At 61.8% G+C, this 57012-nt stretch carries 53 protein-coding genes (2 of these 53 running past the window's edge); 28 read left to right on the top strand and 25 right to left on the bottom strand.

The window, feature by feature from the left end; translation table 11 throughout:
* From J2W94_RS06680 to J2W94_RS06655, 6 genes are all read right to left on the bottom strand, one after another.
* Nucleotides 1-692 carry the 5' end (the start) of a sensor domain-containing protein gene (locus J2W94_RS06680; RefSeq protein WP_310091332.1) on the bottom strand. It extends 1918 nt beyond the left edge of the window, so only the first 692 of its 2610 coding nucleotides appear in the window; it begins with the start codon at nt 690-692; its stop codon lies off the left edge, out of view.
* Nucleotides 689-1582 carry a hydroxymethylglutaryl-CoA lyase gene (locus J2W94_RS06675; RefSeq protein ID WP_310091330.1) on the bottom strand — a complete coding sequence of 298 codons (894 nt, stop codon included), beginning with the start codon at nt 1580-1582 and terminating at the stop codon, nt 689-691. Before J2W94_RS06675 ends, J2W94_RS06680 begins: the two co-directional genes overlap by 4 nt.
* Complete coding sequence (locus J2W94_RS06670; protein ID WP_310091328.1) at nt 1579-2199, bottom strand: hypothetical protein; 621 nt, start codon at nt 2197-2199, stop codon at nt 1579-1581. The genes J2W94_RS06675 and J2W94_RS06670 overlap by 4 nt, the downstream gene beginning before the upstream one ends.
* 98 nt (nt 2200-2297) lie before the next feature.
* On the bottom strand, nt 2298-4295 hold the full coding sequence (locus tag J2W94_RS06665) for an acetyl/propionyl/methylcrotonyl-CoA carboxylase subunit alpha (RefSeq protein WP_310091326.1): 1998 nt from the start codon (nt 4293-4295) through the stop codon (nt 2298-2300).
* A gap of 4 nt (nt 4296-4299) precedes the next feature.
* Nucleotides 4300-4692 (bottom strand): VOC family protein, encoded by a 393-nt coding sequence (locus tag J2W94_RS06660; RefSeq protein WP_310091324.1) that lies wholly within the window; start codon nt 4690-4692, stop codon nt 4300-4302.
* The gene (locus tag J2W94_RS06655) at nt 4689-5486 is read right to left on the bottom strand and encodes an enoyl-CoA hydratase-related protein (protein WP_310091322.1); all 798 of its coding nucleotides are present in this window, start codon (nt 5484-5486) and stop codon (nt 4689-4691) included. The genes J2W94_RS06660 and J2W94_RS06655 overlap by 4 nt, the downstream gene beginning before the upstream one ends.
* Before the next feature lie 108 nt (nt 5487-5594).
* Between J2W94_RS06655 and J2W94_RS06650 the strand changes: the two genes are divergently transcribed.
* Genes J2W94_RS06650 through J2W94_RS06640 form a run of 3 tightly spaced genes read left to right on the top strand, consistent with a single transcriptional unit; the run spans nt 5595 to nt 7950 of the window.
* Nucleotides 5595-5843 carry a FeoA family protein gene (locus J2W94_RS06650; protein ID WP_310091320.1) on the top strand — a complete coding sequence of 83 codons (249 nt, stop codon included), beginning with the start codon at nt 5595-5597 and terminating at the stop codon, nt 5841-5843.
* Nucleotides 5840-7702 (top strand): ferrous iron transport protein B, encoded by a 1863-nt coding sequence (feoB, locus tag J2W94_RS06645; protein WP_310091318.1) that lies wholly within the window; start codon nt 5840-5842, stop codon nt 7700-7702. The genes J2W94_RS06650 and feoB overlap by 4 nt, the downstream gene beginning before the upstream one ends.
* Nucleotides 7699-7950, top strand: coding sequence for a DUF6587 family protein (locus tag J2W94_RS06640; RefSeq protein WP_310091316.1), 252 nt, complete (start codon nt 7699-7701; stop codon nt 7948-7950). The genes feoB and J2W94_RS06640 overlap by 4 nt, the downstream gene beginning before the upstream one ends.
* Nucleotides 7951-8110: 160 nt before the next feature.
* On the opposite strand, the gene J2W94_RS06635 is transcribed toward J2W94_RS06640, so the two are convergent.
* The 10 genes from J2W94_RS06635 to J2W94_RS06590 all read right to left on the bottom strand — a co-directional run bounded on the left by J2W94_RS06635 (nt 8111) and on the right by J2W94_RS06590 (nt 19684).
* Nucleotides 8111-8485 (bottom strand): hypothetical protein, encoded by a 375-nt coding sequence (locus J2W94_RS06635; RefSeq protein WP_310091314.1) that lies wholly within the window; start codon nt 8483-8485, stop codon nt 8111-8113.
* Nucleotides 8482-9018 carry a bactofilin family protein gene (locus tag J2W94_RS06630; RefSeq protein WP_310091312.1) on the bottom strand — a complete coding sequence of 179 codons (537 nt, stop codon included), beginning with the start codon at nt 9016-9018 and terminating at the stop codon, nt 8482-8484. Before J2W94_RS06630 ends, J2W94_RS06635 begins: the two co-directional genes overlap by 4 nt.
* Nucleotides 9019-9160: 142 nt before the next feature.
* On the bottom strand, nt 9161-9907 hold the full coding sequence (locus J2W94_RS06625) for an SDR family oxidoreductase (RefSeq protein ID WP_310091311.1): 747 nt from the start codon (nt 9905-9907) through the stop codon (nt 9161-9163).
* 4 nt (nt 9908-9911) lie between these two features.
* Nucleotides 9912-11519 (bottom strand): carboxyl transferase domain-containing protein, encoded by a 1608-nt coding sequence (locus tag J2W94_RS06620; protein WP_310091613.1) that lies wholly within the window; start codon nt 11517-11519, stop codon nt 9912-9914.
* Between the two features lie 122 nt (nt 11520-11641).
* Nucleotides 11642-11998 carry a hypothetical protein gene (locus tag J2W94_RS06615; protein WP_310091309.1) on the bottom strand — a complete coding sequence of 119 codons (357 nt, stop codon included), beginning with the start codon at nt 11996-11998 and terminating at the stop codon, nt 11642-11644.
* Between the two features lie 164 nt (nt 11999-12162).
* Complete coding sequence (locus tag J2W94_RS06610) at nt 12163-12504, bottom strand: hypothetical protein (protein WP_093279880.1); 342 nt, start codon at nt 12502-12504, stop codon at nt 12163-12165.
* A gap of 139 nt (nt 12505-12643) precedes the next feature.
* The gene (locus J2W94_RS06605; protein ID WP_310091306.1) at nt 12644-13819 is read right to left on the bottom strand and encodes a thiolase family protein; all 1176 of its coding nucleotides are present in this window, start codon (nt 13817-13819) and stop codon (nt 12644-12646) included.
* A gap of 164 nt (nt 13820-13983) precedes the next feature.
* Entirely contained in the window at nt 13984-16773 is a 2790-nt protein-coding gene (locus J2W94_RS06600) for a S8 family serine peptidase (protein WP_310091304.1), read from the bottom strand.
* Nucleotides 16774-17346: 573 nt separating this feature from the next.
* The gene (locus tag J2W94_RS06595; protein ID WP_310091302.1) at nt 17347-18546 is read right to left on the bottom strand and encodes an acyl-CoA dehydrogenase family protein; all 1200 of its coding nucleotides are present in this window, start codon (nt 18544-18546) and stop codon (nt 17347-17349) included.
* A 37-nt stretch (nt 18547-18583) separates the two neighbouring features.
* The gene (locus J2W94_RS06590) at nt 18584-19684 is read right to left on the bottom strand and encodes a Glu/Leu/Phe/Val family dehydrogenase (RefSeq protein WP_310091300.1); all 1101 of its coding nucleotides are present in this window, start codon (nt 19682-19684) and stop codon (nt 18584-18586) included.
* 337 nt (nt 19685-20021) lie between these two features.
* On the opposite strand from J2W94_RS06590, the gene J2W94_RS06585 reads away from it, so the two are divergent.
* The 5 genes from J2W94_RS06585 (at nt 20022) to J2W94_RS06565 (ending at nt 27289) form a co-directional block, all read left to right on the top strand.
* A complete protein-coding gene (locus J2W94_RS06585; protein WP_310091298.1) occupies nt 20022-20621 on the top strand; it encodes a TetR/AcrR family transcriptional regulator in 600 nt (199 codons plus the stop codon).
* A 34-nt stretch (nt 20622-20655) separates the two neighbouring features.
* The gene (locus J2W94_RS06580) at nt 20656-21597 is read left to right on the top strand and encodes an alpha/beta hydrolase (RefSeq protein WP_310091296.1); all 942 of its coding nucleotides are present in this window, start codon (nt 20656-20658) and stop codon (nt 21595-21597) included.
* A gap of 107 nt (nt 21598-21704) precedes the next feature.
* Complete coding sequence (locus J2W94_RS06575) at nt 21705-25361, top strand: methylmalonyl-CoA mutase family protein (protein WP_310091294.1); 3657 nt, start codon at nt 21705-21707, stop codon at nt 25359-25361.
* A gap of 91 nt (nt 25362-25452) precedes the next feature.
* The gene (locus J2W94_RS06570; RefSeq protein ID WP_310091292.1) at nt 25453-26685 is read left to right on the top strand and encodes a vanadium-dependent haloperoxidase; all 1233 of its coding nucleotides are present in this window, start codon (nt 25453-25455) and stop codon (nt 26683-26685) included.
* A gap of 64 nt (nt 26686-26749) precedes the next feature.
* Nucleotides 26750-27289 carry a DUF2058 domain-containing protein gene (locus J2W94_RS06565; protein WP_310091611.1) on the top strand — a complete coding sequence of 180 codons (540 nt, stop codon included), beginning with the start codon at nt 26750-26752 and terminating at the stop codon, nt 27287-27289.
* Between the two features lie 182 nt (nt 27290-27471).
* Here J2W94_RS06565 and J2W94_RS06560 read toward each other — a convergent pair whose 3' ends face one another.
* The gene (locus J2W94_RS06560) at nt 27472-28839 is read right to left on the bottom strand and encodes a PA2928 family protein (protein WP_310091290.1); all 1368 of its coding nucleotides are present in this window, start codon (nt 28837-28839) and stop codon (nt 27472-27474) included.
* 143 nt (nt 28840-28982) lie between these two features.
* On the opposite strand from J2W94_RS06560, the gene J2W94_RS06555 reads away from it, so the two are divergent.
* The 8 genes from J2W94_RS06555 to J2W94_RS06520 all read left to right on the top strand — a co-directional run bounded on the left by J2W94_RS06555 (nt 28983) and on the right by J2W94_RS06520 (nt 36779).
* Nucleotides 28983-29504 carry a Pvc16 family protein gene (locus J2W94_RS06555; RefSeq protein ID WP_310091288.1) on the top strand — a complete coding sequence of 174 codons (522 nt, stop codon included), beginning with the start codon at nt 28983-28985 and terminating at the stop codon, nt 29502-29504.
* 89 nt (nt 29505-29593) lie between these two features.
* Nucleotides 29594-30184 carry a DUF6151 family protein gene (locus J2W94_RS06550; RefSeq protein WP_310091287.1) on the top strand — a complete coding sequence of 197 codons (591 nt, stop codon included), beginning with the start codon at nt 29594-29596 and terminating at the stop codon, nt 30182-30184.
* Nucleotides 30185-30786: 602 nt separating this feature from the next.
* Entirely contained in the window at nt 30787-32406 is a 1620-nt protein-coding gene (locus tag J2W94_RS06545) for a DUF262 domain-containing protein (RefSeq protein ID WP_310091285.1), read from the top strand.
* Nucleotides 32393-33253: a PIN-like domain-containing protein gene (locus J2W94_RS06540; protein ID WP_310091282.1), complete on the top strand. Its 861-nt coding sequence runs from the start codon at nt 32393-32395 to the stop codon at nt 33251-33253. The genes J2W94_RS06545 and J2W94_RS06540 overlap by 14 nt, the downstream gene beginning before the upstream one ends.
* Nucleotides 33250-34044 (top strand): DNA adenine methylase, encoded by a 795-nt coding sequence (locus tag J2W94_RS06535; protein WP_310091279.1) that lies wholly within the window; start codon nt 33250-33252, stop codon nt 34042-34044. The genes J2W94_RS06540 and J2W94_RS06535 overlap by 4 nt, the downstream gene beginning before the upstream one ends.
* Before the next feature lie 6 nt (nt 34045-34050).
* The gene (locus tag J2W94_RS06530; RefSeq protein ID WP_310091278.1) at nt 34051-34998 is read left to right on the top strand and encodes a ParB/RepB/Spo0J family partition protein; all 948 of its coding nucleotides are present in this window, start codon (nt 34051-34053) and stop codon (nt 34996-34998) included.
* An 83-nt stretch (nt 34999-35081) separates the two neighbouring features.
* Complete coding sequence (locus J2W94_RS06525; protein ID WP_310091277.1) at nt 35082-35846, top strand: hypothetical protein; 765 nt, start codon at nt 35082-35084, stop codon at nt 35844-35846.
* An 81-nt stretch (nt 35847-35927) separates the two neighbouring features.
* Nucleotides 35928-36779, top strand: coding sequence for a TIGR02391 family protein (locus J2W94_RS06520; protein WP_310091276.1), 852 nt, complete (start codon nt 35928-35930; stop codon nt 36777-36779).
* An 8-nt stretch (nt 36780-36787) separates the two neighbouring features.
* On the opposite strand, the gene J2W94_RS06515 is transcribed toward J2W94_RS06520, so the two are convergent.
* Nucleotides 36788-37033 (bottom strand): helix-turn-helix domain-containing protein, encoded by a 246-nt coding sequence (locus tag J2W94_RS06515; RefSeq protein ID WP_310091274.1) that lies wholly within the window; start codon nt 37031-37033, stop codon nt 36788-36790.
* Between the two features lie 204 nt (nt 37034-37237).
* Between J2W94_RS06515 and J2W94_RS06510 the strand changes: the two genes are divergently transcribed.
* Together J2W94_RS06510 and J2W94_RS06505 are read left to right on the top strand one after the other, a co-directional pair.
* The gene (locus J2W94_RS06510; protein ID WP_310091272.1) at nt 37238-37675 is read left to right on the top strand and encodes a hypothetical protein; all 438 of its coding nucleotides are present in this window, start codon (nt 37238-37240) and stop codon (nt 37673-37675) included.
* 1343 nt (nt 37676-39018) lie between these two features.
* Nucleotides 39019-40467: a DUF1593 domain-containing protein gene (locus J2W94_RS06505; protein ID WP_310091270.1), complete on the top strand. Its 1449-nt coding sequence runs from the start codon at nt 39019-39021 to the stop codon at nt 40465-40467.
* Nucleotides 40468-40510: 43 nt separating this feature from the next.
* Here the strand turns inward: J2W94_RS06505 and J2W94_RS06500 are convergent, their stop codons facing one another.
* Nucleotides 40511-41041: an REP-associated tyrosine transposase gene (locus tag J2W94_RS06500; protein ID WP_310091269.1), complete on the bottom strand. Its 531-nt coding sequence runs from the start codon at nt 41039-41041 to the stop codon at nt 40511-40513.
* Between the two features lie 272 nt (nt 41042-41313).
* Between J2W94_RS06500 and J2W94_RS06495 the strand changes: the two genes are divergently transcribed.
* The 3 genes from J2W94_RS06495 (at nt 41314) to J2W94_RS06485 (ending at nt 47014) form a co-directional block, all read left to right on the top strand.
* The gene (locus J2W94_RS06495) at nt 41314-42399 is read left to right on the top strand and encodes a non-reducing end alpha-L-arabinofuranosidase family hydrolase (RefSeq protein ID WP_310091267.1); all 1086 of its coding nucleotides are present in this window, start codon (nt 41314-41316) and stop codon (nt 42397-42399) included.
* Nucleotides 42396-45377, top strand: a complete 2982-nt coding sequence (locus J2W94_RS06490; RefSeq protein ID WP_310091265.1) for a family 43 glycosylhydrolase — start codon at nt 42396-42398, stop codon at nt 45375-45377. Before J2W94_RS06495 ends, J2W94_RS06490 begins: the two co-directional genes overlap by 4 nt.
* Nucleotides 45378-45472: 95 nt before the next feature.
* Entirely contained in the window at nt 45473-47014 is a 1542-nt protein-coding gene (locus J2W94_RS06485) for an alpha-N-arabinofuranosidase (protein WP_310091263.1), read from the top strand.
* A gap of 388 nt (nt 47015-47402) precedes the next feature.
* Here the strand turns inward: J2W94_RS06485 and J2W94_RS06480 are convergent, their stop codons facing one another.
* The 5 genes from J2W94_RS06480 to J2W94_RS06460 form a co-directional block, all read right to left on the bottom strand.
* A complete protein-coding gene (locus J2W94_RS06480; protein WP_310091261.1) occupies nt 47403-47723 on the bottom strand; it encodes a hypothetical protein in 321 nt (106 codons plus the stop codon).
* A gap of 82 nt (nt 47724-47805) precedes the next feature.
* Nucleotides 47806-48126: a hypothetical protein gene (locus tag J2W94_RS06475; RefSeq protein ID WP_310091259.1), complete on the bottom strand. Its 321-nt coding sequence runs from the start codon at nt 48124-48126 to the stop codon at nt 47806-47808.
* A 56-nt stretch (nt 48127-48182) separates the two neighbouring features.
* Entirely contained in the window at nt 48183-48704 is a 522-nt protein-coding gene (locus J2W94_RS06470; protein ID WP_310091256.1) for a DUF2199 domain-containing protein, read from the bottom strand.
* Between the two features lie 257 nt (nt 48705-48961).
* A complete protein-coding gene (locus J2W94_RS06465) occupies nt 48962-49330 on the bottom strand; it encodes an SPW repeat protein (protein ID WP_310091254.1) in 369 nt (122 codons plus the stop codon).
* Nucleotides 49331-49585: 255 nt separating this feature from the next.
* Nucleotides 49586-50818 (bottom strand): S1 family peptidase, encoded by a 1233-nt coding sequence (locus J2W94_RS06460; protein ID WP_310091252.1) that lies wholly within the window; start codon nt 50816-50818, stop codon nt 49586-49588.
* Nucleotides 50819-51374: 556 nt separating this feature from the next.
* On the opposite strand from J2W94_RS06460, the gene J2W94_RS06455 reads away from it, so the two are divergent.
* The 6 genes from J2W94_RS06455 (at nt 51375) to J2W94_RS06430 (ending at nt 56123) form a co-directional block, all read left to right on the top strand.
* Nucleotides 51375-52178, top strand: a complete 804-nt coding sequence (locus J2W94_RS06455) for a restriction endonuclease (RefSeq protein ID WP_310091251.1) — start codon at nt 51375-51377, stop codon at nt 52176-52178.
* Between the two features lie 2 nt (nt 52179-52180).
* The gene (locus J2W94_RS06450; RefSeq protein ID WP_310091249.1) at nt 52181-52651 is read left to right on the top strand and encodes a hypothetical protein; all 471 of its coding nucleotides are present in this window, start codon (nt 52181-52183) and stop codon (nt 52649-52651) included.
* 27 nt (nt 52652-52678) lie between these two features.
* On the top strand, nt 52679-53134 hold the full coding sequence (locus J2W94_RS06445) for a hypothetical protein (RefSeq protein WP_310091247.1): 456 nt from the start codon (nt 52679-52681) through the stop codon (nt 53132-53134).
* The gene (locus J2W94_RS06440; RefSeq protein ID WP_310091245.1) at nt 53131-53442 is read left to right on the top strand and encodes a hypothetical protein; all 312 of its coding nucleotides are present in this window, start codon (nt 53131-53133) and stop codon (nt 53440-53442) included. The genes J2W94_RS06445 and J2W94_RS06440 overlap by 4 nt, the downstream gene beginning before the upstream one ends.
* 270 nt (nt 53443-53712) lie before the next feature.
* Nucleotides 53713-54075, top strand: coding sequence for a YciI family protein (locus J2W94_RS06435; protein ID WP_310091243.1), 363 nt, complete (start codon nt 53713-53715; stop codon nt 54073-54075).
* 557 nt (nt 54076-54632) lie between these two features.
* Nucleotides 54633-56123, top strand: coding sequence for a cellulase family glycosylhydrolase (locus J2W94_RS06430; RefSeq protein ID WP_310091241.1), 1491 nt, complete (start codon nt 54633-54635; stop codon nt 56121-56123).
* A gap of 127 nt (nt 56124-56250) precedes the next feature.
* Here the strand turns inward: J2W94_RS06430 and J2W94_RS06425 are convergent, their stop codons facing one another.
* Entirely contained in the window at nt 56251-56487 is a 237-nt protein-coding gene (locus J2W94_RS06425) for a hypothetical protein (protein ID WP_310091239.1), read from the bottom strand.
* A 279-nt stretch (nt 56488-56766) separates the two neighbouring features.
* Between J2W94_RS06425 and J2W94_RS06420 the strand changes: the two genes are divergently transcribed.
* Nucleotides 56767-57012 carry the 5' portion of a hypothetical protein gene (locus tag J2W94_RS06420; RefSeq protein WP_310091237.1) on the top strand. 195 nt of this gene lie beyond the right edge of the window, so 246 of the gene's 441 nt are visible here — the first part of the coding sequence; the start codon lies at nt 56767-56769; its stop codon lies off the right edge, out of view.

Below are 57012 nucleotides of genomic sequence, written 5' to 3'. Positions count from 1 at the left end.
TCGTTGGTCCGCCTGCCTTCGCCGACCCCGAAAATACGCATTGCCGCGCGATTGGCGTAGACGATCTCGCGCGCCTGGTTCTGCACCACGATGCCTTTGTCGATGACTTCCATCAGTTCGCGGTAGCGCAGTTCCGCTTCGTGCCGTTTGCTCAGGTCGCGGGCCACCGCCACCAGGCTCTTGCGCCCATCGAAAACGAAGTTGGCCGAATGCACTTCCACCGGAAAACGGGTGCCGTCGCCGCGCATGTTGGTGACTTCGATCACGTAGCTATCGCCGCGGTTGAGGCTTTCCCAGACCGGATCCATGTGGTCGTGCGGCAATTCCGGATTGAGGACGTTGATGTTCTGGCCGATGATCTCCTCGCGTTGCCGCTTGTAGGCGGCCATGCCGGCCTTGTTGAGATCCAATACGGTACCGTCCTCGGCCAGGATGCTGACCGGGTCGGGAACCGCGTCGAACAAGGCCCGGTAACGCAGCAACGCCCAGTCCTTTTGCGTGGTGGTTACGCGCAGCAGTTCCAGCGCCTGTTTCATTAGCTGGCGGGTTTCGTCGTCCAGCGAGGCGTCGGTGCTCGCCTGGCGCAGAGAATCCAGCAGCCTGGCCGCATCCTCATGCAAGGCCTCGCTGGAAAGGAAGCCCGCTGCGCCAGCGTCAGGCGAATACAGATCCGCTGGCGGCGTCCCGTTCATTCGGCGGACAAGGCTCTCGCCACCTTGCTGCCGGTGTCTCGGCCCAGTAGCGCGGATAGCCACAAGCCGGTTTCGCTCAACCGATCCAGGTCTATCCCGGTTTCGACGCCCAGGCCGTGCAGCAGATAGACCACATCCTCGCTGGCGACATTGCCGCTGGCGCCTTTGGCGTAAGGACAGCCGCCAGTGCCCGACACCGCCGCATCCACCACGGCCACCCCTTCTTCCAGGCAGGCCAGGATATTGGCCAGCGCCTGTCCGTAGGTGTCGTGGAAATGCACCGCCAGCGCGGGCATCGGGACTTCGTTGGCGACGGCCTTGAGCATTGCGCGGGCCTGATGGGGAGTACCTACCCCGATGGTATCGCCCAGCGAGATTTCGTAACAGCCCAGCGCATGCAGGCGCGCCGCGACCCGGACCACGTCGGCCACCGGCACATTGCCCTGGTAGGGACAGCCCAGCACGGTGGAGACATAGCCGCGCACCTTCACTCCATCGGTGCGGGCGCGCTCCAGTACCGGGCGGAAGCGTTCGATGGATTCGTCGATGCTGGCGTTGATGTTCTTCTGGTTGAAGGCTTCCGAAGCGGCGGTGAACACGGCCACTTCCTGCGCCCCGACTTCGCGCGCGCGTTCGTAGCCTTTTTCGTTGGGTACCAGCACCGGATAGGAAATGCCCGGCTTGCGATCGATGGCGCCGAAGACTTCGGCCGCATCGGCCAGCTGCGGAATCCACTTGGGGCTGACGAAGCTGGTGGCTTCGATGCTGCGCAACCCGGTCCGCGACAGGCGATCGATCAGTTCGATCTTGTCGGCGGTAGCGATAATGGTCTTTTCGTTCTGCAGGCCGTCGCGCGGGCCGACTTCGACGATGCGTACGAAATCGCTCATGGAGCGGGTGTCCCGCTGTCGCGTCGCATCTTCATGGGCGGCGAACCGCTTTTCCCGAAAAGTTCGGGGTGGGCCAGCAGTACCTTGCGCAAGGTCGCTTCGTCGCCGGGGATCAGATAATTGAACTGATCCAGCGCGGTTGCGCGGAGCCGCTTCTGTTCGCTGAGTTTTCCGACCGTGTCGCCATCGATGGTGGTTAAGGTCAGTATGTCGCCCTCGATCCGATACCTGACCAAGGTGACCGCACTAGTCGGCAGTTTCTTCTCCTGCGGCACCTCCGCCGACAAACCGCGCGCGAAAAGCCGGGCCACGCTTTCTTCGTTGAGGGCGAAGTAGTGCTGGTCGCCGAGGGCGAAGCCGGGCACGTCTATCTCGACCTTGCTGCTTGGGTCGCCGCCTACTTGGCTCATGGAGACCGTGGCATGGCAGCTGGAATCGACCACAGCGTAATCGTCCTGAGTCAGCTTGGCCGCCTCGTCGGCGCTGTTGGCGATGGGCAGCCAGCGGCCTTGCAAGCGCGCGTCACACGTCAGCGGCACGGGAGGCCGTTCGAATACCACGCAGCCGCCCAGCCAGAGTGGCAGCAGCATCAACAGAGGTCGGAGGCGTAGGCTCATGGGGGTTGGCGTGGTTCCTGATTGAGGCGAACGCAAAAAGCCGGTGGCGCAGGACTGCCGGCGAACGGCTGCGGGCGGCGCCGCGCGGGGATATTGCGTCATTGTGGTTCCAGGGTCGCCAACACCGCATCGGCTTCCACAAAATCGCCTGCTGCTGCGCGCAGCTCGGCCACCACGCCGTCGCGCGGCGACTTGATCGCCAGTTCCATCTTCATCGCTTCGATCACCAGCAGCTCCTGGCCGGCCGCGACAGCCTGTCCGGGTTTGGCCTTGATCATGACCACGCGGCCCGGCATCGGCGCGACGATGCGGCCGTCGTTGCCGGAAACGGAGGCGTTTTTCGGCCGATAGGCCGATACCAGCACCAGATCCAGGCGTTTGTCGCCGTCATGCACGCTGACCCTGTGCGAATCGATACGAACCAGGAACCGCCGTGCCTGCGATTCCAGGCGCAGGCTCAGCTCGCCCGCGCGCAGGCGTGCGCCCGTGACCGCATGGATGCCGTCGGCGGATTCGATGCTGTATTCGCCATCGGCGCCGTGGGCCACCAGGCCTAGCTCCTCGCCCCGATGCAGGAAGGCCAGGGGACGACGGCCGGCATGCCCCAGGCGCCATCCGTCCGCGATCGCCCAGGGAGAACTGTGATCGCTGGAAAGCGCAGCGGCTTCGCGGGCGACGGCTTCCTGCATCAGCAAGGTCGCTGTCGCCGCGGCCAACAAGAGGGAAGGGTCGACGGCGTGCGCCGGCATGAACTCATCGAGATGCCGGTCCAGATAGCCTGTATCGATGCTGCCTTCCACGACGGAAGGGTGGCGCACCAGTCGTTCGAGGAATTCGATATTGGATTTGGGTCCCACGATCTCGCATTGGGACAGCGCATCGCGCAAGCGGGCGAGGGCGGTGGGCCGATCCTGGTCCCAGACGATCAGCTTGGCGATCATCGGGTCGTAGAAGATGCTGACGATATCGCCTTGCACTACGCCCGAGTCGATGCGTACTTGCGGCGAAGGCGTGGGCAAGACCAGTTTTTCCAGCCTGCCGGAACCGGGCAGGAAACCCGCTTCCGGATCTTCCGCATACAACCGCACTTCGATGGCGTGGCCATGTTGCGGTACCTGCTGCTGGACGATCGGCAACGCATCGCCTGCGGCGACGCGCAGTTGCCATTCCACCAGATCCAGGCCGGTGGTCAGCTCGGTGACCGGGTGCTCCACCTGCAGGCGGGTGTTGATCTCCATGAAATAGAACGCGCCGCCCGGGTCGACGATGAATTCCACCGTTCCCGCATTCACGTAATCGATGGCGTGCGCCGCCTTGACCGCCGCCTCGCCCATCGCAGCGCGCAGTTCCGGCGTCAGGAAAACGGAGGGCGATTCTTCCAGCACCTTCTGGTAGCGGCGCTGCGCGGAACATTCGCGCTCGTTGAGATGGAGGGCGTTGCCGTGCGCGTCGCCGAAGACCTGGATCTCGATATGCCGCGGCGCTTGCACGTAACGTTCCAGCAGCACGCGGTCGCGGCCGAAGGCGTTGCTGGCTTCGCGCTGGCAGCTTTCCAACTGGGCGATGAACTCGTCCAGCCGATGCACGATGCGCATGCCCTTGCCGCCGCCGCCGTGGGCGGCCTTGATCATCAGCGGAAAACCGATCCGCGCCGCCTCACGCGAGAGTACGTTGGGCGACTGGTCTTCGCCGGTATAGCCCGGCACGACCGGCACGCCGGCCGCCATCATCAGATCCTTGGCGCCGGCCTTGCTGCCCATCTTGCGCATGGAGGCGGCTTTGGGCCCGATGAAGGCGATGCCCGCATTCTCCACGGCTTCGGCGAAGTCGGCGTTCTCGGACAGGAAACCGTAGCCGGGATGGATCGCCTGCGCGCCGCTGCGCTTGGCGACTTCGAGGATCGCATCGCCGCGCAGGTAGCTCTCGGCAGGGCGCGGTCCGCCGATCGGATACGCCTCGTCGGCCTGGCGCACATGCTGTGCATCGGCGTCGGCTTCGGAGTAGACCGCGACCGTGCGGATGCCCAACCTGCGGCAGGTGCGGATCACGCGACAGGCGATTTCGCCGCGGTTGGCGATGAGGATCTTGGAGAACATCAATTCATTCCGGCAAATGGCACACCGCCTCGACATTGTGGCCATCGCGGTCGGTGATGAATGCGCCGTAGTAGTTGGGGTGGTAATGGGGGCGCAGGCCCGGCGCGCCGTTGTCGCGGCCTCCCGCGGCAAGACCGGCGGCGTGGAAGGCATCCACCTTGGCGCGGCTGTCGGTAACGAAAGCGATATGGGTATGCGCCGCAACGCCGCGAGCGTCGCTGCCGATCCAGAAGCTGGGCTTGCCGTCGCGTCCGAAGCCGGCCGCCCAAGTGCCGTCTCCGGTCTGTTCTGGCGTGACTTCCATCAGCAGCGTTGCGCCGATGGTGGCGAACAGTTGTTCGTAGAACGTTTTGCTGCGCGCGTAGTCCGAGACGGGGATGCCGGTATGGTCGATCATCGTTTTTCTTCCTTGTTTGCCCATGAAGGAGGTCGCTTGTCGAGGAAGGCGGAAAGGCCTTCCTGTCCTTCCGCTGAAACGCGCAGGCCCGCGATCAATGCGGCATTGGCTTGGTCCTGCGCCTCGCCATCGGGCGTCGCTATGACGCGGGCGATCAGCGATTTCGCGCCAGCGGCAGCCAACGGACCGGCCTTCAGCAGCAAATCGATCTGGCGCTGCACGGCCGAATCCAGCTGTTCCGGCGGCACCACCTGATGCAGCAGTCCCATCTGCAACCCGGTCTGCGCGTCGAATATTTCCGCGGTGGCGAACCAGCGCCGCGCCTGGCGTGCGCCGATCGCGGCGATGACGTAAGGCGAGATCACCGCCGGCAGCAGGCCGAGTTTGCTTTCGGTCAGGCCGAACTTGGCCTCGGGTACGCCGAGGGCGATGTCGCAGCACGCCACCAGGCCGACGCCGCCGCCGAAGGCAGCGCCATGTACGCGGGCGAGGGTGGGTTTGGGCAGCTCGTCCAGCGTCCGCATCAGTCGGGCGAGGGCCAGTGAATCCTTGCGGTTCTCCGCCTCGCTGGCGGCGGCCATGCCGCGCATCCAGTTGAGGTCGGCGCCGGCGGAGAACGAGGCGCCGGCGCCTTCCAGCACCACCACCCGGACGCTCCCATCGGTTCCGGCCGTCGCCAGGGCAACGGTCAGTTCGGCGATCAATTCGGCGTCGAAGGCGTTGTGCAGGTCCGGCCTGTTCAATCGCAGGCGCAGGACGCCGCCTTCCTGTTGCTGTTCCAGCATTCCCGACATCACAACCCTTCCCAGCGGCGAGGCTGAATGATAGCCGTTCGGTCGGGCCAGGCGTTCGTGCGCTGTAGCGGTGATAGAATGAGAATAATTCGTATTTGAGAGCGTTTCGTGACGCTGAACGACCTGCCCCGGCGCACCCCTGCCATTGTCGAATCCGTGAACGACCAGAGCCCAAATGACAACATCGCCCGCCGCTTGCGCGAGCTGGGTTTTGTCGCCGGTGAGCAGGTGGAAATCGTGGCCGAGGGGCCGATGGGCGGCGAGCCGCTGCTGGTGCAGGTGGGTTTCACCCGTTTCGCGTTGCGCCGCACCGAAGCCTTGCGTGTGCAACTGCGCAGCGCGGAGACGCCGGCATGAACGCTGCCGCTTTGTCTCCGCGCCTGGCCCTGGTCGGCAGTCCCAACTGCGGCAAAACCGCCTTGTTCAACCAGCTCACCGGTAGCCGCCAGAAGGTCGCCAATTACGCCGGCGTCACCGTCGAACGCAAGGAAGGCCGCTTGCACAGCGTCGCCAGCGGACGCAGCTACGCCGTGCTGGATCTGCCCGGCGCCTACAGCTTGCACGCGGCCAGCCTGGATGAGGCCATCACCCGCGATCTGTGCCGCGGCTTCCTGCCCGGCGAGCCGGCGCCTGACGTGCTGGTTTGCGTGGTCGACGCGACCAACCTGCGCCTGCATCTGCGCTTCGCGCTGGAAGTGCGCGAACTGGGCAAGCCGATGATCCTGGCGGTGAACATGGCCGACGTCGCGCGCCGTCGCGGCGTCACCGTCGACCTGGAGGTGCTGGAACGCGAATTGGGCGTGCCGGTGGTGGAAACGGTGGCGGTCAAACGCAATGGCGCCAAGGCCCTGATCGAACAGATCGACCGCCTGGCCGCCGAACCGCACGCGCCTCACCAACAGCTGGCCGAGGGCGCCGATCTGCACCAGGAAACCCGCCGCCTGCTTTCCATCGCGGTGAGCATGCCCACGCGCACCGCCAGAGTGGACGATGCGCTGGATCGCTGGCTGCTGCATCCGGTATTCGGTCTGCTGGCGCTGGCGGTGGTGATGTTCCTGATCTTCCAGGCGGTCTACGCCTGGGCTACGCCGATGATGGACGCCATCGACGCGGCCACCGGCTGGCTGGGCGCGACCGTGGGCGCCGCGCTTCCGCAAGGGCCGCTCAACAGCTTGCTGGTCGACGGCATCATCGCCGGGCTGGGCGGGGTGATCGTGTTCCTGCCGCAGATCCTGATCCTGTTCGCCTTCATCCTGGCGTTGGAGGAGTCCGGCTATTTGCCGCGCGCGGCCTTCCTGCTCGACCGGATGATGGCTTCGGCCGGCTTGTCGGGACGTTCCTTCATTCCGCTGTTGTCGAGCTTCGCTTGCGCCATTCCGGGGATCATGGCCACGCGCTCCATCCAGGACCCGCGCGACCGCCTGGCCACGATCCTGGTGGCGCCGTTGATGACCTGTTCGGCGCGACTGCCGGTCTATGCGCTGCTGATCGGTGCCTTCATTCCGCAGAAGCAGGTCTGGGGCGTGTTCAACCAGCAGGGGCTGGTGCTGTTCGGCCTGTACTTCGCCGGCGTGGTCAGCGCGCTGATCGTGTCGTGGGTGATGAAGAAATGGCGTCGCGACAAGAGCGAACATCCGCTGCTGCTGGAACTGCCTTCCTACCGTATTCCGCATCCACGCGATCTGCTGATCGGCCTGTGGGAGCGCGCCTGGATCTTCCTGCGCCGGGTCGGCGGTATCATCCTGGCGCTGACCATTTTGCTGTGGTTCCTGCTGTCGTTCCCCGGAGCGCCCGCCGATGCGACGATGCCGGCGATCGATTACAGCTTCGCCGGACGCATCGGCCATGCGATGACCGCGATCTTCGCGCCGATCGGCTTCAACTGGCAGATCTGCATCGCGCTGATTCCGGGCATGGCCGCGCGCGAAGTAGCGGTATCTTCGCTGGCCACCGTATACGCGCTGTCGGCGGCAAACGACGAAGCGGCCGCGCAGGCGCTGACCCCGCTGATCTCCGATGGCTGGTCGCTGGCCACCGCGCTATCGCTGCTGGTCTGGTTCATCTATGCGCCGATGTGCATCTCGACCTTGGCCACGATCAAGCGCGAGACCAATTCGTGGAAGAAAATGTCCTTCGCCACGATCTATCTGTTCGCGCTGGCCTATGGCGCATCGTTCGTGACCTATCAGGTCGCGGTATTGCTGGGGGCAGGGTGAGCGCGTCGTTGCTGCTGCAATACCTGGTCATCGCGCTGGCGGTGCTGCTCAGTGCGTGGGTGGTGGCGAAGAAGCAGTTCCCCGGCAGCGTACGCAGGCTGCGCGTCTCTCTGGCGTTGCCGTTGCTGCGCGAAGGCAGGCCGTCGTGGATGCGTGCGATCGGCCTGCGTGTCTCGCCGGTCTCGCAAGCCGGCGATGCGGCTTGCGGCGGTTGCGACAATTGCGGACCGACCACGCCCAAGCGTTGATCAGGCACGGCGTCGGAACGACGTGGGATCGGCGTAGGAGCGACGTGAGTCGCGAAACGAATGTCGACGTAGCGCTTCTTGATCTACGATTTTCAGTCGCGACTTACGTCGCTCCTACGTAGCACCCACGTAGCACCCACGTAGCTACGCACTCGCGGGGCTAGTGGCTGCGCCCGCGCGGTCCCTTCAAGTCGTTGCGCGGCACCGCTTCCACCGCCAGGGTGAAGCTGCGCTCCTCGTTGACCTGCATCGCGCCCACGCCGACCACGTGGCGTGCGATCTCGTCGCCTCGGTCGTTCTTGATGGTCAGCACCACGGTGTATTCCCACGCGGCGCCTTCGGCTGGATGCCGCACCGTCCCCTGCACGCGCAGGGGAACGATGGTTTCGGCCGCGCGCTTGGCGGTGACCGCCGCTTCATCGAAGCGCAGATGGTGCTTGCACGCAGGGCAGACGCTCGCGCTTTCCAGGATGGTGGTCTTGCAGTGCGGGCAACTGCGCGTCGCGCCGGCAGTGCCCGGGCGCGGGGTGCTCATGAAGCGGCGTCTTTCTCCGCGTCCTTGGAACCGCCGGACTTGGATGCGGTCGCCGCCTTGCTATCGTCCCAACCGAAGTCCGCCTGGCCGCGCATGCGCGATCCTGCCGCCACGGTCAGCGATCCGGCCTTGAGATCGCCGATGATCACGCCCGAGCTCAACAGCTCCACGCGCGAGGCGGCTTCTATGTTGCCTTCCAGTTCGCCGGCGATGGTGACCTTCTTGGCGCGCACGCCGCCATTCAACTTGGCGCCGGTTTCTATGGTCAAGTCGCCCTGCACATTGACGTCGCCCTTGAACTTGCCAGCGATGCGCACATGGCCGGTGCCTTCGATCTTGCCCTCGATGGTCAGGTCGGCGGCGATCAGCGATTCCTTCGGCTCGCGCTCATTGCTGGGGGCGGGAACCGCACGCGGCGGGGCGGTAGTCGTCGGCGAGAAATCGGCGGCAGCGGCGGGAACGTCGCGCACCGGTTCGGGCGGCAGCGGGATCGAATCCTTTCGAGCGGGGTTCTGATCCTTCCAAATAGACATCGGCATAGTCTCCAGCGAGGGACGGGGGATTTGAGACTATCGCTGTCAAATGACGGTTTTGCTGTGATCGGGCTCACCAAAATGCCCGGCGATGTCCGCAGTTGGCTCCGACACCTCAGGTAAAGCCTGATATCTGAACGGCTTATCTTCCGCCGGCCACGTCGATGAACGCGCCCGTGGTGTAGGAGGCTTCGTCGGACAACAGCCAAAGGACCGCCTGAGCGACTTCCTCGGCCCGACCGCCACGCTTGAGCGGAACGAAGGCCTTCACCCGTTCGACCCGATCCGGCTCGCCGCCGCTGGCATGCATTTCCGTGTGGATGAAGCCCGGGCGCACCGCATTCACGCGAATGCCTTGTTCTGCCACCTCCGCGGCCAGGCCGCGGGTGAAGCTGTCGATGGCGCCCTTGCTGGCGGCGTAGTCCACGTATTCGTTGGGGGATCCGGTGCGTGCGGCGACCGAGGACAGGTTGACGATGGCTCCGCCGCCACCGCCGTTCGCGTTGGACATGCGCCTGACCGCCTCGCGGGCGCAGAGGAAACTGCCGATCACATTGGTGGCGAACACGCGCTGCAGGCGCGCGGCATCGATCGCCTCCACGCGGCCCTGCCGCTCCAGCACGCCCGCGTTGTTCACCAGCGCGCTGAGGCGACCCAGCTGCCGGTCGATGGTTTCATAAAGACGCATGACGTCCGCTTCCGCCGAAACATCGGCCGCCACGGTGATGGCATTGCCACCGCCACGCTCGATGTCGGCCACCACCGCGAGCGCCGCTTCGCGGTTATGGAGGTAGTTCACGCATACGTCGTAACCGCGTTCGGCCGCCAGCCGCGCCGTGGCGGCGCCGATTCCGCGGCCGGCTCCGGTGACCAGCAGGACTTTCCGCATCCGTCTACATCCGGAACACGCCGAACTTCGCCGGCTCTATCGGCGCGTTCAACGAAGCGGAGATCGCCAGCCCCAACACGCGGCGCGTATCGGCCGGATCGATGATGCCATCGTCCCACAGGCGCGCGGTCGCGTACCACGGACTGCCCTGGGATTCGTACTGTTCGCGGATCGGCGCCTTGAACGCTTCTTCCTGCTCGGCCGACCATTCCCTGCCGGACGCTTCGATGCCGTCGCGCTTGACCGTGGCCAGCACGCTGGCCGCCTGTTCGCCGCCCATCACGCTGATGCGCGCGTTGGGCCACATCCACAGGAAGCGGGCCCCGTAGGCGCGGCCGCACATGGCGTAATTGCCGGCGCCGAAGCTGCCGCCGATCACCACCGTGAACTTGGGCACCGACGAGCAGGCCACCGCGGTGACCATCTTGGCCCCGTCCTTGGCGATGCCTGCGTTCTCGTACTTCTTGCCGACCATGAAGCCGGTGATGTTCTGCAGGAACACCAGCGGGATGCCGCGCTGGTTGCACAGTTCGATGAAATGCGCGCCCTTCAGCGCGCTTTCCGCGAACAGGATGCCGTTGTTGGCGATGATGCCGACCGGGTAACCGTGCAGGTGGGCGAAGCCGGTGATCAGGGTCTTGCCGTAGCGCGCCTTGAACTCGTCGAAACGCGAACCGTCGACGATGCGAGCGATCACTTCGCGGATGTCGAACGGACGCCGGGTGTCTTTCGGCACGATGCCGTACAGCTCCTGCGCGGCGAACAGCGGTTCCTGCGCTTCGCGCACGGCCAGCGGGAGGACTTTGCGGCGGTTGAGGTTGCCGACCAGATTGCGCGCGATCTGCAGCGCGTGGCGGTCGTCCTCGGCGAAATGATCGGCCACCCCGGACACGCTGGTGTGCACCTCGGCGCCGCCGAGCGCTTCGGCGTCGACCACCTCGCCGGTCGCGGCCTTCACCAGCGGCGGGCCACCCAGGAAGATGGTGCCCTGTTCCTTGACGATGATGCTTTCGTCGCACATCGCCGGCACGTAAGCGCCGCCGGCGGTGCAACTGCCCATGACCACGGCGATCTGGGGAATGTTTTCGGCGCTGAGGCGGGCCTGGTTGTAGAAGATGCGGCCGAAATGCTCGCGGTCCGGAAACACCTCGTCCTGCAGCGGCAGGAAGGCGCCGCCGGAATCGACCAGGTAGAGGCAGGGCAGGCGGTTCTCGCGTGCGATTTCCTGCGCGCGCAGGTGCTTCTTCACCGTCATCGGAAAATAAGTGCCGCCCTTTACCGTGGCATCGTTGGCCACGACGACCACTTCCAGACCCTGCACCCGGCCGATGCCGGCGACCATGCCGGCGCCCGGCGCCGCATCGTCGTACATGCCTTCGGCGGCCAGCGGAGCTATTTCCAGAAAAGGGGAGCCGGGGTCTAGCAGGGCGGTGATGCGATCGCGCGCCAGCAGTTTGCCGCGTTCGGTGTGCTTGTTGCGGGCCTTCTCGCCGCCGCCGTCGGCCGCACGGGCAAGGCGACGGTCCAGTTCTTCCACCAAAGCGCGGTGGTAGGCGACGTTGTCGGCGAATTCGGTGGAGCGCGGATCGAGTTGCGAAGTCAGTACCGACATGCCGTCGACGCCTGCTGAAGGAATGCGCAAGGATACAACCCGTCCCACCAAAGCCCCAGACGCGACAAGGCCCGCAGAAGCGGGCCTTGTCGGTCTTGCGGTCGTTGGCCGAAGCCAGCGGATTACTTCTTGGCGGCTTCTTCGGCCTTGTCGGCGACTTCAGCGGCCTTGTCGGCGGTAGCCTGCGCAGCGTCGGAGACCGCGTCAGCGGTCTTCGCCGTCGCTGCCTGCGCCGCGTTTTCGGTGGCTTCTGCAGCAGAGCTGGTGGCGGCAGCGGCATCGGTCGCAGCGGCGGCGGTCGCATCGGCAGCGGCGTGCGCGGCATCGCCAGCGGCGGTCGCGGCTTGGCCGGCTTCAGTGGCGGCCTGGTCGGCGGCAGCGGCGGCATCGGCAGCGGCGGCGTCGGTCGATTCGCTCTTGGTGCAGGCGCTCAGGGCCAGGACGGAGGCGGCGAGCAGTACGTAGAATTTGGTCTTCATGAGGTATCTCCGGGTTGATGTGAACAAATTGATGGGAGCAACAGATCGGCGAGTGCAGGCGGAGTCTGGTGAGCCATCCCCTCGGCCTGATACTGAAAAAGGCCGCCGGTGTGCACCGGCGGCCTTTCGCATTTTACGCTAGCTTGAAGCGATACCTTTCGGTATTACTTCTTGGCTTCTTCTGCAGTGTCCTTCGCGGCTTCGGCCGTGTCGGCAGCAGCAGCGGCCGTGTCGGCAGCGGCGTCAGCGGCAGCGGCGGTCGGAGCAGCAGCAGCGTCGGTAGCGGCAGTAGCAGCAGCGTCAGCAGCCTGAGCGGCGGCGTCAGCGGAGGTCTGGGCGGCATCGGCCGTGGCAGCGCCGGTAGCGGCGGCGGCGTCAGCAGCAGCCTGGGCTTCGGTAGCCGTGGCAGCAGCGTCGGTCGCGGCGTCAGCAGCCTGCTCTTTGTTCGAGCAAGCAGCCAGGGCCAGGCCCAGAGCCAGCGCGATCAGCGTCTTGTTGATGGTCATTTGTGAATTTCCTCGTCGTTTAGTTGGCAACGCGCTATTGCGCGCCGGTGACATGATGACAATCCGGATTGGGCTGTCAAGCGGTTGCGCAGTTATTTTTGTCAACGCTTCGTTAAACGTATCACAACACCTTGTTTTCTCACAATACCTCGATTGCGATAGCGGTCGCTTCGCCGCCGCCGATGCACAGCGAGGCGATACCGCGCTTGCCTCCCCGGTTGCGCAGCGCATGGACCAGGGTGACTACCAGCCGGGCGCCCGAGGCGCCGATAGGGTGGCCGAGGGCCGTGGCGCCGCCATTGACGTTGACCTTCGAATGGGGGATGCCCAGTTCCTTGATCGGCGTCATGGCCACCACGGCGAAGGCTTCGTTGATTTCGAACAAGTCCACGTCGTCGACGGTCCAGCCCACTTGCTTCAGCAGCTTTTCGATGGCCCCGACCGGCGCGGTGGTGAACCACTGCGGCTCCTGGGAGAAGGTGCTGTGGCCGACGATGCGCGCCAGCGGAGCGATGCCGCGCTTGGCCGCCTCTTCGGCGCTCAGCAGCACGGTGGCCGCCGCGCCGTCGGAAATGCTGGAGGAGCTGGCGGCGGTAACCGTACCGTTCTTGTTGAAGGCGGGTTTCAGGGTCGGGATCTTGCTGACGTCGGACTTGCCGGGTTGTTCGTCGGTGGCGAACTCGATCTCGCCCTTGCGGGTGGTGACCTTGACCGGGACGATTTCGTCATCGAACGCGCCGGACTTCTGCGCAGCCTGGGCGCGCGTGGCCGACTCGATGCTGTAGGCGTCCTGCTGCTCGCGAGTGAAACCATGCTTTTCCGCGGTGGCATCGGCGAATACGCCCATGGCTTGACCGTCGTAAGGATTGACCAGTCCGTCCCAGGACATATGGTCCACCGCCTGGAAGTTGCCGAAGCGGTTGCCGGTGCGCGAGTTGGGGATCATGTGCGGGGCGTTGGTCATCGATTCCATGCCGCCGGCGACCACCACCGTGGCCGAACCCGCCTTGATCAGGTCGTGGCCCAGCATGATCGCCTTCATGCCCGAGCCGCAGACCTTGTTGATAGTGGTGCAGCCGGTGGAAGTCGGCAGGCCGGCGGCCAGCGAGGCCTGGCGCGCGGGCGCCTGGCCGAGGTTGGCCGGCAGCACGCAGCCCATGATCACTTCGGAGACATCGGCAGCAGGTACGCCGGATTGCTCAAGCGCGGCCTTGATCGCGGTGGCGCCCAAGGTAGGTGTGGGCACGCCGGTGAACTGGCCAAGGAAGGAACCTATCGCGGTGCGCTTGGCGGCGGCGATGACGATATCGGACATGGGGGAACTCCATATGGTGCTGCGGCACTGCCGCGGTATCCGTGGATTATGAGGGAAGCGGCGTAACCCCGCATGCACGCGGACCGTGGATGCGGACCGCGGACGCCGTGCGCAAAAGAAAGGGCCCGGATTGCTCCGGGCCCTGGTGTCGCGTTGGTTCTGGATTATTGGTAGCTGCCCGTGAGTGTCGCGCCCGCGTAGGCGGTGAAGCCCGCGATCCGTACGTAGTACGTACCGGGCTTGGCCACCAGAGTGCAGGTCTCGTTGTTGGAGCCGGATTCCGAGCCGCAGTCTATGGAGGAGGTCGGTGCTTCGCCCCACTTCACGTACAAGTCCGCATCGCCGGTACCGCCCTGCATGACGAAGCTGACCTGGCTCGCGCCCGCCGGAACCACCAAGCTGTAGTACGTTTGGCTACCCGCAGTGCCGGACACGGCAATCGGCACGCCATTGGCGAGCGGAATCGTCGAAGCCGGCGGCGGCGGCGGAACCCGCAGTGCGATCGGCATATGCAGTGACGGCAGGGACAGGTTGCCATTGGCCGAGTTGCTCGGGGCGATCTCGATCGAGCCGAAGCGGAAACTGCCGTCGGCAGGTGCGGTGGTGTTTTTGATCGTGATCAGCACCGCGCGCGATTCGCCCGGCTTCAAGGTCAGGCTCGCCGGCTCGACGGTGCCGGAAAAGCCCTGCAGCTTCAGACGCCACTGGTGCTTGTACGGCAGGGTGCTGCGGACGGTGCGCACGAAGAAGCAGGCATTGGTGCAGTTGGCCTTCTGGATTGCAGCCAGATTCAACTCGGACGCTTCTCCACCTACTGCCGGATTGGCAGCGATGAACCGGGCCGTGGTCTCGTTGAGGACCAACCCCGCGCGTGCCGCAACGTCGACCTGCAGTCGTCCCGAACCTGCCGCATGTGCATCCGCCGGGGTGACCTGGTCTTCTAGCAGTACGCTGCGGGTGGCAGCCATGGTCAGTGCCGACTTGATTTCCGGCACGGTCCAGGACGGATGCAGCTGCCGCATCAGAGCCGCTGCACCTGCGGTGTGCGGCGAAGCCATCGAGGTGCCGCTGATCGCAGCCGTCAGGTTCTCAAAGCCAGTGAGCGTCGTGCCGGCATAGGCCGCCAGTACATCGACACCCGGCGCGCTGAGGTCGGGCTTCAGCACGTCGAACCCGCCGGGGCCGCGGGAGCTGAAGTCGGCAAGCGCATCGATGGCATTGGGAGAAATGTTGATGCCTGCCGTGGCTCCTCCGTTGGTCTGCGAATAATCGCGGAGGGCATTGCCGATAGCTTGGGTAACGCCGAACGCCGGAATCGTGGTGCCGGGAACGCTCGGGCTGATGCCACCGGTGGTGTTGTTCGACAGCACCACCACCAACGCGCCTGCGGCAGCCGCGTTGTTGGTTTTGATCGTGAAGGAGCAGGTGCCGCGACGGATCACTGCAATTGCGTTCTGGAACTGGCCGGCCGCATAAGGTAGACAACCATCATCGACGCTATTGATACCAGGGCTGACCACGACCGGAGTCGTGGCGGGCAGCGCGTTCTGCAGACTGACGCCACCGGAGCCCGGGCTGAGCAGGACCCGTTGCAGGTTCGCAGGTGGGGTGCTGGGTCCGCTGACGGCAAGCACCGCGGTGAACCCGCCCAGACGATGGCGCGAGGCGGCCGAGGACGTGGTCCAGGGCTCAACATGGCCCAGTGTTGCGGCACCCGGTCCAGAGTTGCCTGCGGAAGTCGCAACGAACACGCCCGCATTGGTGGCGTTGAGGAACGCCAGCGAGACCGCATCGTTCCACGGCGCCGCACCGCCGCCGATGGAGAAGTTGATCACGTCAACGCCGTCGGCGATCGCCTGGTTCACGGCCGCTACCGACGACACGTTGGGGCAAGAACCCTGGCCGGTGGCGATGGTGGTGTAGCAGACGTCGTAGGCGATCAGATTGGCGCGGGGAGCGACGCCGGAAATCGTGACCTGGCTTCCGTTGAACACCGTGGGGCGGCTGTCGCCGGCAGCGGTCGAGGCGGTGTGGCTGCCGTGACCGTTGGTATCGCCGAAGCCGGGTTCTTCGCGCAGGCCGACGACGCCACAAGCGTTCGCCGGTGCGCCGACGCCGCAGATGAAGTCGTAACCGCCGATCAGCTTGTCGTTGCAACGGCCGGCGTCCACGCCACCAGGGGCGCAGGTGCCGAGATAGTTGCCCGCGCCATTCGGATTGGTGTGCACGTAGCCGTCCACCGGATCCACCGCCGCGAACGACGGGCTGCCGAAGTTGATGCCGGTATCGATGATTCCGACCACCACGCCTTCGCCGCGTGTGCGATCAGGGCCGTCGCCCAGCGGCAGGGAGATGCCGTTCCAGACCGTATTCGCACCGATCAATTGAGGGCTGATATTGGTATCCAGCGCATATTCGCGATAGGCCTCGACCAGTTGCACTTCAGGTAGCCGGCTGATGGCCTCGGCCTCCAGCGGCGACATCGAGGTGACGATCGCGTTGAGCGCGTGCTGCATGCGTTGAGTCACCTTGATCTGACGGCCCAACGCTCGGTCGATACGACCCTCGTAGCCGCGTTGTTTGTCTTCCAGAAGTTTCACGTAGGCGCGCGCCTGTGGGCTGGCGACTTCGATCCGGCCGCGCCCGTTGCCTTTGCGGGCGGGTTTGGCGATGCCGGCGACGTTGCCTTGATAGGTGGCCAGGGGCGCATCGCGGAACACCACGATGTGCGTCTGTTGCCGGTCGTCTACCGCGGTCAAAGCCGCATCGCCGCTTCCGCTCGCGTTGCCCGCAGCGGTTGCGGAGAAGCCCACGCCGCCGACGGATCCGTCGGAAGTGGAAGACGTGCCGAACGTAGCGCCTGAGAGGGAGGCCGCCGCCCAGGCGGCGAGGCAAGCCAGTCCGGTCAACGCGGTCGCTAAGGCGATGCGCTTTTTACGTAAAGAGATGGACATCTTCATTCCTTGAGTGTCGGCCCGTCGGCTCGGGGGGAGCCTTGGGCGTTGAGGGAAAGTTTTGTCGTGCGCGAGTGCGTAACTTTAAAAACAAGCCGCAGGCCGAAATTGTGACGGGCGACACGCAAAACGATGTCATGGAACGGGGGCTGAATCCAGCCGCGTTGCAACATGTTTCGTTCAGCTTCATCCCGAAGCGGGATCGGCACGCACGGGTAGGTCGGGGCTCAGCCCCCCGACGCGCAATAATTCGACGCGCAACAATCCTCAGCATGGCCTATATCGGCCACGTCGGGCCGACCTACCTGGACGCCGCGGAAAGGCAGGGTTTCCGTGCGTCGGGGGCGTAGCCCCGACCTACCGCTCGGTCCGGCCCGGCGAAGCACGCTGGGCGCTCGGTTGATGCACGGCCCAATGGGCCGTAAGCGCATCAACCTCGATCCGGCCCGGCGAAGCACGCTGGGCGCTCGGCTAACCCGCGCGGCAGTGCCGTGCAAGCGGGTTAGCCTCGGTCCGGCCCGGCGAAGCACGCCGGGCGCTCGGTTGATCCGCGCGGCATGCCGCGCAAACGGATCAACCTCGCCCATCGAACAGTTCGCGGCCTATCAGCATGCGGCGGATCTCGTTGGTGCCGGCGCCGATGGCGTATAGCTTGGCGTCGCGCAGCAGACGGCCGGTGGGGTATTCGTTGATGTAGCCGTTGCCGCCCAACGCCTGGATGGCTTCCAGCGCCACCTGCACGCAGGCTTCCGACGCATGCAGCAGACAGCCGGCGGCGGCGGCGCGCGACTGGTGGCCGGCGTCGTAATCGCGACCCACCTGATAGGCGAAGGCCCGACTGGATTGCAGGGCGGTGTACATGTCGGCGATCTTGCCCTGCATCAGGCCGAAGGTGCCGATGGCCGCATCGAACTGCTTGCGTTCGCGCACGTAGGGCAGGGCGGCATCCAGCGCCGCCTGCATCAGCCCCAACGGGCCGCCGCTGATGACCAGGCGCTCGGTATTGAGGCCGGCCATCAACACCTTGACTCCGTTGTTCACTTCGCCCAGCACGTTTTCGGCGGGAATCTCGCAGTCCTCGAACACCAGTTCGCAGGTGTTGCTGCCGCGCATGCCCAGCTTGTCCAGTTTTTGCGCGGTGCGGAAACCCTTCATGCTTTTTTCGACGATGAAAGCGGTGACGCACTTGGAACCGCATTCCTTGCCGGCGGTGCGCAGGTACACGACCAGTACATCGGCCTCGGGGCCGTTGGTGATCCACATCTTGCTGCCGTTGGCGACCCAGACGTCGCCGCGACCCGCAGTTGAACGGAGTTCGGCGCGGCAACTCATCGAGCCAACCACGTCCGAACCCGCACCCGGCTCGCTCATCGCCAGCGCGCCTTTCCATTCGCCGCTGCAGAGTTTCGGCAGATATTTCTGGCGCTGCGCTTCGGTACCGTTGGCGTACAGATTGGACACGCACAAATTGGAGTGAGCGACATAGCTCAGGCCGACGGAACCGGAGGCGCGCGAGATCTCTTCCATCGCCACCAGATGGGCCAGATAGCCCATGTCGCTGCCGCCGTATTCTCCCGGCACGGTCAGGCCCAACAGTCCCAGTTCGCCCAGCTTGGGCCACAGGTCCTGCGGAAAAACGTTGTCGTGGTCGATGGCTTCGGCGCGCGGCGCGATCTCGCTGTCGGCGAAGCGGCGCACCGCCTCGCGCAGGGCGTCGATCTCTTCGCCTAGCGGAAAAGCGTGGATTGACGCGTTGGTTGAAACAGGTCGCATTCCGGTCCTCCCTCCTTTTGCGGCCGGCGTGGCGAGGTTAGTGCTCGCCGCGCAGGTGTCCCATGAAGCGGGGCGCGGTGCGCCCCAACGGCAGCTTCAGTTTGCCGATCGAAGCGATGCGCGCCTCGGCGATGCGGTCCGCGGCGTACTGCGGTGCGATGCCTTCGCGTTCGGACAGTTCGAAGATGCTGCCGACGTTGTGGTAGATGTTGCGCATCAGGCGCATCGCGCGTTCGCGGTTGTAGCCGTCGATCTCAAGCGACACGTTCATCACCCCGCCCGCGTTCACCGCGTAGTCCGGCGCATACAGGATGCCGCGCTTGGCGGCTTCGTCGCCAGTGACGTGCGACATCTGGTTGTTGGCGGTGCCGCAGATGATCTTGGCCTTGAGGCGCGGCAGCGTTTCGGCGTTGATCGCGTATTCCATCGCGCAGGGCGAGAACACGTCCACCGGCAAGTCGTAGATTTCGTCGGGCTTGACCGCCTCGGCGCCGTACTCTTCGACCGCGCGTTCGACCAGCGCGGGATTCAGGTCGGCCACGAAGAGTTTGGCGCCGCGTTCCTTCAACAGTTTCAGGAACTCCATGCCGATGTGGCCCAAGCCCTGCACGGCATAGCTGTACTTGCCGATTTCCTCGTTGCCGAACTTCTTGTTCAAGGTGGCCATCAGGCCCTGCAGCGCGCCATAGGCGGTGAACGGCGCCGGATCGCCCGAGCCGCCATGCACCTGGTGCACGCCGACCACGTATTCGGTCTCTCGATACACGTTTTCCATGTCGTTGACGTCGGTGCCCATGTCCTCGGCGGTGATGTAGCGTCCGCCCAGCGAATCGACATAACGGCCGAAGCCGCGGAAGACGGTTTCGGTCTTGTCCTTGACCGGGTCGCCGATCAGGATCGCCTTGCCGCCGCCGACATTGAGTCCGGCCAGCGCATTTTTGTAAGTCATGGTGCGGCTGAGGCGCAAAGCGTCGGTCAGCGCAGCCTGGGTATTGGGGTAGGGGCGCATGCGCACGCCGCCGAGGGCCGGACCAAGCACGGTGCTGTGGATGGCGATGATCGCCTTCAGTCCCGCGTCCTTGTTGTTGCAGAACACCACCTGTTCGTGGCCGGACGTATCGAGGGTTTCGAAAATCATGGGGATGGCTCCGAATTGCGCTGCCGGCTGGCTGCTGCAAGTTGCCAGGAACTGTGCCTAAGGGATTGACTGGAAACAAAAAAGCGACGTTGCCGAAAGCGGGCAAGGGCGTCGCATGCGCACAGTCTAATCCAATCGCTGTGACGTGGTCGGCAGTACTTCGGCGCGGCGCTGGCTTGCTGCGGGTAGGGCAAGACGTAGGTCGGGGCAACGCCCCCGACGCATCTTGGACCGTCAGGTCCAGGCGTCGGGGGCGTAGCCCCGACCTACGGATGTCGAAGAACTCTGCCGACCAACGGCATTGAATAACACGAACGGTCGTGCTATTTATTCCGCCATGACTCCTGCTGCCGCCACCTCCAAGGGCACCGCCACCCGCGAACTGATCGTCGAGCGCGCCTTCGGCATTGCCCGGCGTAACGGCTTGGAAGGCCTGTCCATCGGCGAACTGGCCACCGCGGTCGGCATGTCCAAGAGCGGCGTGTTCGCCCATTTCGGCTCCCGCGAGGACTTGCAGCTCAGCGTGCTGGAGTGGACCGCGCAGCGTTTCACCGAAACCGTGGTGCGTCCCGCGCTCGCCCAACCGCGTGGTTTGCCGCGTCTGCGCGCCATCGTCTCGGGCTGGTTCGACTGGGTGCTGGCCAGCGAGGAGGGCTGCGTGATCCTGGCCGCCGCCGGCGAATACGACGGCCGCCCGGGGCCGATGCGCGACCGGATCGTGGGCTGGCTGAGTCAATGGGACGCCCAGCTCACCAAGGCGGTGACCCACTGCATCGAATCCGGCGAACTGGCCGCCGATACCGATCCCGAACTCATGGCCTTCGAACTGGCGGCGCTTGCCGATGGCCTGCACAACACGCGCCTGCACGACCCGGCCCGCGCCGAAGACATGGCGCGGCGCTCGTTCGAACGTCTGATCCGCTCTTACTCCCGCTGAATCGCCCCCACTGAAATCCACGGAGGTCATCGTCATGGCTGCCATCGCTAAATCTGGAAATAGCACGATCGTTCTAAAATCGCTGGTGACGTCGCTGCGTTTCGCGGTGATGCGCGCCGGTTTCGCCATCGGTGGATGGCTGATGCCCAAGGCGACCCTGCATCGCGCGTTCCGCCTGTTCGGCACGCCCATGCCCGGTGCGCGGGAGCGGGCGCTGGCCGCCGATACCTTGGGCGCTCGCATCGAGGTGTTGGAGCACGGCGAGCACCGCGTCGCCGCCTATTTGTGGGGCGATCCCGCCCGCCAGCCGCTAGTGCTGCTGGCGCACGGCTGGTCCAGCTTCGGCCTGCGTTTCGCGCCCTGGGTACGCGCGCTGCGCCAAGCCGGCTATGCGGTGGTCACCTTCGATCAACTCGCCCATGGCCGCAGCAGCGGCCGCCGCGCCACGCTGCCTTCCTTCGCCGAAACCCTGTTCCAAGTCGCCAAGCACTATGGGCCGCTGGCCGCGGTGGTCGGCCATTCGTTGGGGGGCGCGGCCACCATGCTCGCGCTGTCCAAAGGCATGCAGGCCGAGCGCACCGTGCTGATCGCGCCGGCTGCCGATCCGATGGCCGCCGCCGATCGTTTCGGCCGCGCGGTGGGGTTGGCGCAATCGCTGCGCGACCATCTGTTCGATGAGTGGGAGAAGCGCTTCCAACTCCCGGTCGCCGGCATGCAGGTGCATGTCAATGCGCCTTTCATCGCGCGTCCGGCGTTGGTGGTGCACGACCTCGAAGACCGAGAAGTGCCGTGGGCCGAAGGCGAGCGCTACGCGCGCTACTGGCCGCAGGCCCGTCTGCTCACCACCACCGGACTGGGGCACCACCGCGTTGCCGCGGAACCGCAAGTGATCGCCGACGCCTTGCGTTTCCTCAAGGGCGAAAGCGTCGGCGAACGTGTCGTTTCCTCTCCCAATCTGCCGTTCGGCATCGCCTGAACCTCCTAGCAGGCGATGCATACGGGTGGGCATGGAGGCCCACCCACCTTTGACTAACGTGGCCGACGTTACAATTGCAACTTGTTCACTTGCACGTGAGGGCGCGCATGAGCACGCCGGCTTCGAATCTTCCCGCCACGCAGAGCGATAACACGCCGCTGCGCTTCGTCACCGCCGCCAGCCTGTTCGACGGGCACGACGCGGCGATCAACATCATGCGCCGCCTGATCCAGGGGCAGGGCGCCGAAGTGGTCCACCTGGGCCACAACCGCAGCGTCGAGGACGTGGTACGCGCGGCCTTGCAGGAAGACGCCGACGCCATCGCGCTGTCGTCCTACCAGGGCGGGCATGTCGAATACTTCAAGTACATGGTCGACATGCTGGCCGAGCGCGGCGCGTCCCATATCCGCGTGTTCGGCGGCGGCGGCGGCACCATCACTCCCGAAGAAATCCGAGAGCTGCAGTCCTACGGCGTGGAGCGCATCTACCACCCCAACGACGGCATGAAGATGGGACTGGTGGAGATGATCGAGGACGTGGTGGAACGCGCCACCCACCATCGCCTGCCCACCGACAAACCCGCCCGCATCGCCATCGACGACGAGATTTCCATCGGCCGCATGCTCAGCGCCATCGAAGAAGGCGCGCTGGACGACTCCGAACTCGCACGCTTGCGCAAGCAGTGGCAGCTGGCCGGCAGCAAGACCCCGGTGGTCGGCATCACCGGCACCGGCGGCGCCGGCAAGTCCTCGGTCACCGACGAATTGTTGAACCGCTTCCTGGCCAGCTTCCCGCAGATGCGCATCGCGGTGATCTCGGTCGATCCCACCCGCCGCCGCACCGGCGGCGCGCTGCTGGGCGACCGCATCCGCATGAACTCGCTGCGCAGCCACCGCGTGTACATGCGTTCCATGGCCACGCGCCGCCAGCATGCGGCCACCAACACGGTGCTGAAGGACTGCATCGGTTTCCTCAAGGGCCTGGGCTACGACCTGGTCATCGTCGAGACCGCCGGCATCGGCCAGAGCGACTCGGAAATCGTCGACCTGGTCGACTTCCCCATGTACGTGATGACCAGCGAATACGGCGCGGCCAGCCAGTTGGAGAAGATCGACATGCTCGACTTCGCCGAGCTCATCGTGCTCAACAAATACGACAAGCGCGGCGCCGAAGACGCGCTGCGCGACGTGCGCAAGCAGTGGAAGCGCAACCGCGTCGCCTTCCAGACCGCCGACGAAGACGTGCCCGCGTACCCCACCATTGCCAGCCAGTTCAACGACCCGGGCATCAGCTGGATGTTCGTCAACCTGTGCCGCCTGCTGCGCGAAAAACTCTCGCTGCCGGCGCAGAAATGGACGCCGCAGCTGGACACCTCGCTGAAGGAACCGCGCGCCACTGTGCTGATTCCGGGCGCGCGGGTGCGCTATCTGGCCGAGATCGCCGAGCAGGGCAGAGGCATCAACAAGGCCGTCGAACAGCAGGCCGAGATCGCCAGCCGCGCGCAGCATCTTTGGGAATCGCTGCGGGAGATCGGTGACGAAAAGTTGCCGAAGGCGCTGGAGCTTTATGCCTTTGATTCCCTTCTCCCCCCGGGAGAAGGTGCCCGTAGGGCGGATGAGGGCGTGGGTCATCAGCTTGTAGAGAACGGTCCCGAGCACGTCACTCTCCCTCCCTCACACCCCAAGGGTGCTTCCTTCGGGGCGTCCGTCGCTTCGCGCCACCTTCTCCCAGAGGGAGAAGGGAAGCAGGCCGACCGCTCGTTGCTCACCCTACGCCAGCGCTACCAAGACGCCGTCCAATCCCTCACCAACGAAAACCTCAAACTCCTGCGCGAATGGCCGCAGCGATTGAAGTCGATTACCGACGAACACTTCACCTACGAAGTGCGCGGCAAGGCCGTCACCGGCGAAAACTACCGCCAGTCGCTCAGCCACCAGCCCATCCCCAAGATCGCCGCGCCCACCTATAAATCCTGGGGCGAGCTGCTGACCTTCCTGGGCAAGGAAAACCTGCCGGGCAGCTATCCCTATACCGGCGGCGTGTATCCGTACCGGCGCACCGGCGAAGACCCCATCCGCATGTTCGCCGGCGAAGGCACGCCGGAGCGCACCAACCGCCGCTTCCACTACCTGTCCGTCGGCCAGCCCGCCGCGCGTTTGTCCACCGCCTTCGACAGCGTCACGCTGTACGGCGAAGACCCCGCGCCGCGCCCGGACATCTACGGCAAGATCGGCAATTCCGGCGTCAACATTCCCACCCTGGACGACATGAAGAAGCTGTACTCCGGCTTCGACCTGTGTTCGCCCAGCACCAGCGTGTCGATGACCATCAACGGCCCCGCGCCGATGATCCTGGCCATGTTCATGAACACCGCCATCGACCAGCAGGTCGAGCGCTATCTGAAGGAAGACCCGCAGCGCTGGGCCGAAGCGCAGAAGGCCATCGACAAACTGTTCGAAGGCCGCCGCCGTCCGCAATACCACGGCGAACTGCCGCCCACCAACAACGGTCTGGGCCTGGGCTTGCTCGGCGTGACCGGCGAACAGGTGGTCGATGCCGACACTTACGCGCGGATCAAGGCGCAGACGCTCAAGACCGTGCGCGGCACCGTGCAGGCCGACATCCTGAAAGAGGACCAGGCGCAGAACACCTGCATCTTCAGCACCGAATTCGCCCTGCGCATGATGGGCGACATCCAGCAGTACTTCGTCGACAACGGCGTGCGCAATTTCTATTCGGTGTCCATCTCCGGCTACCACATCGCCGAAGCCGGCGCGAACCCGATCAGCCAGCTGGCTTTCACCCTGTCCAACGGTTTCACCATCGTCGAGTACTACCTGGCGCGCGGCATGAAGGTGGACGACTTCGCCGCCAACCTGTCGTTCTTCTTCAGCAACGGCATGGACCCGGAATACACCGTGATCGGCCGTGTCGCCCGCCGCATCTGGGCGCGCGCCATGCGCGAGCGGTACGGCGCCAACGAACGCAGCCAGATGATGAAGTACCACATCCAGACCTCGGGCCGTTCGCTGCATGCGCAGGAAATCCAGTTCAACGACATCCGCACCACGTTGCAGGCGTTGTACGCGTTGTTCGACAACTGCAATTCGCTGCACACCAACGCCTACGACGAGGCCATCACCACGCCGACGGAAGAATCCGTGCGCCGCGCGGTGGCCATCCAGATGATCATCAACAAGGAGCTGGGCCTCAATTTCATCGAGAACCCGTGGCAAGGCAGCTTCGCCGTCGATTACCTGACCGACCTGGTGGAAGAAGCCGTGTACAAGGAGTTCGAAGCCATCAGCGAGCGCGGCGGCGTGCTGGGCGCGATGGACACCATGTACCAGCGCGGCAAGATCCAGGAAGAGTCGTTGTACTACGAGCACAAGAAGCACGACGGCAGCCTGCCGCTGGTCGGCGTCAATACCTTCCTGCCGCGCGAGCACGGCGGCGAGGTGACCACCGAGATCGAGCTGATCCGCTCCACCGAGGAAGAGAAGGGCCAGCAGATCGCCAACGTGCTGGGCTGGCAGCAGTCGCGCAACGCGCTGGCGCCCGACGGCGAGACTTCGCACGGGCATGTGGTGGAGTCGGAGGACGTGGAAGTCCACGATGGCCACGGGCTGGGCTATCTGCAGCAGGCCGCGCGCGATCGCCGCAACGTGTTCGAAGCGCTGGTCGAAGCGGTGAAGACGCATAGCCTGGGTCAGATCAGCCATGCGCTGTACGACGTGGGCGGGGAGTACCGCCGCAATATGTGAGGCGTTGGGAGCGGGCCACTCGTGATGGCCCGCTGTCCTGGCATGGCCCGCTTCATCGTTTCCTAAGGCAGGCAATGCCCGGGGTGCGTCCATGAACAGGTTGTCCCGTCTTCACGCTGCAATGTGCCTGGTCCTCGTCGGTTTCGCGGCAAGTCCGCAGGTCCGGGCCGACGTGGTCACCGACTGGAACCGTACCGTTACCCAAATCGCCGCCGACGCCAAGCTGCCGCCGCCGCTCTCCAATCGCGCCATCGCACTGGTGCAGACCTCCGTCTACCTCGCGACCAATGCCATCACTCATCAGTACGCGCCCACTGGCGTTGCGCTGTCTGCGCCCGCCGGCGCCTCGGTGGACGCCGCCGTTGCCGCAGCCAACCACGCCGCTCTGCTCAAGCTGATGAGCGCGCAGCAGGCCGCCATCGACGCTGCCTACGCCACCGCCTTGGCGAAGATTCCCGAAGGGCAGGCCAAGCGCGATGGCATCGCAGTGGGCGAACAAGCCGTGGCCGCCGTGCTGGCCTCGCGCACGCAGGATGTGGTTGCGCCGGTCGAAAGCTACCGGCCGCTCACCCAGGCCGGCGCCTACGTGCCCACCACGCTGCCGGCGGTGCCGCAGTGGCCGCAGCGCACGCCGTGGCTGATGCGCGAAGCGGCGCAGTTCCGTCCAGGTCCGCCGCCGGCGCTTTCCAGCCAGACTTGGGTGCGCGACTACAACGAAATCAAGGCGGTCGGCGGCAAGACCGGTTCGCGCCGGACCGCCGCGCAAACCGACATGGCGCGTTTCTGGGAAGCCACCATGCCCATCATCTATTACGGCGTGGTGCGGTCGGTCGCCGACCAGAACGGGCGCGACGTCACCCGCAATGCGCGCCTGCTGATGGCGGTGTCGCAGGCGATGGACGATGCGTTGATCGCGGTGTTCGACGCCAAGTACCACTACAACTTCTGGCGTCCCATCACCGCCATCCGCAATGGCGACCTGGACGGCAACGACGCGACCGAGCGCGAAGCGTCCTGGGTTCCTTTCATCGAAACGCCCCTGCATCCAGAGTATCCGTGCGCGCATTGCATCGTGTCCTCGGCCATGGGCACGGTGCTGAAGGGGGAACTGGGCACCGGAACCGTTCCGGTACTGACCACCACCAGCTATACCGCCGACGGCGCTCGCCGCGAATGGACCACGGTCGACGATTTCGTCAAGGAAGTCTCCGAGGCGCGCATCTACGACGGCGTGCATTTCCGCAACTCCACCGAGGTGGGCGCGGCGATGGGCAGACAGATAGGCGCCTTGTCGGTGGCGAAATACCTGCAGCCCGGGCAATAGGTCGGCGCTCCCGGAGACCGCGGTTATCATGACCGCGGTCTCTTCGGTCCATGGTTCGATCCACATGCGCAATCCCCTGCAGGAACAACTGCTCAAGGCCGGCCTGGTCAAGAAGTCCAAGCTCGCCGAGGTGGCGCGCGAGCAGGCCAAGCAGCGCCACGGCAAGGCGCCGCCCGCGCCCAGCGCCGAGCAGGCCGAGGCCGAACGCGTGCGCCAGGAAAAAGCCGAACGCGACCGCGCCCTGGCCGCCGAGCGCAACGCGCAGGCGCGCCTGCACGAACAACGCGCGCAGGCGCGGCAGATCGTCGAGCAGAACAAGCTGAAGCTGGTCGGCGAGATCGCCTACGGTTTCACCGACGAAGGCGTCATCAAGAATGTATTGGTCGACGAAACCGTGCGCAGGCAACTGGCCAGCGGCGCGCTGGTGGTGGTCCGCCACGATCAGGGTTATGCGGTGATTCCGCGCGCCGCCGCCGACAAGGTCTACGCCCGCGAGGCGGCGATGGTCGTGCTCGACCACGGCAAGCCGGGCGATCCCGGCAGCGACGGCGCCGACGACGATTACTACAGCCAGTTCAAGGTGCCGGACGATCTGGTCTGGTAAAGCCCCGCCTTCGTAGGAGCGGCTACAGGTAGGCGTAGGTGGGCGTAGGAGCGACGTGAGTCGCGAAACCAAAAGAACAACCGACCTCACGTGCCACATCCGACAATCCGTGTCGGGATACGGTGACGGTTTGAAGAGAGGGTCCTTCGCGACTCACGTCGCTCCTACAACGCACCGCGCCCCTACAACAGGCTTTGTGCCGTCAGATCCAGCACGCTGATCTTGCCGCTGGCCACTTCCACCCGCACCGCTTTCAGATGCGGGCCTTGCGCTTGGGTTTTTTCATCCGTCGCCGCGGGCGGTTCGCTGCCCAGCAGCAACAGGTCGTTGTCCTTGCGCATCACCGCGTGCAGCTGATCCATCGGCAGCGCAGCGCTCCACACCGGTTTGCCGGCGGGGCCGGAGACGCGGGTCAGCCGCAGGCGGCCTTGCTGGCCCAGTTGGTCGCTGTGCAGCACCAGCACGCTGTCCGGTTGCCGGTACCACAGCGCTTGTTCCGGTTCGCTGCCGTCGCGCAGCAGGCCGGCGCGCAGGAATTGCGGCGATTCGGGCAGCACGTGGTAGTCGCTGAACTGCGGCCGTTTGCCCCAGCGGTCCGGCAGCTGGCGGGGCCAGTCTTGCGGCGCGGCCGACACCTGGATCATGCGCGCGCCCCACAAACGGTATTGCTGCGGCAGGGGTTCGTTGAGCGGGGCGGGCACGTGGTTCCGTTCCAGGTACTGCTGCATCGCGCCGGGGCGTTCGTTGGGGTCGCGCCCGGGGACGACGGGTTTGTTGCCGTAGAACTCGGCTTCCTTGTCCGTCATCACCCCCAGCCAGCGTTCGCCGATGGGCAGGGCGCGGGTGAGGAAGGCGGAAGACGGTCCGCTACGCGCCGGCGGCACGATGCCTTTCGGGTCGCGTACGGGCGTGTCGCGCGGGGCGGCGCTCAGGTCGCTGGCGTCGATGCGCCACTGGCTGGCGTCGTTCAAGGTGAGTTGCAGGCCGTGCCGGCCGAAGGCGAGGTAGCCCAGGTCGTTGACGCGCTTGCCGGCCATGGCGGGATTCTTGGCGTCGATGCGCGCGCCGTCGGCCACCACGCTGCCGTCCACCAGCGACACGCCCAGCGGTCCGTCCAGCGTCAGCCACAGGGTCTTGCCGTCCACGCCCAACAGGTCGAAGCCGCGTAAATCGCGGCCCGCGCGTTCCTCACCTTCGTAGGTGCGCAGGCGTTTGCGCCAGGCCAGGGTGCCGTTGCCGGCGTCGATGGCCCACAGGTCCACATGCAGCAGGTCGCGGCGGGGGCGGCTGCTGGTGCGGCGGCCGAAGGAGAGTTGGGTAATGGTTTCGGATTGGACGCCCAGCAGGTAGACGCGGTCGGCGCCGCCCTGGTCGGTGCGCAGCGGGGCCGATTGGAACAGGGCCGGCTGCAGTTCGCGTACTTCGCCGGTGGTGAGCAGTTGGTGCAGGTCGTCGCGGCCGCCTTCGCGCAGGCTCCACAGGCCGGCCACGCCCAGCAGTAGCAACAGGAACAGGGCCAACGAGGCGAACGCTTTGCCGACGTGGTTCATGCGGGTGGCCTGCGATGGCTTGAGGGCGGTGATTGGGCGTAAGTCGTCTGCGTACAGAACGCGGGCGCCCGGGGCCACAGGCCAGGTTTGCAATGAGGGGGTGGCTTGGGCTTAATGCAGCGAACAACGATGGGGGATTGGCTATGTCGTCCGATCAGTTGATTGCCGTGGCTACCGATGCTTTGCGTGGGCTGGTGCAGGCGGCGGTGCCGCCGGGGACGCCGGTGTTGGTGGGGCCGCCTTCGCCAGAGGGCGAGGAGTTGTCGGGGTTGTCGGTGCATCTGTTCCGGGTGGGGGTGCTGCCTTTGGTGCGGGCGGTGCCGACGATCGGGGCGGATGGGCGGCGGGTGCGGCCGGAGTTGGGCTTGCAGTTGGATTATCTGATCAGCGGCCTGGGTGGCGAGGCGCTGCAGGAACTGGGCTTGTTGGGCACGGCGTTGCAGGCGTTGGCGGATGCGCCGGTGCGCGAGCGTCAGTCGATGGCGGCGTTGTTGTCGCAACCGGATCGGTTGTCGGCGATGGCGGCCGGTTCGGTGACGGTGCAGTGGCGAATGTTGGATCTGCCGTTGGATCAGGTGTCGGGGGTGTGGTTGGCCAGTGGCATGCGGCAGCGCGCCGGGGTGTTCGTCAGGGCCGAGGCGGTTTGGCAGGTGGCGCCGGCCTGACGCGGGTTCGGTCTGTACTTGCCGCCTTCACGTCTTCGTACGTGCGCGGCCGTTAACAAGCGTGTTCGGGATCGGGCGAGGGCGTTGCCATGGCTTTGTCGTTGCGCTGCGAGTGCGGGCGGGTGCAGGGCAGGGTGGAAACGGACCAGGTCTATGTGCGGGCCAAGTGTTATTGCCGGGATTGCCAGGCTTATGCGCGTTGGTTGGATCGGCCGGGGGTGGTCGATGCGCAGGGCGGCACGGATATCGTGGCGATGAATCCGGCGGCGGTGCATATCACTTCGGGCGATGAGCAGATCGCTTGTATGTCGCTTAGCGAGAAGGGGTTGTTGCGCTGGTATACGGTCTGTTGCCGCACGCCGCTGGGCAATACGCCGCGCGATGCGAAGGTTTCTTATGTGGGGATCGTCACTACGGGGCTGTCGCCGGCCTGGGAGATAGATCAGGCGTTTGGGGCGCAGGGGGAGGTGGTGATCAATGCGGGGTCGGCGGCGGGGAAGGTGAAGGCGACGCCGGTGGGGTTTGTGGTGGGTGGGTGGCGGATCTTGCGCAATATCGTGGGGGCGCGGTTGCGGAAGCAGGGGCCTACGTTGTTTTTCGATGGGGAGGGGCAGCCCATTCGGAAGGTGGAGGTGTTGAGTGCGGCTGAGCGTGCGGCGCTGGGTGGTAACGACGCTTAGCAGATCGTACAGCGAGGCTTGTCATCCCCTGTCGCGTTCCTTCCCGTTTGATCTTTCTCGTCCGAGAGCTATCTGCTCGCCTACGCTAACTCCTTAACGAAGCTGGAGGAAACGTAAATAATTCACATGCTTCGGCGATCTGAAGCCATGATTGCTGGTCGTTCCTGGAAAAGCGTACTCTCGCCTCTGCTCCGACGGCTTGTCTGGTCGCAGAGTTGGGTGGGGAGGCGTTGCAGGAGTTTGGGGCTGTTGAGGATTGCGTTATACGCGCTGGCCGACGGACGATGCGTGAGCGTCGACTGTTGCCTAGTGCGTTGTCGCAACCGGACTGGTTGTCTGCGTGTTTGGGGGCGGTGACGGTGCAGAGGCAGCCAGCGAGTGGAATGTGGCTGCGTGGTCGTTATTTGCCAGTGCTGAGGTGGTTTGGCAGGCTGTGTAGGAATCAGATGTCGGGTGTTCGCGAATGAAATAAATTTGTGGAATATAGCGGCGGAACGCTGCCATGTGCGAATAGTGGAGCGATGGAGATCGCATAGGATTGGTCTCTCAGTCATGCGTTATAAGGTTTATGCGGAATATCAAAGGAATAAGCGAGAGCCAATATGCAGAGTCCGCTGAATGCAGCTGCCCCAACGGCAGGTTCTTTAATGTCGACCTCAATGTTCGAGGTTCCTATCTACCAACGAGAGTACGCTTGGACATTGGAGGAGGTTGAAGATTTTTGGAACGACATTGATGAAGCTCTCAGCGCGGAATCATATTTTCTAGGCCTATTAATCCTCACAAAGGAAGGTAATCGATATCACGTAGTCGACGGCCAACAGAGAATTCTCACTTTGACAATGTTGGCGGCGGCTCTTCGTGATGAGGCTATCAAGAATGGGCGAAAAGCACTCGCGGACAAAATTCAGTCCGACTTTCTGAAAACAATCAACTACAACACTGATGCTGCTGAGTCCAGGGTCGTGCTATCTGATGTGACAGATAATGAAACGCTGCAGAAAATTATTGAAGGATCATTTGATCCTGAAGATGAAGCGGTTAGTGGTGAAGTGTCGGATCGAATCAGAAATGCTTATCGGTTTCTATGCCTCAAATTGCGCGCTGATATAGCGTCTGATCCATTTAGAAGGCTCGGCATTTGGACGGAGTTCATAACAGATAAGCTCTATTTCGCTGTCTTCGTCCATCCGGATGCAAGATCAGCTTATCGCGTATTTGAAGCGATCAATACTCGAGGCAGGGATCTGACAACTGCTGAGTTGCTGAAGAATTTCGTATTAAGTCAGACGGCAGGTGATCAAAAGCAAGCTCTATACAGCGAGTGGCAGTCAATCGCGCAGCAATTTCAAAGTGACGGAGCGAATTCATTCGTTCAGTACATTCGGCATGTCGTCACGGTAGAGGTCGGCCATATTCTGCCAAAAGATTTGTTTGATTTGGTCGCAGGTCGCGGTGCGTTTGTTGGTTCTCGGGACAGGCCAAGCATTCAACGGCTAATGGAGCTGCTGAGGTCGAAGCTTCCGCTTTACGTTCAGATGATAGATCCGGGTGTTCCCGGGCCAGCTGATGGGGAGGCGCTTAGCATCTTCAGTGCGCTGAATAGTCTTTCCGTGATATCTGTCCGGCCGATACTGATGGCCCTGATTGAAACGCAAGACGACCCGATTGATGCCATGCGTGACGTACTTCGTCTCGTGGTCAGAAGAATAGTTGTTGGAAATCTTGGGACAGGCAATGTCGAGCGCAGGTTTGGTGAGGCTGCGAAGTCAATCCGACAAACTAGAGACTGGGTTCGTGTGAAGCAGGATTTGGCCGATCTTGTGCCAAGCAGGGAGGATTTTGTCAGTCAATTGTCGCGTCGTTCCTTGAACAAGCAGACCCTCACTTTCATGCGTCGGTCGATTATTCATAGGACTATGTCGCCCGAGAGAGAGGGTCACTTCCATTTGATCAGGCCAAAACAAGCCTACGAATGGTTAGGTTTGGATCCGGAGGAAATAACCTTCTGGACAAATACTATTGGTAACTCGTTTCTGGCGACTACCGAAAGACGCAGTAGATTGGCAAACACCTGGGAAGGCTTTAAGCAAGAGATGCTCGATGAGGCCGCTGATGGCGAGTTAAAGGAACGCTTGAGAGAGATCGATGACTGGGATGCGGAAGCTATTGAGTCAATGGGTAGCTTCCTGGCGGAGGCGGCGGCAAATGTCTGGTACTGATGCTGCTAACGACATTGAAGGGATCCTTCTTCGGCTAGAAGCAATGCTACGTCGAGACGCTCCTATTAGCGCCTTTAAGCAACTGGCCTCCAGTTTTCAGGCCTCAAGGGCCGTAGAAATTCGGTTTGAAAACTTTGCTATTTGTCTTGATTCGTGCGTACTCATAAATCTCTCAAAGCGAAAAGATCTTGAGGATATATTTGACTATTTTTCGACAAAGCATCGGGCTCCGCTCATTGTTTCTGCGCAATCGCTTCTCGAATTTTGGAACAATCATATCTCTTCCGTTGAAACTATAGCCTCTGCATTAGAAAAGAGGTTTTCTGAACTGGAGAAAGAAGTCTTAAAGGTTGATGGCGATTTCGGCTCCTATTCAGATGAGTTCAAAGGATTGCTTGGCAGGTTCAAAGATGATTATGGGCATGTGCATGACAAAGCCATAAGAAGAAGTTTGGTTTCACTTGTGCAGCGCCTCTCAGAAGTGGCAAGCGTGCACGAGATCCCGAGATCCAGGTTCTATAGATTCGCCAGCAGCCGCCAGAGTACAAAGACGCCGCCTGGATTCAAGGATTCCGGCGACGGTGACTATTTTGTATGGATGGATTTTCTGTTCGGCCTGGCCAAAGCGAAGCAGAGTGGTGAGAAAATCGAGAAGGCCATCATGGTGACCGATGATCGGAAGTCGGATTGGTCAAAGGGTGGTGTGCCACATCCGGTCCTGGCGGCTGAGGTGGATGCATGTATTGAGGTTCCTTTCGAGACTTGGTCGTTGGAGCAATTGGCGCAAAGAGTAAGGAGCCAAATTGATGACGTGGAAGTCGCCGAAGCTCCTGGCTCGACAGCATGAAGCCACTGTTGCGATGGGCGGGCAGTAAAGCTCAGTTGCTGCCTGAGCTTAGAACGTTTTGGCGAGAAGAGTATCAGCGATACGTAGAGCCTTTTTGCGGTTCTGCGAGTCTTTTTCTCAGCTTAAAGCCCAAGGCAGGCTTGCTTTCTGATATCAACGAAGAGTTGGTAATCGCGCTGCAACAAGTTCAACTCAATGCGCCAACGTTGGTTGAGTGCATAAGGCGAATGCCAATATCTGAGAAGAATTATTACAAGGTGCGAGCCACCCGGCCGGATACCCTTTCTCCAGCATTGAGGGCGGCTAGATTCATCTATCTCAATGCTCTTTGCTTCAATGGACTGTATAGAACAAATCGTGCTGGGCAGTTCAATGTCCCGTACGGATCAAAACTTAGAAAGACCGTGCTTGATGAAGAGCATCTGCATGCTGTCAGTAGTGCACTGCAGTCTGCGGAAATAGTTTCTGGCGACTTTGAGAGTTCGGTTCTAAGAACTGGTAGTGGCGATTTCTTGTACGTAGATCCGCCTTACACAACTAGTGATGTACGGATGTTTACAGAATATAGCGGTTCTGGTTTTGGAATATCAGATTTGCATAGATTGCTTGAAGCTCTCGACGACGTAGCAAGCAAGGGTGTTGCTTTTGTGTTGTCGTATGCAGATGTTTCAGAGGTGTCTTCTTTCGCAGAAAAATGGAAGAGTAGAAGAGTTAGCGCGCGTAGAAATATTGCGGGATTTACAGGTAGTCGGCGTACTGTCCAGGAATTGATCGTTACTAATTGCGAGTAAACCAGCATGGCAACGGCACTGTTAAAAGAGATAGACGTAGATCTGATTGATAGAAATCCAGAGAACCCGCGGGTGGTATTTAGGCCTGGAGAAATGTCGCAGCTCATGGATTCTATCCGCAGGCTTGGTGTGCAGGTTCCGATTTCTGTTTATAAGGAGGGGGGGAGATTCGTTTTGATTGATGGCGAGCGTAGGTGGCGCTCTTCAATCAAGCTGAATAAAAAAACTATCCCCGCAATAATTCAAGAGAAGCCTTCCTCGCTTCAGAATCTGCTGCTGATGTTTAACATCCACGCTCTGCGAGAGCAGTGGGATCTCCTAACGATCGCATTAAAGTTGCCTAGAGTCATATCTCTTCTAAGGGAAGGTCTTGGCAGAGCCCCTAATGAAAAAGACATCTCAGGTGAGACCGGTCTCTCATTGGGAGTTATCCGGCGGTGCAAGCTCTTAATAGATTTACCAGACCGGCATAAGCAGATAATTCTCAGAGAGCTTAGGAAGCCAAAATCGCAACAAAAGCTAACTGAAGATTTCTACATAGAAATGGAAAGGGCGCTAAAGACGGTAGAGCGCGCTATGCCGGATGTTTTCCCAAAAGGCGGCAAAGAGACTGTCCGTAACATTTTGATAAAGAAGTACTCTGACGGTGTAATAACAAATCTTATTCACTTCAGGCAAATAGGCAAGATTGCACGCGCGAAGAACGTAGATGCTGATGAAGAAGATGCCCGAATTGCCCTTACGAAGCTTTTCACTGAGCCGAGCTATTCGATTGAGCAGGCGTATGGAGATTCCGTTTCTAATGCCTACATAGAACGAGATTTGGCAACCAGAGCAAATGGACTTGCTGATTATCTAAGTCAGGTTGAATCCGATACGATCGATGATGATGCATTAAAGGCTTTGGAGCATTTGTTTGAAACCCTCCACGAATTCTTGGAGGGCGAACAATGAACTTCCGAGTATTGCCAGATCACCTTCACGATCTAGCGCGAGGTGCCGTCAAATACTTTAGCAAGAATTATGGCGTCAACGGAATGAAAGCAGAGGAAGAGGTTGATCCACTAGTTGAGTTTAGGCCAACTCTTCATTCAACCTTGACGGATAAATCCATTATTTGTATTGAAGTTACTGAGAACGCATCATCCTCAGAATTAAATGAATTTGTACTTGAGTGCAGAAACCATGTAGTTCCGGTCAAGTTGTGGGTAGCAATTCCGAAGGTGGTGGGGGTTCTATCAACTAAGGATCTTGCGTTTGCTAAGGCGAATGGTATAGGAATCATTGAGTTTGATGAGCAAGGAAATGGCAGGCAGCTAGTAGGCCCTCCACTGTCACAGTCTTTGACCGGATTGAGAGCTATTGATTTTTCAGGTTTCCCTTCCCGTTACAAGGAGCCATTACAAGCAGCATTTGAAATGTTCAAGAATGGGAATCCTGCGAAGGCATGTTCTCTTGTTTACGATGAGATTGAAGCATTAACTCGAAGAATAACTAAGAAGTGCGTAAGTAAAAGATGTTTAAAGAAAGATCCGCAGTTTGATGTTGATAAGGCGAGTTGGAGTAATGTTCTTGAGTTCTTAAAAACGAACATAGATCCCACTCTTTCGGGTTGCCCTGCGTTGAAAGGTCCGCTATTCAGTCGTCTTATCGGATTAACGGAGTACCGAAATGATGCTGGGCATAAGCCGAGCTCTACAAAAAAGCTGATTGAGAGGGATAAGCAGCTTAGAACGCGATTTGAATCCGCCGTGGACGAACTTAAGACCCTTATAGATGCATCGAAGGCTATAAAGCCTTGAGGTAAGTAGAGTAGGTCGCGACAAAGGTTTATCTACTTTGTAGAGCGGGTGGTTGTCACTTACTCCGTGGAGAGTTGATTAATGGAGATGCTGGCATCTCAGAAAGACACTAGAGTGCAGTATCACGGACATGCTGGCATGACTCAATCATGCCTTTCTGCAATCGTTGGCGTGATCCAATCAGGTGAGCGGATAGAGCGCGCTTACATTTTGACCGCGTTTGAGCGCCACGGGTTTGCGATAAAGCTAGAGGTAGACGGGATTATTTTCGTCAAGACTGGTTTTACATCAGGCTACCCTGGTGAAGGTCCAGCGGGCTTGGCGAGTGCGCTTCATCTCCTTCGGAGACATCGAGTGGATATCGATGAGATTAATGTTTCCTCGCTATTTCTCGATCGCTTAGATGGGTGTCGACTTACTGTGTCTGATCTTAGCGCGGTCACTCCGGAGCAGGTGATTCGTCCAGCTCGATACGGCGACTATATGTATGGGCCATTCGCCAGGGAGACAGGGGAATCATACGCGATGCGAAAGTTGTATCCGCCCATAGTTCCTTTCGGCATCATTGATGACAGGATCGTCGATCTGGCGGTGAGTCTATCTGAGAATGCAGATTCTGCATTGATGACGGCGTACCGTAGGCTTGAAGAGATTGTCGTGAAGCGGTGTGGTCTGGCCGGCGTATCTGGTGCTCGTGTCTTTTCAAAAGCCTTCCAAGCCGATGACTCAGTTCTTACTTGGGATACCGCCGATCCAGCGGAAGCGAAAGGCAGAGCCGCATTGTTTTTCGCATGCTTTAGTGCTTACCGGAATAGACGAGCACACAAGGAACTCCAGCACTCTGATGCAGACGTGCTCCGGGAGTTTCTACTTCTGAATGAACTTTACGTGCTGGAATCCGAGGCGATCTTGCGCGAAGAAAGATCAGCGTAGGGTGAGCTTCAACGAAGCTCCACTTCTAGCTGCTTCACGAAGGTGCTAAGACGAACCCCGCATGCCTCGCAGTAGTCCCGCAATTGCAGAAGGTCCATGCGCCGAACCCCGCGCTCTACGTCGCTGACATAAGACTGGGAGTGTTCCAGCGCTTCGGAAAGTTCGACCTGGGTCAGCCCCGCGCGGGCACGGATATCCCGCAGCATCTGAAGCAACGTTTGGTACTCGGCTTTATGGATGGACTTGGCGGGCATGGAGCGGTCGCATTGGCGATTCCGCAGCCAAGCTATATCTAGTTTTCAAATATCTGAAAAACAGATATAGTCGGTGCGTGACTGGTCGACAATGGGCCATATCCATAGCGCCGTAGACGCGGTGTGTGCTGGCCTGCCTGACTCGACGGTCACGGAAACCATGGGAGCGCCTCGCGCGCATCACAGACCAAGGAAGCCGTCGCCATGACAAACCCCGAATTGCGCAAAGCAGTCGACAAACTCGCCTCACTCACCTTCGCCGACATCCCGCCCGGCCTGGCCGAAGGCCCAACCCCGCTGGAAACCCTGCTCAACCTGCTGCCAGGCGGCGGGGCCTGCGTGCTGGCCGACCCCGGCATCGCCGCCTACGACCCCCAAACCCTCGACCGCATCAGCACCACCGCGGAACTCGAATCCGACCACTGCCTGGACCGCGCCCACTGCCTGCTGGAACTGCTGCACGCCACCCTGGCCACCGACCCGCCCGCACTTCCCCAAGCCACCGCCATCGGCGCCCTCCGCCACCTGACCCGCTTCCTCACCGACCACCAACGCTGGCACGTCCTGGCCGACAACGCCGCCTACTACCGCGACCACCCCGAAATCGCCAACCAGATCGCCGCCCACCAGCACCCGGCCTAACCCCGGTGTGGCGACTCGGAAGGGCGGCGTCGCCCGCGTGCGGCGAAAGAGAGGCAAACCAAGCCCCGGAAAGGCCGGACCGCAAAGCAAAAAGGCTTGCGCGCAAACCTTTGAAGGTTGCGCGCAAGCCTTGGAACCTTGCCGGCAAGCCTCGGAAGGCGAGGCTTGGCCCTTTTTGCTCTGCGCGCAAAGCAATCTGCTGCGTTCGCAAAGATCAGAGCCTTGCGCACGGGCGACTGAGCCTTGCGCAACCGCCATTACAGCCCGCGTGCGAGCCCCGCGAACCCAATGGCAAGGCTTTTTACCTTGCGCGCAAAGCTGACCAGCTCGCCGCGCAAGCCTATTAGGGAGGACCGCAAGGCTTTTTTCCTTGCGCGCAAAGCACAACAGCATCAACGCCGGCCCTCGCAGGCTTGCGCGCAAAGCAAATTGCCTTGCGACCCCGGTCGCAAGCTCCGGCAGAGCAGAACCAAACCAATCATCAGGCCGTCATCCCGGCGAACGCCGGGACCCAACTTCCAGTGCACGCGGGCTTGGGTCCCGGCGTTCGCCGGGATGACGACAGGGAAGGGGGGCGTCATCTGCCATCTGTTGCTTCAGCGGGTCGCTACTTTCCGGAGCGAGCAGTCTATGCTTGCGCGGAAATAATCAAACTAGTCCTCATTTGGGTCCCTGTCACCCTTCCATTTGTCTCGAATGCTTTTCACGTTGTCGAAAACTGGGCTGAAAGCAAATGCCAGTACGAACAGCAAAATAAATGCAGGCGCGACCAGCCAACTATCTATGTACTCCAGGTACCACACGATACACATGCCACAAAACAACAAGAGCACATGCCTTATCGATCTAACTGCCTGCGGTCTCACTAGTTGCAACTCCCAATCGCGCTTCGACTTGGCAACCCTGAGTAGCTGCCGCCGCTATCATTTAAACCGAAAACAGACCTCGTAGGGTGGGCCTTGGCCCACCACTGCCATGGATCGGATTGCATTGACGTGGGAGCCAAAGACGGTGGGCCAAGGCCCACCCTACGGGGCCTCCGGTAGAGCAGAACCAAACCAATAATCAGGCCGTCATCCCGGCATGCGCCGGGATGACGATCCCTGGGGGCGACGCCAACGGCGTGTAGTGGCGTTCTTGGATCGAGCCGGTAGGGTGGACCGTTGCGGCCGATGATCCGCTTCGCAGCGCCGCATTCAAAAAAAGATATGGCGCGCTCCTAACAATTCATTGGATATGACACGACGCGCTGCCTATGCTTGGCCTCGAAGTCGATCCATGACATTTCGTGACACAACGGCAGCAGCCGGCAGCGTGAAGCCCCCACTTCGATACAAGAAAAGATGCGATCACTTTCAATCACGGCGATGCTGGCGGCCCTACTGGCTTGCGTGCCGGCCGTTGGCTTCGCCGAACCCAAACAACGCCTGATCGTCCTCAGCGATATCGAGGCCGATCCCGATGACAGCCAGTCGCTCGTGCGCTTGCTTCTGTACGCGAACCAGATCGATATCGAAGGCATCGTCGCCACCACCTCTACGCATCAGAAGTCGCGTATCGCGCCGGAATCCCTGCAGGCCATCATCGATGCCTACGGCCGGGTACAACCCAATCTGTCGAAGCACGAACCGGATTTTCCGAAAGCGGAGGCGCTGAAAGCGGTGGTGCGCTCCGGCTCGCAGCTGTACGGCATGCAAGGTGTCGGCGACGGCAAGGACTCGCCGGGATCGGACGCCATCCTCAAGGCCTTGGAGAAAAAGGATGCGCGGCCCCTCTGGGTGGCGGTCTGGGGCGGCGCCAATACACTTGCGCAAGCGTTGTATCGGATTTCCCACGACAGGACGCCGGAGCAGGCCGCTCGCCTGGTAAGCAAGTTGCGTGTCTACACGATCTCCGATCAGGACGATTCCGGTTTCTGGATACGCACCCAGTTTCCCGAACTGTTTTACATCGTCAGCCCCGGCGGCTATGGCAATGGCACTTGGACGGGCATCCACACGGCCGAGCCGGGCTTCGACAGCACGGAAGTGAGCAACCACTGGATCGCCACGCATATTCAACAGGGGCATGGACCGCTGGGCGCGATGTATCCGGATGTCTCTTTTGGCATGGAGGGCGATACGCCCTCCTTCCTGTCCTTGATACCTAACGGCCTGAACGCCCCCGAGCATCCGGACTGGGGCGGCTGGGGTGGGCGCTACGAGTGGTACACGCCAGCGTTGGAGACTACCAATCCGGAAGGCTTCACCGGCAACGTACCCGTATTGCAAGAACCTCGCGCCATCTGGACCAACGCCGTGGATAGTTACAGGCCGATGGTCTACAACGACTATGGCCGCAACGTGCGTGCCCACGATAAGGTCAGTACTGGGTACAGGACCACGATCTGGCGTTGGCGCAAAGAATTCCAGAACGATTTCGCTGCTCGCATGGATTGGAGCACCCAGCCATACGAGGGGGCGAATCATCCGCCAGTGGTAAAGCTAGGCCATGGCGATCGGCTGACCGTCAAATCCGGCGACGGCTTCATGATGAGCGCCGCCGGCAGCACCGACCCCGATGGAGATAGCTTGAGCTACCTGTGGTTTCAGTATCCCGAAGCGGGCAGCTACAAGAAGGAGATCAAGCTGGGGTATGCGGAAAATCACCATACCGTTTGGGGGCAGGCGCCGGTGGTAAGCAAAGCGGAGACCGCCCACTTCATCGTTCAGGTGACCGATAAAGGCAGTCCGACGCTGACGCGCTACCGACGCGTCATCGTCACTTTCACTCCGGGGGACGGAGGGAATTAAGGCCGCGTAGGGCGGAACCCGCGTAGCGGATTCCGCCGCATGTCTAACCGTCACTCGTCCAGTCGAGCGTAGTCGAAGCAGCCCAATCCACGGGATACCTGCCTCTGTCGACAAAACTGCGGAAACTGGAATGCGGCCAATCGTTCGGCCGCGCCGCATGGCCATGCTTTACCGGATTGAAGTGGATGTATTCCACATACCGGATCAATTCGTCGGCGTCGCGAATCTGCCGCTCCCAGTAACGTCTTTGCCAAATGCCGCGTTCGCCGCGCGCAATCCGCACCGCTGATCTGCGTTCGGCCACCGGTAATCCACGACTGAAATCCGTCTTGATCCGCCGCCAGCGCGTGGAGTAATCCGCGTCACTCTCCGGCAACCGCCATATCCAATGCATGTGCTCGGGCAATACCACCCAAGCCAGGATCGAGAAAGGCCGCCGTTGCTTTTCGGCCAAGACGCATGCCCGCAGCCGTTCCATCTCGCGCACCAGCAGGTCGTTGCCGTGCCGTTCCAACAGGTTGACCGTGAAGAACCAGGTGGCGCCGGGCGTATCGGTGCGTCGGTAGTTGGGCATGTCATCAATCCTTTGATGAAGGGGTTCCATGGTGCCTTGGTAACGCGAGCGATGAAAGACATGCGGCGGAAACGCCTTCGGCGGTTCCGCCCTACGTGGACTACGTGAACTGGTGCAGTGCCGCATTCGAAAAAGATATGGCGCGCGCTGAACAATTCATTGGATATGACACGACGGGCTGCCTACGCTTGGCCTCGAAGTTGATCCATGGCAGTTCGTGACACAACGGCAGCAGCCGGCAACGCGAAGCTCTGTTTCCCCTGTACACCTCAATGGCTGAAGTTATGCGCGACTACAAATCCTGCCTTGCCGGGTTCAATGCACTCTGGTTTGCGTCATGCCTGGCATTGAGCACGCTCGCTCACGCGGCGGAACCCGCGACTCGCGCCAAACCTTTTGAATGGAAATCCAGCGAGCCCCTGATCAAGCCTCCCGCCGATGCCAAGCATATCCATGGCGTCAAAGACCCGACCATCGTCTACCACGACGGTCGATACCACGTTTTCATGACCACGGCGGCGGCGACGGGCTGGGGGTTGGCCTATACGAGCTTTGCGGATTGGGACCAAGCGCCGAAGGCGCCCCTCTTCATGCTCGACCAGTCGCCCATCGGGCCGGGTTACCGCGCAGCGCCGCAGGTTTTCTATTTCGCGCCGCAAAAACTCTGGTATCTGATCTACCAAGGCGGCGACCCGTTGTATTCCACGACCAAGAACCTGGCCGACCCCCGGTCATGGACGCCGCCGCAGCCCTTCTACGCGACCATCCCGGAAAGCGTCAAAGACGCCGAGGGCAAGGCGGCCTGGCTGGACTTCTGGAATATCTGCGACGACAAGAAGTGCCATCTGTTCTTTACCGACGACAACGGTAGCTTCTTCCGCGGTGAAACAACGCTGGAGCGTTTCCCTCACGGCTTCTCCGAGCCTGTCGTCGTCATGAAGGAAAAACGCGAGGACATGTTCGAAGCGAGCAACACCTACAGGATTACCGGCACCCAGCAGTATTTGACGCTGATCGAGGCGATCGGGGCCAACGGCAGGTATTTCCGCGCCTGGAAAGCCGATCGTCTGGACGGCAAGTGGCAACCCATTCCCGGCGCCAGGATGAACCTGTTCGCTGGCGCGGAAAACGTCAAGTTCAATGGCCGGATCTGGTCCGAAGGCGTCTCCCATGGCGAACTGATCCGCGACGGCGTCGACCAGACGCTGAGCATCGACCCCTGCCAGCCGCTGAGATTCCTCTACCAGGGCCTGGATATGGAAAAGGACAAGCAGTACGAATACATCGAACTGCCGTATCGGCTGGGCGTGATAACCGCCACCGCCCCCAACGCCATCAGCGTCTTGTGCAAGAAATGAACGCCCGCGCGACCGCTCTCGTTCTCTTGTCCGTGTTGGCTGCGCTGCCCGCGACCTCATTCGCGCTCAACCCGGTTATTCAGACGAGGTATACCGCCGATCCGGCCCCCGTGGTCCATGACGGCACGCTCTACCTGTTTTCCGGCCACGACGAAGACGTCGGAGAGATCGGCAACTTCAACATGAAGGACTGGGTGCTCTCCACGACGACGGACTTGGTGAACTGGACCCAGCACGGCGCCATCGCCTCCCTCCGGGATTTCCCCTGGGTCGCCAAGGAGATCTCCGGCGGACCCGGTTTTGAGAATGGCGCCTGGGCCCTCCATGCGATCGAGCGGGAGGGCAAGTGGTATCTCTATTGCCCGATTCAAGGCAAGGGCATCGGCGTGCTGGTGGCCGATAATCCCCTCGGGCCCTACACCGATCCTCTGAAAAAACCGCTGATCGGCGGTAACTACGACAGCATCGATCCGACCGTTTATATCGACGACAAGGGCCAGGCTTATCTCGCCTGGGGCAATCCCAATCTGTGGTCGGTGAAGCTCAACAAGGACATGATTTCCTACGACACCAACGTCGGGGAGAACGGCATCATTCGCCATCCGATGACCGTCAAGGCCTTGGGCGCGCGCATTCCTGCGGACGAAAAACGCGGCACGTCCTACGAAGAGGGTCCCTGGCTCTATAAGCGCAAAAATCTCAATTACCTGTTTTTTGCAGGTGGTCCCCTCCCTGAGCATCTCGCGTACTCCACCGGCCCCACACCCGAAGGTCCGTGGACCTACGGCGGCGTGATCATGGCCCCGCAAAGCGCCTTCACCAACCACCCGGGCGTGGTGGATTACAAGGGCAAGACTTACCTTTTCTACCACGACGCCGCGCTTCCGGGAGGCGACGGCTTCAAGCGTTCCGTGCGCGTCGATGAGTTGAAGTTCAACCCGGATGGCTCGGTCCCGATGGTGCAGCCGACCAACGAGGGGCCGGCACCGGTCGCCACCCTCGATCCCTACAAGCGCGTGGAAGCCGAGACCATCGCCTGGTCTTCCGGCGTCAAGATCGAGCCCAGCAGCGCCGGCGGCCAGAATGTGCGCGACCTCCACGACGGCGACTACATCCGGGTGCGCAATGTCGATTTCGGCACGCGCGGCGCGCGTGCCTTCATGGCCAGCCTCTCCAGCACGGCCATGGCGAAGCAGGCCACCGGGGCGAAGATCGAGATTCGTTTGGGCAAGCTCGACGGCCAGTTGATCGGCACGCTGCCGGTCTCGGGAACCGGCGGCGAATGGAAGCCGCAGTCTGCCCGTATCTCCGGAGCCTCCGGCATCAACGATCTGTTCTTCGTGTTCCGCGGCGCGGCCGGCGAAGAAGTGTTCAAGTTCGATTACTGGCAATTTTCCCAGCGCGACCTGGCCGCGGACAGTGCCTCCGTCGCGTCTCAATCCCTTCCAGCAAAACAGGCGGATTCTGCCCACAATCCCCTTATCTGGGCCGACGTCCCGGACATCGCGGTCATCCGCGTAGGGAAAACCTATTACATGAGCAGCACGACGATGCACATGAGCCCGGGCCTTCCGATCATGAAGTCGACGGACCTGGTCAACTGGAGCATGGCCTCCTACGCCTATCAAACCCTTGCCGACAACGAAGCGCTCCGCCTCGAAAACGGCAAGAACGCCTACGGGGCCGGCTCCTGGGCCAGCAGCCTGCGTTACCACGATGGCGTGTTCCATGCGTCGACGTTCTCCGCCAATACCGGACGTACCCACCTCTACACCACGCGCGATCCGGAGCGCGGCCCGTGGAAAGAGACGAGTTTCGAGCCCTTGCTGGGCGACCACAGCCTGTTCTTCGACGACGATGGTCGCGTCTACATGGTTTACGGCGGCGGTCGCATCATGCTCACCGAGATGAAACCCGACCTCTCCGGAATCAAGCCCGGCGGCGTGAACAAGGTCATCGTCGAAAACGTCAACGCCCTCTTCGGCGCCGACCAGGGCGGGCTGAAGGGCGAGGGCTCGCAGCTCATCAAGATCAACGGCCGCTACTACCTCTTCAACATCGCCTCGCCCGGGAGCCGCTGGGCGCGCACCGTCATCGTCCACCGCGCCGATGCAATCACCGGTCCCTACGAGGGTCGCATCGCGCTAGACGATCGCGGTATCGCCCAGGGCGGCCTCATCGATACCCCGGAAGGCAAGTGGTATGCCTATCTTTTCAAGGACAACGGCGCCGTCGGTCGCATCCCTTACCTCGTGCCCGTGACTTGGAAGGACGGCTGGCCCGTGCTCGGCATAGACGGCAAGGTGCCCATGACGCTCGACCTCCCCGCCGGCGGGCAGGGCGTCTCCGGCGCCTCCGGCATCGTTGCCTCCGACGAATTCGACCGCCAGCCCGGCGAACCCGACCTGCCTCTCGCCTGGCAATGGAATCACAACCCCGAGCCTCGTGATTGGTCGCTCACCCAGCGCCCGGGTCACCTGAGCTTCGTCACCAGCCGGACCGTTCCCACTCTGCTCGAGGCCCGGAATACCCTCACCCAGCGCACCTTTGGCCCTCGCAGTTCGGCCACCACCAGCATTGACGTGAGCGGCATGAAAGACGGCGACTGGGCCGGCCTCGCCGCTTTTCAGAAACAGTATGGTTTTGTTGGCGTCAAGATGAGCGACGGCGCCAGATCTCTCGTCATGGTGAGTGCTGAATCGGACAAGCCCGAGGAAATCGCCTCCATTCCCCTCTCTGGCAAAACCGTTCACCTCAGGGTCGACTGCGAATTTCAGCCCGCGCCTGAGGTTGCCCGCTTCTCCTACAGCCTCGACGGCAAATCCTGGACTCCCATCGGTCGTCCCTCGGCCCTTGCCTACACCTTCCCGCACTTCATGGGTTACCGCTACGCGCTCTTCTTTTATTCGACCAAGACCGCCGGCGGCCGTGTCGACTTTGACTATTACCGGATCGGGCAAAGCGGTGGCTCCCGCTGACTTGCGCAAGGATCTTGTCGAAGCGCTTTATCCACCTCGCCGGTAAAAATAAAAGCGCCGGACAACGGCACGATAATTCACATGGAAAACTATCAATGCGCCTTCTGATATCCGCGGCCGCGATCGCTGCTGCCCTGATGCTGCCTTTCGCGGTCCATGCCGCCGATGCACCGGTCCAGGTAACACTCGATGCGTCCAAGCCCGGCGCAGTGATCGACCGCCATCTCTTCGGCCAGTTCGCCGAGCATTTGGGCAGCGGTATCTACGGCGGCATCTGGGTCGGCAAGGATTCCAAGATCCCAAACACACGCGGCATCCGCAACGATGTCGTAGCGGCGTTGAAGGCGCTCAAGGTTCCCAACGTCCGCTGGCCGGGCGGCTGCTTCGCCGACCAATACAACTGGCGCCGCGGCGTCGGCCCTGAGCGCAAGCCGGCCGTCGGCGAGCCCAACACTTTCGGCACCGACGAATTCATGGACTTCGCCGATCAGATCGGAACCGAAGCCTATCTCTCGGTCAATCTCGGCTCGGGCACTGCAATGGACGCCGCCGAATGGCTCGAATACATGACCTCTTCGACAGACAGCGCCTTGGGGGTCGAGCGCGCCAAAAACGGCCATCCGGAACCGTACCAGGTCGCCATTCTTGGTCTCGGCAACGAATCCTGGGACTGCGGCGGCGCGATGTCGGCGGACTTTTACGTCAATGAGATGAAGCGCTTCTCGCACTTTATCCGTAGCTACAGCGCCACCTCCAATCAGCCGATGAAGCGCGTGGCCGTCGGCCCGAGCGGCGCCGACACCAGCTATACCGAAGCCGTCATGAAAGCGTGGAACGGACGTTCCTGGTCTTGGGATATCGAAGGTCTGTCGCTGCATTTCTATGCGACGGGCGGCTGGCCGCCGCATATGTCGGATATCGGCTTCGACGAAAAGGACTATGCCGTCCTGCTGAAAGACTCGCTCCGGCTGGACGACGCGATCAAGACGCATTCGGCGATCATGGACAAGTACGATCCCGAAAAGAAGGTCGCGCTGGTGGTCGACGAGTGGGGCACGTGGCTGGCGCCGACGCCGGGGTCGGACCCGGGCTTCCTGGTGCAGCAGAACAGCCAGCGCGACGCCGTGGTGGCCGCGCTAGGCATCAACATCTTCGCGCGCCATGCCGACCGCGTGCGCATGGCCAATATCGCGCAGATGATCAACGTCCTGCAGGCCATGATCCTGACCAACGAGGACAAGATGTTGCTGACGCCGACCTATCATGTCTTTCATATGTACGTGCCGTTCCAGGACGCGACCTTCGTACCGCTGACCTTCGACGCCGGCACCTATACGACGGACGGCATCACCCTGCCACGCGTCGATGCCGTCGCGGCCAAAGACAAGGCCGGCAAGGTATGGATCGCCGTCACCAATCTCGACGCGAAGTCGCCCGTGACCTTAAGCGTTTCCCTTGCCGGTGTGAAAGCCACGAAGGCGTCGGGCCAAACTCTTTCGGCGCCGAAGGTCGACAGCGTCAACACCTTCGACGCACCCGATACCGTCGCGCCCAAGGCATTGTCGGCCAAGGTCGCGGACGGCAAGTTGAACATCACCGTCGCACCGGCATCGGTGGCGGTGCTTGGGCTGGAATAGTGACGTAGCCCGGGTAGAGCGTAGCGAAACCCGGGGTCCTGGATCAGACGTGCAAGTGCCCCATCTGGTTCCCTCACTTTGGTAGATATCTTTGAAACGGTGGTTGTTCCCGCCTCGGCATCCTGGGTTTCGCTGCGCTCTACCCAGGCTACGATACTGCGCATCGATCCGCAGACCGGGGATATCCGGGCCGACAGTCCCAGCCCCATGCCGGACGACAGCGACGGCGCGCGCTTTATCTGGTCGGAATAGAAAAGACCTCGTAGGGTGGGCCTTGGCCCACCATTGCCATGGATTGGATTGCATTGACGTGGGAGCCAAAGACCGTGGGCCAAGGCCCACCCTACGGGGCCTAGGGGCGACGTCCTGCTTGGGTTTGAATGAATTGCTAGGTTGCTACCAGGTGGGCCATAACCGTGATAGCTCCGATCTGGACCGCCGCCACGATCAGGCTAACGGCAAATCCACGCCATAGGCTCGTGCCAAGGATAAGCGTAAGTAGGATGGTCCCAAGCGCCGTGGATATTGCCGCCGAAAGGATCGGGTTCGAGACGAAACTATCAAGAGCAAACGACAGTATTCCCAGGCAAACCGCTGCCAGGAATGCGGTGTTGAAGCCAGTGTTCTTGGCCTTGACGATGCGAGCGCCGAGCATGATGGGAAGAACGCCGAGCAAAACGACCGCAGCTATCACTATGACTAGAAACATGGGTTCCCCAGCAACCTAACGTCTGAATTGAGCCGAGCCGCAAAACGGCTTCGGCTTGGATGAATTGTTAGGCAGCAGGCAGTTAATGGACAAGATCTCCATCCTGCGGGGTGGCTGGATACGTGTGTATGACCACAACGACGCCGTCCAGAAGTGCCTGCTCGAAATAGGCCACGCCTTCCGGGGTTGCCTCCTCAAGGTCAGCACGAGTGAGCAGGTACGTCTCATCTACAGCCTGAAGCTGCCAACCAGCCTCAGCAATCTCACGCGTCGCAAGCGCTACCGCAGCGTGCTCAGACAACTCGGTCGTATAGACATTGATTGTTGCTCCGCCGTACTCGGCGAAAACCGGTGTACCTGGTTGTGGCAATGCGTCCACCGTGACAAGCCGAACTGTTTCCATGCCGCCTACGCCTGAATTAAGTCAACCCGCGAAGCGGGTTCGGCTTGAATGAATTGTTAGGCATCACTCTCGTCGAAGTGGCCACACAACTCAAGAAACTGGTGATGTCTGTTGCGACCAATGCCATCTCTCTGGTCAGCGGCAAGCTCGTGCTCCGCGGATCCTGGGAAGGCAAAGAATGGGCGGCTCTTTGCGTTTTGGAACTCAATCTCAAGAGCCTTGCCAGTAATCTCCGGAAAGCCGGGAATTGTATTGGCCAATGAGCCCACGGCCTTGATGCCTTGAGCCAGTTCGTTGCTGTAGTTGTCTAGGTAAAAGTCGTGAGTTGCCTTTGGCACCTCAGCCCATACTCCCCAGGCAAACTCGCCCTCTTGGTGAGTGAAGGGAATCCTGAGTAGGCCACGGATGAAGAAGCGACTCTCATCAAGGGAGCACAGATCCGTGTTTGAACGAGTCCGGCGATACTTGTCCAAATAGGACAGCTCAAAGACCTCGTCGGGGAGCATGAAGCCCCAGTCCGTTGGCAGTCCCTCGTGAGTCTTGCCGCAACTAGAGCAAACGTAGCTCTGATCTGTCATGTGATGCCTAACTACCTAATAAGGGGACCCTGGGTCCGGTTATGCAACTGCTCTTATCCCTGATCGGATGGCTGTAACTCTCTGATTCCGTTGCAGCTTATCGATCTTAGGTACGGCTAACAAGCTGATGTTTAACCCGACGCGCCAGAACAGCTCAACCATGACAAAAGGCATCTAAAGGGGACGGAGGCAATTAATACGACTTGATTGCCTCCGTTCCTTTTAGTCGCTGTTCAAAGATCGAATCAGGCGCCGGATCACGCGCGCGCGGAGCGCTTCAGCTCCGAGAGCTGACGGCCGGCGATGATCGCCACGCACAAGCCGACCAGCACGCTGGTCCACGTCGCGCCGGCATTGCTCCAGAACGCCAGCACCCAGGGCGCGATCAACAGCCACACACCAAACCAGAGACTGGTCTTCTGCGCGCCAGGCGAAGGTTTGACGATGGCGGCGCCTGCGGCGCAGGCAATGACGCCGCCGCAGATCACCGCGTTCCAGAGAATCGCAGTGCTGCCGCCCAGCGCGAGCCAGGGTGAAGCGATCAGAAAAAGGCCCAGCGCCAGGTTGGTCCAATCGAGCCAAGGATTCGTTGCAGCGGAAGTGTTCTTGGAAGTGTTCACGTTCATCGGTGTTCTCCAGGAAATCGGACGGGGGATACGACGCGCTGGACGGGGCACCTGAAGCCACCCCCGTCGCAGGTTCGCGACGTGGCGCCACACTAGCTACCCGAACTTGCCGCCGGAAGATCTCATCCGGTCCCACGATGTTGTGTGCGCGGGAACAATTACCGCGTCTTGTATCCGTCCCACTTCTCCCGTCGATGCCATACAAAAAACGCCCCGGGGAAACCGGGGCGTTTTCGTTTGCAGTGCGCGGTGGAATCAACCGGTCTTCAGCGTAAGCCCATAGGCCGTCAGGATCGGGTTGACCGGCTGGAAGTAGCTGCGGGTGCGGTTGTTCGGGAGCTTGCCCTTGCAGCTGCCGCTTCCTCCCGAAAGCACGCCCTGCGCCTGGCCGGGACCGGTGATGAACGAGCCGCCGGAGTCGCCGCCTTCGGAGCAGGCCGTGGTGCGGTTGACGTGCGTGATGGTTTCGCCGGTGCTGTAGTTGACGCTCACGTCCACCTGGTCGATGGTCCCGCACTTCCAGCCCGAGGTGCGGCCGGAGCGGCAGATCGCCGTACCGACGCCGCCGGCGGTGCTGCCCTTGACGACGACATCGGCGGTGGTCCAGCCGTAGACGCTCGCCACCTGCGTATTGGCGCCGGAAATCGTGACGTAGGCGTAGTCGGGGCCGGACTGGCCGGAGCCCGGGAAGCTGGAGCCGGAGAACGCGCCGACCTGCGGACCGAGTGTCCACTGCGGGCCGGTTCCGGCAGAGCCCTCCAGATAAACCGACTCGCCCGCATCGCCGCAGTGCCCCGCGGTCACGTAGACCGGCGTGCTGCCCTTGAGGGCGTTGAAACCGATCGAGCAGGCATACAAGTAGCCGTCGCCTGGATTGCGCAGGTAGCCATGGCCGCCCTTCAGCGCGGCGCGCTTGCTGGCCTGCTCCTCCTCCTCGACGAAGCGCACATAGTCGGCATTGGCGCCGCTATTGGCGACGAAATCGATGCCAGCGTTCTGCTTGCCCTTGCCGATGCCAACCACCAGGGTGTTGCTCGGCAGGTCGACATACCAGCTGTAGACGCCGTTCGGCACCTTGCCACCGCGCTCGACCATCGTGTCGAGCTGGGCCTTGGAGGCGGCGAGATCGGCGAAGGTGTGGCGCGCGGTGCGGAATTCGATGTCGGCGGGGCCCTTCTGCGGGAAGCTGGAGGTAGTCGCGACTACCAGCTTGAAGGTGCCATCGGCTTGGCGCTCGATCCAGCTGCCGGCGAACTTGCGGCCCTGCGCCGTGGCTAGCTGCTTGGACTGCAGCTCCGAGAGACGTTCGATCTTCAGGTACTGCGACAGCTGGGCCGACGTCAGGCCGAGGTCGCGCTGCATCGCCGCACGAAGGGTAGGAGGCATGTTGTCGGTGGGTCCGACCGCTGAAGCAGCCATGGCGAAAACGAGCGGAAGCGGGGACAGCACGAACAGGCCGCGTTTGGCCCAGGAAGCGAACTTGCGCATCTGCAGATCTCCAGTCGGGTGGATTCAGGGTGCAGGACCTGTCGCCCGCCGACAGAGGGGGTGGCAGCTCGCGAAGTGGGCCTGTTCGGCGGATGCTTGCATAGATGGGAAGGAGGGTTGTTAAAGGTTTTTTCACGGCCCGTCAATGCGATTCGCGTGTCCGTTAAACGACAGGAAACAGACGCCTGCTAATCGGCTGATGACGCTGGCCGCCGATTGAGCGAGCCCGATCCGATTGATCGGATTCACCGGTACACGTCCGTAAAAGACCGGACCGCAAAGCAAAAAAGCCGCGAACGGACGATTGCTGGAATTTGATTCGACTAAGCGGCGAAAATTCCTCCTGGTCGAAAAATCTTAGACCTTGTGGCGTAGACCTTGACCCACCATTGCCATGGATCGGATTGCATTGAGGTAGGAACCAAAGACGGTGTGCCAAGGCCCACCCTACGGGGCTTGAGCCTGCCCTATGATCCAGGGTTGAGATAGGGTGGGCTCAAGCCCGCCGTATGAAGGGGGCGACAAAGCGATGCCCATCACCTTCCGTGGGGACGGAATGAACCGATCGAAGAACGTAAGCAACCGCCGCGATGATGCATTGACGCGGGTAGGGTGGGATCGGCTGGAGACGATGCTGGCCGATTACTATCGGGCGCAGGGCTGGAGCGTCGACCATGTCGGCACCGGCGCCAGCCATGCCCGGTTCGATGGCGGCATCGATCTGAAGTTGCGCAAGGATGGCGAGTACGTCCTGGTGCAATGCAAACACTGGAACGCCAAACAGGTCACCCACAACGCCGTGCACGAGCTACTCGGCATCAAGGTCAACGAGAACGCCACCGGCGCCGTCGTCATCACCAGCGGCGAGTTCACCCAGGCCGCCCGCGAAGCCGCCACGCGCCAAGACCATGTCCACCTCATCGACGGCGACGCTCTGCGTGCCATGCTCGGCCCGCAGCTCGACGCCCTCGCATCCGCCGAGCCACCGCCGTTGCCAGCAGCGCCGGCCTACCGCCGAAAGCACAAGGAGATGTCGGTTCGCCGACGCTCCTCACTGCTGTTCGCTGCGCTGATGTTCGCAGGGCTAGTCTGCTATGGCCTGTTCCGTCTTCTCACCTGGCCCATGAACCACACTATCGAGGTGGATCTGCCTCAAAGGAGCGGCTCGCGCGCCCAACAGGCCCCCGCGCCATACGCCACTCCCGTGCAACCCGCATCGGAAACCCAGGCCAAAGCACCGCCGCGTATCGAGCCGGCCATGACCGATGCCGAACTGGAAGAGTGGAAAAAGAAGAACGCGGAGTCCATGCGCATCCTGGAAGAGAACGAAAGGGCAGAAGCGCAAGAGGCGAGCGAGTAGCCATGTCGCCCGACAATCCCTACAGCGCTCCAGAAGCTTCCGTTGAAATACCTGTGGCGCCTCCGGGGCCGGCGCGCTTGTGGCGCATACCGCTGTGGGGGACAGTCATATTCGTCTTCGTTGTGCTGATCCAGGCCGTCGGCCGCTCCTTGCTGATGAACGGGTCGCCAGATCCTAGTGTTGAAATTCCATTGGTTCTGAAGATATTGGCGCTCAATTTGGCGGCCTCCGGAGCTGCTTTCATCCTCTATATCGTTTTCCTGCACGGGACGGAACGTCGCCCCTTCTTGCAAATTCTGGGCGTCTTCCTGTTTTTACAGCTCATGACTATTCCACTCGCCATGTTCATGGGTAGCCCATTGAAAGGTCTGATGTCGGTCTGGACTTTGGCATGGAACCTGGCCGTTTGTCTGGCGGCCTATGCAGCTTGGTCCCTCTATCCCCGCAAATCCCGCAAGATCGCTAGCGACTAAAGATCGCCAGCGGCGGAAGAAACACGAATGACTACTGAAGACCCATACAGCGCTCCGCTAGCTGCAGTTGAAGACCGGGCCGCTCCCCAGCGCTCACCGCGGTGGTGGCGTGTGATTGCATGGGGCGTGCTTGTATTTGTCGTGGGGTCGGCGATTCACTTCATCGGGGGATTGACCATGGGCAACTGGGAAATCTACGGAGACACCATTGAAGAAGCCATCGTCAATGCGCGCTGGACGAGGAGGATCGTGGCCTCCGCAGTGGTCTTCGTCCTATACCTGGTCTTTCTGCACGGCACCCCGCGTCGCCATTTCCTGCAGCTGATGGGCGTTTTCGTCGTCGCGCAGGTGGTGGACCTTCCGTTGACCTTCGCCATGACCGGCTCGCTCGAGGCCCTGGTGTCGTTCTCGACTCTGGGAAGAAACCTGCTGGTATGCCTGTTAGCTTATGCAGTCTGGTATTTGAACGGGCGAATCAAATGATGATGCCGACCGGTTCATGGTTCACCATAGCGAGCTATTGGGACTTCCATGATTTCCCGAGGTTCATCTTGGCTACCGATCAAGAGTCGAAATTCTGGATTCTGGACTGCGGCTTCGATGACGAGCTAGACGACTACTCGGCCAACTACGACGTATATTTTGTGGGGCGTGAGCTAGAACAAGCTCGCGCAGCTTGTGAGCTTCACGCCAAGGGTACTAAAGGATCGGCGGTGGGAGTGGTGCACAACACCCAGCTTGAATTCGATCCGACCAAGCGGCAGAAATTCCTCTTGGTCGATAAATGCTAGGACGAATCGCCTCCGTCTCCTCTTGTTCGTCACCCCGGCGCATGCCGGAAGCGCTTTTCAACAGCCGAATGGCTGGTCATCCCAGCTGATGCGCGCGTTGAGTTGGGTCCCGGCATGCGCCGGGATGACGACCCTCGGGGTGGGGTGATCAGCTGACTGGCGCTCACGGTCCAGGCGCACGCATGTCGATTCCGCCCTTCGCCGTTCGACGCCTGGAGAGAGCAGCGCGAAGGTCGCACGGCTCGCGTGCCCACAACAGGAGGCTAGACCATGCGATTTCTTTCCATGATCCGGGTGAACGAGAACACCAAGATGGTTCCCAGCGAACAGCTCATGGCCGACATGGGCAAGTTGATGCAGGAGATGACCCAGGCCGGCGTGCTGCTGGACACCGCCGGCCTGCGCCCCACTTCGGAAGGCACGCGCATCCGCCTCAGCGGCGGCAAACTCAGCGTGACCGACGGCCCGTTCACCGAAAGCAAGGAAGTGATCGGCGGCTATTGCCTGTTCCAGGCCAAGACCCGGGAAGAAGCGATCGAATGGGGCAAGCGCTTCCTGAAGATGCACGGCGACGGCTGGGACATCGAATGCGAGGTGAGGCAAGTGGATGAGGAAGCGTGCCAGCCGGGGTAGGGCAGACGGCACGGCGATGCCCAGCATCGTAGGAGCGGCGTAAGTCGCGAACCCTCTACGTTTGACGAAAAGACTTCGCGACTTACGTCGCTCCTACGGCGTTGACGGTACGGCGCTGTTGGTGCAGTGCCGCATTCAAAAACGATATAGCTCGCGCCGAACAATTCATTGGATATGGCGCGACGCGCCTGCTTATGCTCGCGTCGAAGTTGCTCCATGACAGTTCGCGACACAACGACAGCAGTCCGCAACACGAAGCCCTGGAACGCCGCGTGATGGCGTAGTGGAACCGGAGGGAATGCCGGAACCGGATCTCCGGGGCAGCAGCAAGCAAGCGCCTGAGATAGCTACTCCTTGCGACGGGACGTGGGCTCAATCGACACGCCCCCTGCATTTCATTAGCCACATTGTGTTGGTCCAAACCAGGAGGGTTTATGTCTAATCGCACACCTTTCGCTGCGACATGGCAGAAGTCGCGGGCGCTTTTCGCGTCGCGGACTTCATCCATTCGCTCGATCCGATCCAGATTGATCAAACAATTGTCGATGTTTAGCGTGATGGCGTTCCTGCTTGCAGGACCTGCCTTCGCCCAGCTTCCACCGGCCCAGCAAGTCGCGGACCAGATCCGGATCGGCTGGAATGTGGGCAACACCATGGAAGCCATCTGCAGCGAGACGGCCTGGGGCAATCCCGCCATCACCCAGCAGCTCATCACTTCGGTGAAAGCCGCTGGCTTCAACGCCATCCGCATTCCGGCGGCTTGGGACTGTCACGCTAACCAGGCGACGCAGACCATCGACGCCGCGTGGATGGCGCGCGTCAAACAGGTGGTGGACTACGCGTACAACCAGGACATGTACGTGGTTTTGAACATCCATTGGGATGGCGGCTGGCTGGAGGAGCATCCTCTCTACTCGTACCAGGTCGCCAATAACCAGAAACAGCGCAACTATTGGACCCAGATCGCCAATACGTTCCGCAACTACGACCAGCGCGTGCTGTTCGCCGGCACCAACGAAGTCCACGCCAATTACGACACGCCGACCACCGAGAACAACACCGTTCAACAGTCGTACAACCAGACCTTCGTCGATGCCGTGCGCGCGACCGGCGGCAACAATGCCTCGCGCACGCTCATCGTGCAGACTTACAACACCAACATGCAGCACGGCATCAACTTTTTGAACATGCCGTCCGACTCGATCGCCAACCGGCTCATGGTCGAGGTCCATTTCTACGATCCGTACAACTACACGCTGGATCCGGCCGGGAGCTGTTTGTATTGGGGCTCGCCGTATCCGCCGCAGAGCGCCTGCTCCTGGGCCCAGGAGAGCTATGTCGACAGTCTCTTCGCCCAGGTGCGCTCCAAGTGGGTGAACAACGGCATTCCGGTCATCATCGGCGAATACGGCGTCGCGTTTCGCTCGGGCATGAGCCGGCCGTCGCGCGAGTATTACTTGGAATACATCAACCGCGCGGCCCGCGTGAATGGCTTGAAGACCTTCTACTGGGACAACGGCGTGGCCGAGTTCGCCTTGTTCAACCGCTCCAATGGCGCGGTCGTCGACTGGGGCGCGATCGACGCGATCAAGCGAGGCGCCGATCCCGGCCAGATCATCGCGAACGGTACGTATAAGGTGATCGCCCGACACAGCAGCAAGGCGCTGGACGTGAGCGGCGGCAATACCGCCGAAGGCGCCAACGTCGTGCAGTGGACCTATGGCGGCGGCAACAACCAACGCTGGACGTTCACTCACCTGGGAAACAACGTCTACCGGATCACTGGCGTTCAAAGCGGAAAGGCTTTGGAGGTAGCGAGTACCTCGACCGCGAATGGGACCAACGTGGACATCCGCACCTATACCGGCGCCAATAATCAGCGCTGGATAATCTCGGCGACGAGCGGGGGCTTCTATCGGCTGACGCCCGTCAGCAGCACCGGCTCCGCGCTGGATGTCGCGGGCGTCTCTTCGGCCAATGGTGCCAACGTGCATCAGTGGGCTTGGACGGGTGGAAACAATCAACAGTGGGCGATCCAGGCCCCCTGACCGCCCTGGCGAACGCCGGGTTCGTGAATGAGTGTGGCGGTCACGGCTAGCGCCGTGACCGCCTTTTTTGTTGGCTATCGAAGTTCGCCCAGCTAGCGTAGGGCGGGCGCTCGGTCCGCAGGTGAGGTCAGGCCGCCGCGGTGTGAGGTGCCTGCGCTTGCCGCGGTCGCCAGCCAAGCAGGCGGGCGGGTAGGAACAGCAGCGCCTGCAGGAACGCGAACAGGGCGGTGAAGGTGATGCCTACCAATCGGAACGGCAGGGCGAGCAGCCAGAAGAGCGGCCAGAGCACCAGGACCAGCAGGGCGAGCGGCCAGCACAGGACGAAGAGAATGCACCAGGCAACCACGGCAATCAGTGTCTTCAACTCAGAGCTCCTAAACGCTTCAGGGACGCTGCCAAGGTGGCAGCGGAGAGCAGGTTGCGACCCTCGGAGGTGGGTCCGCAACTGGCGTACGACAAAACGCCACAACCGCCGACCAAGCCGGAAATAGGGCGACGAAAACCCCTCCGCGTCGCTGTGAAGGTTCTGCCCGCTGGCCGCTTCCGCCGCCGCGTCGCGTTGAGCCACGTGCGACCAGCCGGACAGGGGCGACGGGTCACGCCATGCGGGCTTCCGCATGGCCCGTCCACTGTGGAGGTCTCCATGAATCGTCTATACGCAAGCCTGTTGTGCCTGTTGCTGGCCGTCGCCGCCGCTCCGGCCATCGCCCAGGAAAGACCTTATGCCGATGGTCCCGTCGTCGTCGTCAGCGCCATCAAGATCCTGGACGGCCAGTTCGAGAACTACATGGCCTACTTGAGCAAGACCTGGCGGCCGGTCCAGCAGGCGTCCAAGGAAGCGGGCCTCGTCACCGAGTACCACGTCTACAGCGCGACGGCGCACAACCCG

Source organism: Pseudoxanthomonas sacheonensis (assembly GCF_031455975.1).
Classification (GTDB): Bacteria; Pseudomonadota; Gammaproteobacteria; order Xanthomonadales; family Xanthomonadaceae; genus Pseudoxanthomonas_A; species Pseudoxanthomonas_A sacheonensis_A.
The sequence above is the reverse complement of the archived record's forward strand: the minus strand, read 5'-3'. Positions and strand labels throughout refer to the sequence as shown.

Coding starts and splice junctions, on each gene's coding strand:
- J2W94_RS06675 (WP_310091330.1), bottom strand. CDS start 1,582: ATGAGCGATTTCGTACGCATCGTCGAAGTCGGCCCGCGCGACGGCCTG.
- J2W94_RS06670 (WP_310091328.1), bottom strand. CDS start 2,199: ATGAGCCTACGCCTCCGACCTCTGTTGATGCTGCTGCCACTCTGGCTG.
- J2W94_RS06665 (WP_310091326.1), bottom strand. CDS start 4,295: ATGTTCTCCAAGATCCTCATCGCCAACCGCGGCGAAATCGCCTGTCGC.
- J2W94_RS06660 (WP_310091324.1), bottom strand. CDS start 4,692: ATGATCGACCATACCGGCATCCCCGTCTCGGACTACGCGCGCAGCAAA.
- J2W94_RS06655 (WP_310091322.1), bottom strand. CDS start 5,486: ATGTCGGGAATGCTGGAACAGCAACAGGAAGGCGGCGTCCTGCGCCTG.
- feoB (WP_310091318.1), top strand. CDS start 5,840: ATGAACGCTGCCGCTTTGTCTCCGCGCCTGGCCCTGGTCGGCAGTCCC.
- J2W94_RS06635 (WP_310091314.1), bottom strand. CDS start 8,485: ATGAGCACCCCGCGCCCGGGCACTGCCGGCGCGACGCGCAGTTGCCCG.
- J2W94_RS06630 (WP_310091312.1), bottom strand. CDS start 9,018: ATGTCTATTTGGAAGGATCAGAACCCCGCTCGAAAGGATTCGATCCCG.
- J2W94_RS06625 (WP_310091311.1), bottom strand. CDS start 9,907: ATGCGGAAAGTCCTGCTGGTCACCGGAGCCGGCCGCGGAATCGGCGCC.
- J2W94_RS06620 (WP_310091613.1), bottom strand. CDS start 11,519: ATGTCGGTACTGACTTCGCAACTCGATCCGCGCTCCACCGAATTCGCC.
- J2W94_RS06615 (WP_310091309.1), bottom strand. CDS start 11,998: ATGAAGACCAAATTCTACGTACTGCTCGCCGCCTCCGTCCTGGCCCTG.
- J2W94_RS06610 (WP_093279880.1), bottom strand. CDS start 12,504: ATGACCATCAACAAGACGCTGATCGCGCTGGCTCTGGGCCTGGCCCTG.
- J2W94_RS06605 (WP_310091306.1), bottom strand. CDS start 13,819: ATGTCCGATATCGTCATCGCCGCCGCCAAGCGCACCGCGATAGGTTCC.
- J2W94_RS06600 (WP_310091304.1), bottom strand. CDS start 16,773: ATGTCCATCTCTTTACGTAAAAAGCGCATCGCCTTAGCGACCGCGTTG.
- J2W94_RS06595 (WP_310091302.1), bottom strand. CDS start 18,546: ATGCGACCTGTTTCAACCAACGCGTCAATCCACGCTTTTCCGCTAGGC.
- J2W94_RS06590 (WP_310091300.1), bottom strand. CDS start 19,684: ATGATTTTCGAAACCCTCGATACGTCCGGCCACGAACAGGTGGTGTTC.
- J2W94_RS06585 (WP_310091298.1), top strand. CDS start 20,022: ATGACTCCTGCTGCCGCCACCTCCAAGGGCACCGCCACCCGCGAACTG.
- J2W94_RS06580 (WP_310091296.1), top strand. CDS start 20,656: ATGGCTGCCATCGCTAAATCTGGAAATAGCACGATCGTTCTAAAATCG.
- J2W94_RS06575 (WP_310091294.1), top strand. CDS start 21,705: ATGAGCACGCCGGCTTCGAATCTTCCCGCCACGCAGAGCGATAACACG.
- J2W94_RS06570 (WP_310091292.1), top strand. CDS start 25,453: ATGAACAGGTTGTCCCGTCTTCACGCTGCAATGTGCCTGGTCCTCGTC.
- J2W94_RS06565 (WP_310091611.1), top strand. CDS start 26,750: ATGCGCAATCCCCTGCAGGAACAACTGCTCAAGGCCGGCCTGGTCAAG.
- J2W94_RS06560 (WP_310091290.1), bottom strand. CDS start 28,839: ATGAACCACGTCGGCAAAGCGTTCGCCTCGTTGGCCCTGTTCCTGTTG.
- J2W94_RS06555 (WP_310091288.1), top strand. CDS start 28,983: ATGTCGTCCGATCAGTTGATTGCCGTGGCTACCGATGCTTTGCGTGGG.
- J2W94_RS06550 (WP_310091287.1), top strand. CDS start 29,594: ATGGCTTTGTCGTTGCGCTGCGAGTGCGGGCGGGTGCAGGGCAGGGTG.
- J2W94_RS06545 (WP_310091285.1), top strand. CDS start 30,787: ATGCAGAGTCCGCTGAATGCAGCTGCCCCAACGGCAGGTTCTTTAATG.
- J2W94_RS06540 (WP_310091282.1), top strand. CDS start 32,393: ATGTCTGGTACTGATGCTGCTAACGACATTGAAGGGATCCTTCTTCGG.
- J2W94_RS06535 (WP_310091279.1), top strand. CDS start 33,250: ATGAAGCCACTGTTGCGATGGGCGGGCAGTAAAGCTCAGTTGCTGCCT.
- J2W94_RS06530 (WP_310091278.1), top strand. CDS start 34,051: ATGGCAACGGCACTGTTAAAAGAGATAGACGTAGATCTGATTGATAGA.
- J2W94_RS06525 (WP_310091277.1), top strand. CDS start 35,082: ATGAAAGCAGAGGAAGAGGTTGATCCACTAGTTGAGTTTAGGCCAACT.
- J2W94_RS06520 (WP_310091276.1), top strand. CDS start 35,928: ATGGAGATGCTGGCATCTCAGAAAGACACTAGAGTGCAGTATCACGGA.
- J2W94_RS06515 (WP_310091274.1), bottom strand. CDS start 37,033: ATGCCCGCCAAGTCCATCCATAAAGCCGAGTACCAAACGTTGCTTCAG.
- J2W94_RS06510 (WP_310091272.1), top strand. CDS start 37,238: ATGACAAACCCCGAATTGCGCAAAGCAGTCGACAAACTCGCCTCACTC.
- J2W94_RS06505 (WP_310091270.1), top strand. CDS start 39,019: ATGCGATCACTTTCAATCACGGCGATGCTGGCGGCCCTACTGGCTTGC.
- J2W94_RS06500 (WP_310091269.1), bottom strand. CDS start 41,041: ATGCCCAACTACCGACGCACCGATACGCCCGGCGCCACCTGGTTCTTC.
- J2W94_RS06495 (WP_310091267.1), top strand. CDS start 41,314: ATGGCTGAAGTTATGCGCGACTACAAATCCTGCCTTGCCGGGTTCAAT.
- J2W94_RS06490 (WP_310091265.1), top strand. CDS start 42,396: ATGAACGCCCGCGCGACCGCTCTCGTTCTCTTGTCCGTGTTGGCTGCG.
- J2W94_RS06485 (WP_310091263.1), top strand. CDS start 45,473: ATGCGCCTTCTGATATCCGCGGCCGCGATCGCTGCTGCCCTGATGCTG.
- J2W94_RS06480 (WP_310091261.1), bottom strand. CDS start 47,723: ATGTTTCTAGTCATAGTGATAGCTGCGGTCGTTTTGCTCGGCGTTCTT.
- J2W94_RS06475 (WP_310091259.1), bottom strand. CDS start 48,126: ATGGAAACAGTTCGGCTTGTCACGGTGGACGCATTGCCACAACCAGGT.
- J2W94_RS06470 (WP_310091256.1), bottom strand. CDS start 48,704: ATGACAGATCAGAGCTACGTTTGCTCTAGTTGCGGCAAGACTCACGAG.
- J2W94_RS06465 (WP_310091254.1), bottom strand. CDS start 49,330: ATGAACGTGAACACTTCCAAGAACACTTCCGCTGCAACGAATCCTTGG.
- J2W94_RS06460 (WP_310091252.1), bottom strand. CDS start 50,818: ATGCGCAAGTTCGCTTCCTGGGCCAAACGCGGCCTGTTCGTGCTGTCC.
- J2W94_RS06455 (WP_310091251.1), top strand. CDS start 51,375: ATGAACCGATCGAAGAACGTAAGCAACCGCCGCGATGATGCATTGACG.
- J2W94_RS06450 (WP_310091249.1), top strand. CDS start 52,181: ATGTCGCCCGACAATCCCTACAGCGCTCCAGAAGCTTCCGTTGAAATA.
- J2W94_RS06445 (WP_310091247.1), top strand. CDS start 52,679: ATGACTACTGAAGACCCATACAGCGCTCCGCTAGCTGCAGTTGAAGAC.
- J2W94_RS06440 (WP_310091245.1), top strand. CDS start 53,131: ATGATGATGCCGACCGGTTCATGGTTCACCATAGCGAGCTATTGGGAC.
- J2W94_RS06435 (WP_310091243.1), top strand. CDS start 53,713: ATGCGATTTCTTTCCATGATCCGGGTGAACGAGAACACCAAGATGGTT.
- J2W94_RS06430 (WP_310091241.1), top strand. CDS start 54,633: ATGGCGTTCCTGCTTGCAGGACCTGCCTTCGCCCAGCTTCCACCGGCC.